The following is a 55,737-nucleotide window of genomic DNA, read 5'->3' on the forward strand; positions in this document are numbered from 1 at the left end:
GGACGGGCCGGAGAGCCGCTCGCGGACCCGCTCCACCACATCCGCGTAGCGCGCTTCCGCGCCGTAGCGCGTGGGCTGGTAGTAGTGCTTGTCGCGTACGGCGTCCGGGGCGTACTGCTGAGTGGCGATACCGCCGGGGACATCGTGCGGATACACATAGCCCTGGGCATGGCCCAGCTTGGCGGCGCCCTTGTAGTGGCCGTCGCGCAGATGGGCCGGGACCGGGCCCGCGAGCCCCTTCCGTACGTCCTCCTGGGCAGCGAAGATCGCCAGCGTCGCCGCATTGGACTTGGGGGCGAGGGCCAGGGCGATCGTGGCATGGCTCAGGGTGAGCGCCGCCTCGGGGAAGCCGATCATGGCGACCGCCTGGGCGGCCGCGACAGCGGTGGGCAGTGCCGTGGGGTCGGCGAGACCGATGTCCTCACTGGCCGAGATCATCAGCCGCCGGGCGATGAACCGGGGGTCCTCCCCCGCCTCGATCATCCGGGCCAGATAGTGCAGCGCGGCATCCACATCGGAGCCGCGGATCGACTTGATGAGCGCACTCGCCACGTCGTAGTGCTGGTCGCCGTCCCGGTCGTACTTGACGGCGGCACGGTCGACGGTCTCCTCCAGGGTCAGGAGGGTGATCTCCTTCTCCTGTTTGGCCAGCGCCGCACCGGCCGCAGCCTCCAGCGCCGTGAGCGCCCGGCGGGCGTCGCCGCCCGCGATGCGCAGCAGATGCGCCTCGGCATCACTCGGCAGCGCCACCGCGCCGCCGAGTCCGCGCTCGTCGGTCAGGGCACGCTGCAGCAGGCCGCGCAGATCGTCGTCGGTGAGCGATTCCAGGGTGAGCAGCAGCGAGCGCGACAGCAGCGGCGAGATGATCGAGAAGTACGGATTCTCGGTGGTCGCCGCGATCAGCGTCACCCAGCGGTTCTCCACCGCCGGGAGCAGCGAGTCCTGCTGCGCCTTGGAGAAGCGGTGGATCTCGTCGAGGAAGAGGACGGTCTCCTTGCCGTAGCCGCCGGTGGCGCGGCGGGCGCCCTCGATGACGGCCCGCACTTCCTTGACGCCCGCGGTGATCGCGGAGAGCTCGACGAAGCGCTTGTTGGTTGCCTTGCTGACCACGTACGCCAGAGTCGTCTTCCCGATGCCGGGCGGGCCCCAGAGGATCACCGACGACGGGCCTGCGGGGCCGCCGTTCCCCTCGCCGACGAGGCGGCGCAGCGGCGAGCCCGGCTTGAGCAGGTGCTGCTGGCCGACGACCTCGTCGAGGGTGCGGGGACGCATCCGGACAGCCAGTGGGCTGCTGGACGGGTCCTTCTCCTGGCGGTCTTCGGCGGCTGCGGTAAAGAGGTCGGGCTCCACGTTTTGAAGCCTATGTCACGGCACTGACATCCCTGCCGGGCCGGTCGCCCGGCAGGAGCGACAGGCCGGTCAGCTGGTCCAGAAGTCCCACCAGCGGGTCAGGATCAGCATGCCGATGATGCCGATCCACAGGACCGGCGGCACCCAGTGGAACTCCGTCAGTCCGTTGCGCAGCCAGTTCGGCGCGGGAAGGATCCGGTGCTTGATGTTGTGCGTGGTGACATAGCAGAACATGAAGATCGTGGCGACCCAGGCCAGGCAGCACCACAGGCAGAGGGAGTTGATGTTGTAGAGCGACTGGTACTGGAGCCAGGTGCAGAAGCCGACGCCGAACAGCGTGCCGGCGTTCATCCCGAGCCAGTACCAGCTGCGGAAGCGGGCGCCGGCGAGGAGCGCCAGGCCGATGCCGATGATCACGGAGTAGGTGACCAGACCGAGCATCGGGTTCGGGAAGCCGAAGGCGGCCGCCTGCTCGCTCTTCATGATGTTGCCGCATGCGACGACCGGGTTGAGACTGCAGCCCGGTGTGAAGTTGGGGTCCTCCAGCAACTTGAACTTGTCGATGGTGATGGCCCAGGCGGCAAGGAGTCCGGCGGCGCCCGTGATCACCAGCAGCAGTGCGAATGCCCGACTGCCGCCAATGGTCCTCTTCCCGCCGTCCTCGTCCTGGTCGGAGGAGGGATGGTCAACCGCTGCAGTCGTCATATCGCCGTTCCGTCAGTGAGTGGCCTGCTGGGCACGGTCATTGTGCCGCACCGCACCACTGGTCTTCTGTTCGATGGACATAAAGGTGTACGCAAAGGTCTGCGCACGCCCTGTACGGAACCCTCGGGTCCGCGAGACGCTCCGGACCGTGGCTGGACTTGTGGTGGAGGTGCGCGGCCTGCGCAAGCGCTACGGCGAAGTGACCGCGGTCGACTGCCTGGACCTGGGCATCCGGCAGGGCGAGGTGTTCGCAATCCTCGGACCGAACGGGGCCGGGAAGAGCACGACCGTCGAAATCCTGCAAGGCCATCGCAGCCGCGACGGAGGGACCGTGTCGGTGCTCGGCGTGGTCCCGGCTTCTGCCGACCGCCGTCGGCGTTCCCGGGTCGGAACCGTCTGGCAGGATGAATCCGCGCCTGCCGAGTTGACGGTGTGCGGGACGGTGACGCACTTCGCCCGCCACTACCCGGGGCCGCGCGACTGCGAGCACGTCATCGCGCTGGCGGACCTGGAGCAGAAGGCCGGCCCCCTCATCAAGGAGCTCTCCGGCGGCCGGCGGCGCCGTCTCGATGTGGCGCTCGGCGTGATCGGCTCCCCCGAACTCCTGCTGGTCGACGAGCCGACCACGGGTTTCGCCCCGGGGCCCGCCGACGGTTCTGGGAGTTGATACGGCTCCTCGCCCAGGAGGGTACGACGATCGTGCTCACCACGCGCTCTCTGGAGGAGGCCCAGGCGCTGGCCGACCGGCTCACCGTCGTCTCCGCGGAAAAGCTGAAAAGGTGATCGCCGAGGGCGAACCCGCCGCTCTGCGCGAGCAGTCCGGCACCCAAGCCACCGTCGAGTGGACGGAGCCGACGGAACCCCGCGCTCGGAGCGTACGCCGACCCCGACCCGTACGGTCGCCGGTCTGATCGGCCGCTTCGACGGCGAGATCCCCGGTCTGCGGGTCACCCGCCCCACGCTGGAGGACGTCCATCTGCGGCTCACTGGACAGAAGCCGGCCCGATGACCGCGGTCACATCCCGGTCGACGCACAAGGACGGGCCGGCGGCGCTGCCCGGCATGTGGGGAATCGGTCTGCGGTGTGGCGCGCTGGAGCTGAAACGGTTCTTCCGCCAGCGCTGGGCGGGGAGCCGGGAGTACGGGAAGGTCGCGCTGGTGCTGGGAGCCCGGTGCGTCGGCGGTCCGGTGCTGCGCCTGCTGACCTTCCGCCGGCAGGACCGGCGCGACGGCTGACCGGGGTGGGCCGGTGAGCCCTGCGCTCCCGGTCGCCGGACGGGCCGGTGTTCCCGTCCGTCCGGCGACCGGGAGACTCTAGGCCAGGCGCCCGCGGATCGCCTCGGCCACGTCCGGCAGGGGTACCGCCGTCTGCTCGCCGGACTCCATGTCCTTGAGCTGGACGACGCCCTCGGCCAGGTCCCGCTCACCCGCGACGATCGTGAACCGCGCCCCCGACCGGTTCGCGCTCTTCATCGCACCCTTGAGGCCGCGGTTCCCGTACGCGAAGTCCGCCGCCACACCCTCGCGGCGCAGCTGCGTGACGATCCCGAAGAGCACCCGCCGGGCCTCTTCGCCGAGCGGTACCGCGAAGACGCTGGTGGCCGCGGGCAGTTCGAGCTCGATGCCCTCCGCCTCCAGCGCGAGCACCGTACGGTCCACGCCGAGCGCCCAGCCGACCGACGGGAGCGCCGGGCCGCCGATCATCTCGGAGAGGCCGTCGTAGCGACCGCCGCCGCCCACAGCGGACTGCGAGCCGAGTCCGTCGTGGACGAACTCGAAGGTGGTGCGGGTGTAGTAGTCGAGGCCGCGGACGAGTTTTTCGTCGTCCTCGTACACGACGCCGGCGGCGGTCAGCAGTTCGCGGACCTCCTCGTGGTACGCCTTGCACGCGTCGCACAGATAGTCGCGCAGCACCGGAGCGCCGACCAGCTGCTTCTGCACCTCGGGGCGCTTGTCGTCGAGGACCCGCAGCGGGTTGAGCTCGATGCGGCGGCGGGTGTCGTCGTCGAGGTCGAGGTCGCGCAGGAACTCCTGGAGCGCGTCCCGGTAGACGGGGCGGCACTCCTTGTCGCCAAGCGAGTTGAGCAGGATGCGGAAGTTCTGCAGACCCAGCGTGCGATACGCCTGGTCGGCCAGGATGATCAGCTCGGCGTCCAGCGCCGGGTCCTCGGCACCGATCGCCTCGGCACCGACCTGCGAGAAGTGCCGGTAGCGGCCCTTCTGCGGGCGCTCGTAGCGGTAGTACGAGCCGGAGTACCAGAGCTTCACGGGCAGGTTGCCGAGCTTGTGGAGGTTGGCCTCCAGCGCGGCTCGCAGCACGGACGCGGTGCCCTCGGGGCGCAGCGCCAGCTGGGAGCCGCCCTTGGTGGTGAGGGTGTACATCTCCTTGGTGACGATGTCGGTGGACTCACCGACACCGCGCGAGAAGAGGGCGACGTCCTCGAAGCCGGGCGTCTCGATGTAGCCGTAGCCGGAGTTCTTCAGGGGTGCGGCGATCGCCTCGCGCACCGCGAGGTACTTCGCGGAGTCGGGCGGGGTCAGGTCGTACGTGCCCTTGGGGGCCTTGAAGGTGCTCACGGATTTTCTCTCGTCACATTCCTCGTCGGGGCGCGTCCATACCGTGCAGATACGGATTCGAGGCGCGCTCGCGGCCGATGGTCGTCTGGGGGCCGTGGCCGGACAGCACCACGGTCGAGTCGTCGAGCGGCAGGCACACACGGGCCAGCGACTCGAGCAGCTCGGCGTGGTCGCCACCGGGCAGGTCGGTGCGTCCGACGGAGCCGGCGAAGAGCAGGTCGCCCGAGAAGAGGATCTGCGGAACATCCGCGGCCTCGGGCATCCTGAACGTCACCGACCCCTTGGTATGGCCGGGCGCATGCGCGACACCGAACTCCAGACCGGCCAGCTTCAGCTGGGCGCCGTCACTCAGTTCCTTGACGTCGTCCGGCTCCCCCACCGTCAGCTCGCCCATGAGCGGCATCCCGATGGAACGGCCGAGGGCCTTCTCCGGGTCGCTCATCATGTACCGGTCCTGCGGGTGGATCCAGGCGGGGACGTCGTGCGCACCGCACACCGGGACGACCGAGGCGACGTGGTCGATGTGGCCGTGGGTCAGTACGACGGCGACGGGCTTCAGCCGATGCTTCTTCAGCGTTTCCTCGACTCCGGATGCGGCCTGATGGCCCGGGTCGATGATCACGCACTCCTCGCCTGCGGCCGGGGCGACCAGGTAACAGTTGGTCCCCCAGGCCCCGGCGGGGAACCCGGCAATGAGCACGATCGTCCTTAATGGTCGTCCGACGATGGATTGCGACTGAGAAGGTCGCGGCAGTTCAGAGCCTACCGGCGCTCCTCATTCCACAGCTAACCCATATACGGTACGGGCAGCCCAGGCCTCATCACACGACCTACAAGGAGATCACCCGGTGGTCAGCAGCGATCAGCGGCGGCGGCAGCTCGCCAGGGAGAAGTTCGAGCGGCAGCAGCAGCGCCGGGAGGAGGCCCGCCGCAGGACGAGGCGTCTGACGGTCGTCATCGCGTCCGTGGTGGCCGTGGCGGCGATCGTCGGGGTGGGCTCGTATCTCGCCCTCGACGGCGACGGCAAGAAGGACAAGAGCGACGCGGCCGCGAGCGCGAGCCCGTCGGCCTCGCCGTCGGCGAGCGAGAGCAGCGCGCCCGAGCCCGCGCTGAAGATCGACAAAAAGGCGAAGTACACGATGTCGCTCAAGACGAGCCAGGGCGACATCGGGTTCACGATGGACGCGGCGAAGACACCGCACACCACGAACTCCTTCAAGTCACTGGCCGACAAGGGCTTCTTCGACGGTACGAAGTGTCACAGGCTGACCACGCAGGGCATTTTCGTCCTGCAGTGCGGTGACCCCAAGGGCGACGGCACGGGCGGCCCCGGCTACACGATCCCGGACGAGAACCTGACCGCGCTGGGCAAGGCGGGCAAGGACGGCACGGTGACCTATCCGGCGGGCACGGTGGCGATGGCGAACACCGGCCAGGCGCACACCGGTGGCAGCCAGTTCTTCCTGGTGTACAAGGACAGCAAACTGCCGCCCACCTACACACCGTTCGGCACGATGGACGATGCGTCGCTGAAGGCGGTCAAGGACATCGGTGCGGCTGGTGTGGCCGGCGGTGCGGCCGACGGTGCGCCGAAGAAGGCCGTGAACATCTCGAAGGCCGCTGTCGACAAGTCGTGACGCGGCCGGACCGGGTCGGCCGGCGGTGACGACGAAGGGCGGGCCGGATTATTTTCGGCCGCGCTGAGTGCGGACAGCCGGGCGGCCGGTCGCCTAGATTGGCGTTGTGCAGGGCGGGCGCTGCCCGCCCCAGGAAACTGTGGACGATGCCAGGGGGGCGAACCCTCTTGCAGGCATCAGGTGGAGGAGGCGCTGTGAGCAGCGACCCGTGGGGCCGCGTCGATGAGACGGGCACCGTGTACGTGCGTACAGCCGATGGCGAGCAGGTCGTCGGATCGTGGCAGGCGGGTTCCCCCGAGGAGGCTCTGGCCTACTTCGAGCGCAAGTACGAGGGCATTGTGGTCGAGATCGGCCTCCTCGAACGGCGGGTGAAGACCACCGACCTGTCGGCCAAGGACGCCACGACCGCCATCGAGCATCTGCGTCTGCAGGTGGACGAGCATCACGCCGTCGGTGACCTCGACGCGCTGCGCAAGCGACTCGACGCGCTGGTCGCGACGGTCGACTCGCGGCGCGAGGAGCGCAAGGCCCAGAAGGCGAAGCAGACCGACGAGGCGAAGCACGCCAAGGAGGCGCTGGTCGCCGAGGCCGAGGAGCTGGCGCAGAGCGAGCAGTGGCGCTCCGCGGGCGAGCGCCTCCGTGCGCTCGTCGACACGTGGAAGGGCCTGCCGCGGCTCGACCGCAAGTCCGACGACGAGCTGTGGCACCGCTTCTCGCACGCCCGCTCGGCGTTCTCCAAGCGCCGCAAGGCCCACTTCGCCTCGCTGGACGCCCAGCGCGAGGAGGCCCGCAAGGCCAAGGAGAAGCTGGTCGTGGAGGCCGAGTCGCTCGCCGGCTCCACGGACTGGGGAGCGACGGCCGCCCGCTATCGCGACCTGATGACGGAGTGGAAGGCGGCGGGCCGCGCCCAGCGCGAGGCCGAGGACGATCTGTGGAACCGCTTCCGCGGCGCTCAGGACGTCTTCTTCGCCGCCCGCGGCGAGATCTTCGCCGAGCGGGACGCGGAGCAGGGCGAGAACCTCAAGCTCAAGGAGGAGCTCGCGGTCGAGGCCGAGAAGCTGGTGCCGGTGCAGGACCTGAAGGCGGCCAGGGCCGCGTTCCGGGCCATCAACGAGCGCTGGGAGGCCATCGGCCATGTGCCGCGTGACGCCCGCCCGAAGGTCGAGGGGCGGATGCACGCGGTGGAGCGGGCGCTCCAGGAGGCGGAGGAGTCGGAGTGGCGCCGGACGAACCCGGAGGCGCGTGCGCGCGCCGCGGGTCTGACCGGTCAGCTGCAGGCGGCCGTGGACAAGCTGCGTACGCAGATCGACACGGCCCGCGCCTCGGGCAACAACGCCCGGGCCGACAAGCTGGCCAAGGAGCTCGAAGGGCGGCAGGCCCTGCTGGACCAGGCGCTGAAGGGCCTGGAGGAGTTCGGCGGCTGAAGCGCGTCTGCTGCTGACCGGCTTGTGACAAGGCCCCCTGTGCACGTCCCTCCGGACGGGTACAGGGGGCCTCTCGTATGCGCGGGGTCGTCGGTCAGGGCCTGCGGGCCGAAGTGACGCGGTAGACGTCGTAGACGCCCTCCACGCCCCGTACCGCCTTCAGCACGTGTCCGAGGTGCTTCGGGTCGCCCATCTCGAAGGTGAAGCGCGAGGTGGCGACCCGGTCCCGGGAGGTCTGGACGGCCGCCGACAGGATGTTGACGTGCTGGTCGGACAGGACGCGGGTGACGTCCGAGAGCAGCCGCGACCGGTCCAGGGCCTCGACCTGGATGGCGACCAGGAAGACCGAGGACTGGGTGGGCGCCCACTCGACGTCCAGGATCCGCTCCGGCTGCTGCGACAACGAGTCGACGTTGACGCAGTCGGCGCGGTGCACGGAGACGCCGCTGCCGCGGGTGACGAAGCCGATGATCGGGTCGCCGGGGACCGGCGTGCAGCAGCGGGCCAGTTTGACCCAGACGTCCTCGACGCCCTTGACGACGACACCGGGATCGGCGTTGGAGCGGCGCTTGTGGCGGCCGCGCGAGGGCGGCGCGCTCTCCGCGAGGTCCTCGTTGGCGGCGTCCTCGCCGCCGAGCGCCTGCACCAGCTTCTGCACGACGCCCGCGGCCGCGACATGGCCCTCGCCGATCGCCGCATACAGCGACGAGATGTCGGGGTAGCGCATCTCATGGGCGAGCGTGACCAGGGAGTCGCCGGTCAGAATCCGCTGGATCGGCAGGTTCTGCTTGCGCATGGCGCGCGCGATGGCGTCCTTGCCCTGCTCGATCGCCTCGTCGCGGCGCTCCTTGGAGAACCAGCCGCGGATCTTGTTGCGGGCGCGGGGCGACTTGACGAAGCCCAGCCAGTCCCGGGAGGGTCCGGCTCCGGCCGCCTTGGAGGTGAAGACCTCCACCAGATCGCCGTTGTCGAGGGTCGATTCGAGCGGTACGAGCCGCCCGTTGACCCGTGCTCCTATGGTCCGGTGGCCGACCTCCGTGTGCACGGCGTACGCGAAGTCCACCGGCGTCGCACCCGCGGGAAGCGCTATGACGTCGCCCTTGGGCGTGAAGACGAATACTTCGTTGCGGGAGAGGTCGAAGCGCAGCGACTCCAGGAATTCGCTGGGGTCCTCGGTCTCCTTCTGCCAGTCCAGGAGCTGGCGCAGCCACGCCATGTCGTTGACGGTGTCCTGGCCGCGGCCGGTGTTCTTGGGCACGTCTGTACGCACCTTGGAGGCGCCCGCGACGGCCTCCTGCTTGTACTTCCAGTGCGCGGCGATGCCGTACTCGGCGCGGCGATGCATGTCGAAGGTGCGGATCTGGAGTTCGACGGGCTTGCCGCTGGGACCGATCACCGTGGTGTGCAGCGACTGGTACATGTTGAACTTGGGCATAGCGATGTAGTCCTTGAACCGGCCGGGGACCGGATTCCATCGCGCGTGGACGGTGCCGAGCGCCGCGTAGCAGTCGCGGACGGTGTCGACGAGGACGCGGATGCCCACCAAGTCGTAGATCTCGGCGAAGTCCCGGCCCCGCACGATCATCTTCTGGTAGACGCTGTAGTAGTGCTTCGGCCGTCCGGTGACGGTGGCCTTGATCCGGGCGGCGCGCAGGTCGGCCTGGACCTCGTCGGTCACTATGGCGAGGTATTCGTCGCGCTTGGGGGCCCGCTCGGCGACGAGACGGACGATCTCGTCGTACATCTTGGGATAGAGGATCGCGAAGGCGAGGTCCTCCAGCTCCCACTTGATGGTGTTCATGCCCAGGCGGTGCGCCAGCGGGGCGTAGATCTCAAGCGTCTCGCGGGCCTTCTTCTCCTGCTTCTCCCGCTTGAGGTAGCGCATGGTGCGCATGTTGTGCAGCCGGTCGGCGAGCTTGATGACGAGGACCCGGGGGTCCTTGGCCATGGCGACGACCATCTTGCGTACGGTCTCGGCCTGGGCGGCCTCGCCGAACTTGACCTTGTCCAGCTTGGTGACGCCGTCGACGAGCAGGGCGACCTGGTCGCCGAAATCGCGGCGCAGGGTGTCCAGGCCGTACTCGGTGTCCTCGACCGTGTCGTGCAGCAGTCCGGCCATCAGCGTCGCCGGGTCCATGCCCAGCTCGGCGAGGATCGTCGTGACGGCGAGCGGGTGCGTGATGTACGGGTCGCCGCTCTTGCGCTTCTGACCGCGGTGCCAGCGCTCGGCGACCTGGTAGGCGCGCTCGATCTGGCGCAGCGTGGACGTCTCGATCTTGGGGTCGTTGCTGCGGACCGCCCGCAGGAGCGGTTCGAGGACCGGGTTGTACGGGCTGGAGCGCTGCACGCCGAGCCGGGCGAGCCTGGCTCGTACCCGGTTGGAGGAGCCGCTGGAGCGGGCCGGGCCGACCGGGGCCACGGGCTTGGCGGCGGGCTTGGCCGGGGGCTTCGGGGCGACCGGAGGCGGAAAGACGGGGGCCGGCTGGGCCGGGGACACCGGCGCGGCCCCGTTCACGTCGGGGGGAGTCTGCGAGGCGCTGCTCGCCGATTCGGGAGCCGGGGGCTTCGGCTTGTCCTTCGCCGCGGGCTGCTTCTTCCCGGGCGTGGCTGGGACCGCCGCGGGCCTGTCGGGCTGCGGGGCGGCGACTGGCTGGGCCTCGTCTGGCAAGAGCGCTCCTCGTGCGGATCCGGACTCCCGGAAAGGCCATCGTATCGAGACTGCGGCCCGACCTCCCCCGGGGACCGTGGGACCCCCTCACAACACGAAACGGGCACCCGGTTGTTCCCGGGTGCCCGTCCTGCGCCTGCGTGACAATGGCCCTCGTGTGCCGTTGGGCCGGAGATCAGCCCGTCCCAACCATGCAGTGCCGAGCCAGTGCTCGCATCAGGGCGTAGCTCAGATGGCTCGCATCAGGGCCTAGCTCAGATGGTGAGGGCGGAGAAGCCCCGCCCCCTCCCACCCTGCCCCGTCAGTACCACCGCAAGAGGGCTGCCCCCTTGACCTTCATCTCCTTGGTCGCGGCAACGTTGCCCCACGGCACCTTTATCTGGCCGCTCTTCCCGCAGCCGGCGTTGTACCAGGTCTTCTTCCCCTTGGCATTGAAGCCCTTGACCTGCACACAGATGCTGCTGCCCTTGTAGACCTTCCAGGCGTAGCCCATCTTCATTCCCTTGGAACCGAAGTGGGCACAGCCATCGTTGATCGTGCTCCACTTCCCCGGGATTGACCCTGCATTCTTCCAACCCGGCGTGCAGGCGTTCTTCGCGCCCTGGGTGGTCGGCGCGGGCGCAACTGTCTGGCTCGCACTCGCAGGAGCGGCGCCCGCAGCGATTGCTGCAAAGGAAAGAAGGGAAATCGCCCCCGTGGCGATTTTGCGCGAAATCCTCATGTGGTTCCTCCCGTTGAGATGCCGATCAACAGCATCAGGAAGATCCAATCAGGTAGTCACATAATCTGGCACCTAACTTTGAGCCATTCTTGATCTCCATGGTGATGTGCAAACGCGAATCGGGTGCCCAGGGGAATCCTGGACACCCGATTCGTGCATGCGGTACTCACACGTGGATGAGTGCCTCCAGCGGAGCACCCGCCAGACCTTGTTCCAGCCGGGCACGTCCGTCCAGGAAGCCGAGCTCCATGAGGACCGCGACGCCCGCGATCTCGGCACCGGCCCGCCGGATCAGCTCCAGCGACGCCTCGGCGGTGCCACCGGTCGCGAGGATGTCGTCGATGACCATGATCCGGTCGCCGGCGGACAGGTCCTCCGCGTGGATCTCGATCTCCGCGGTGCCGTACTCCAGCTCGTACGCCTGGCTCAGGGTGGCTCCGGGCAGCTTCCCCACCTTGCGGACGGGCACGAAGCCGAGCCCGGCCCGGACCGCGACCGGGGCGGCCAGGATGAAGCCGCGGGCCTCGAGGCCGACGACTTTCGTGGCGCCGTGCCGTACGCACAGCTCCGCGAGAGTTTCGGTGAGGGCTGCGAACGCGAGCGGGTCCGCGAGCAGCGGGGTGATGTCCTTGAACATCACGCCCGGCTTCGGATAGTCCGGCACGTCGCGGATCCGGCTGAGCAGGAGTTCCTTCGTGCTCTCGGTGGTGCTGGTCATCGGCGCTTCCCCGACGTCCGGCCGTGGCCCCTGGGGGGCTGTTGGCGCTGGCCGACGACCGCGGCGGCAGGTGCGGCGTCCTCCGGGAAGTCGTCGTCCGACGGCTCGTCCTCGGCTGACTCGCCCTTGGCGGCGGCTGCCGCGCGCTTGGCGAGGACCCGCTTCTTCAGAGCCTTCATCTGCGGGTCGCGTTCCTTGAGGTCGGCGACGAGCGGGGTGGCAATGAAGATCGAGGAGTACGCACCGGCCGCGAGGCCGACGAACAGCGACAGCGAGATGTCGTTCAGCATGCCGGCGCCGAGGACGCCACCGCCGATGAAGAGCAGACCGGCGACGGGGAGCAGGGCCACGACGGTGGTGTTGATGGAACGGACCAGCGTGCCGTTGATCGAGCGGTTGGCGATCTCGCTGTACGTCCAGCGGGTCTGCTTGGTGATGTCGCCCGTGCTCTCCCTGAGGCTGTCGAAAACGACGACCGTGTCGTAGAGGGAGTAGCCGAGGATGGTCAGCAGACCGATCACGGTGCCCGGGGTGACTTCGAAGCCGACCAGGGCGTAGATGCCGACCGTGATGGTGATGTCGTGGATCAGCGCGACCAGGGCCGCGATGGCCATGCGCCACTCGAAGGCGATGGCCAGGTAGATCACGACCAGGACCATGAAGATACCGAGGCCGGTCCAGGCCTTGTTGGCGATCTGCTCACCCCAGCTGGGCCCGACCAGGTCGGCGGCGATCTTCTCCGTCGGAACGTTGAGGTCCTTGGAGAGCTGGTCCTTGATCTGGTCGGACTTCGCGGTGTCGACCTCGCTGATCTGAATACGCAGACCACCGCTGCCGAGCTTCTGGACGATCGCCTGGTGACCGGATGCCTCCGTCGCCAAGTCCTCCGCGTGGGAGACGCTGACGCTTGTCTTCGGGGTGGTGAAGACCGCGCCGCCCTTGAACTCGATGCCCATGTTCAGGCCGCTGACGGCCAGGCCGACAATGGCAGTGATGGTGATCAGGATCGAGATCCCGTACCAGATCTTGCGCTTGCCGATGAAGTCGTAGCCGACCTCGCCGCGGTAGAGACGGGCGCCGAGACTGCCGAGTCGCGACATCTCACGCCTCCTTCGGGTGGTCGGTGGGGGCGTTGACACGGCGCGAGCGGCGCAGCGGCGGCTTGGCGCCGAGCCGCTTCGGGTCCAGACCGGACCACGGGTGACCGCTGGAGAAGAACTTCGTACGGGCCATCAGCGTCATGACGGGCTTGGTGAAGAGGAACACCACGACCACGTCGAGCAGGGTGGTGAGACCCAGCGTGAAGGCGAATCCCTGGACCTTGCCGACGGTGACCACGAAGAGCACCGCCGCGGCGAGGAACGACACGAAGTCGGAGACCAGGATGGTGCGCCGGGCGCGCGGCCAGGCGCGCTCGACGGCCGGGCGGAGCGTACGGCCCTCGCGGATCTCGTCGCGGATTCTTTCGAAGTACACGATGAAGGAGTCAGCGGTGATACCGATGGCCACGATGGCTCCGCAGACCGCCGGGAGGTTCAGCGCGAAGCCGATGGCCGGGCCGAGAAGCGACATGATCGTGTAGGTCAGGATGCCGGAGGCCGCGAGGCTCAGGAGCGCGATGAGCGCCAGCCCGCGGTAGTAGGCCACCAGGTAGATGACCACCAGGGCCAGACCGATGGCGCCGGCGATCAGACCCGCCTGGAGCTGCTCGCCACCGAGTGCGGCGGTGACGGTGGTGACGCTCTGCTCCTTGAACGAGAGCGGGAGCGCACCGTAGGAAAGCACATTGGCCAGGTCGTCGGCGGACTGCTGGGTGAAGCTGCCGGAGATCTCGGCGTTGGCGCTCAGTGCCGTGCGCACGTAGGGCGCCGAGACGACTTCACCGTCGAGCGCGATGGCGAACTGGTTCTGCGGCGACTGCTGCTGGGCGAGCTGGCTCGTGATCTTCTGGAACTTCTTGGCGCCGCCCTTGGTGAACTCCATCTGAACGATCCACTGACCGTTCGTCTGGTCGATCGCCGCCTTGGCGCTGTCCACGTCCGTGCCGGACACCTGGGCCGGGCCGAGGACGTACTTGGCGTCGCCCTCGGAGCTGCACGCGACGACCGTGTCGGTCGGCTTGGCACCCAGGGCGGCCTTGGACCGGGAGGCCTTGCTGGAGCAGTCGAGCTCCGCGAACTGCTTCTGCAGCTTGGCGGCGGCAGCCTGGTCCGCAGCGGATGCCGACGGCGTGGCGTCGGCCTTCGGCGTGGTACTCGCCTTGGGGGTGGGCGATGAATCGGTCTTGAGGCCGTCGGTGACCGCACGGCCCTGCGTGGAGGCGCTGGCGCTCGGCTTCGCCGACGCCTTCCCCTTGTCCGACGTCGAGGCGCTCGGGCTGGGCTTGCCGGACGACGAGGCGTTGGGCGTCGGGGTGGGCGTTCCCTGGGCGACGGTCAGCACCGGCCGGAAGTAGAGCTTGGCGGTGGTGCCGACCTGCTCGCGGGCCTGGGCGGAGTTCGTGCCCTTGGGGATGTTGACGATGATGTTGCGATCGCCCTGGGTCTGGACCTCGGCCTCGGAGACGCCAAGACCATTGACACGGCGTTCCATGATCTGGACCGCCGTGTCCATGTTGGTCTTGTTGATCGCCGATTCCTGGCCCGGCTCGCTCTTCGCCTCGAGCGTGATGGACGTGCCGCCCGCCAGGTCGATGCCCAGTCGTGGGGTCGGCTGATCGGCCAGGAACATCCCGCCGGTGAGCGCGACCATGGCGATCAGGATCAGAGCCAGGGAACGCCCCGGCCTGCCCTGACCGCCGGCCGGCCCTCGGCTCTTCTTCGGTGCTGCCACCTTCTCGTTTCTCCCTGTCCAACCGCCCCGCGCCGGGTACGCGCCCGAGCGGCCACGAAGTGTAGTGGGGACCCGCCCCCGCAGAAGATCGCACGGTCCGGGGAGTGCCGGATGCCGGTGGGCTCACGGCATCCCCGGGTCGTGGGTTACTTCGCGTCGGCCTCGCCGTCGGTCTTGCCCTCGGACTTCTTGTCGGACTCGGCGTCCGTCGGCTCGGCCTCGGCCTTCTTGCCCAGGTCGATCTTGGCGTCGTCCGAGGTGTCCTCGTCGGCGTCCGCCTCGGTCAGCGAGGAGGCGTCGTCCGGCACGACCGCGCCGTCGAGGGCGTCATCGTCGTCCCCGTGGACGATGCGGTTGTACTCCGCGTCGTCCAGGACGGCGCCGATGGCGTTCTTGGCGTAGATGGCGTGGACGCCGGGCGCGATCTCAAGGAGAACGGTGTCGTCGTGAAGCTCCTTGACGGTGGCGTACATGCCCCCGATCGTCCGGATGCCGGTGCCGGGCTGCATCTCATTGCGCATCTGGGCAGCGGCCGCCTGCTTCTTCTTGGCGGACCGCGTCATCAGGAACATGGCCCCGATGAGCACGATGAAGGGGAGGAGAGTCACGGGATTCACGGGACGAGTTTCCTTCGCACGACCGCGCTGGAAGGCGGCCTGATCTACGGGGGTGGGTACACCGACCTGATAAGGGCGGCATCGGCGGAGTCTAAGCGAGTCCGCATCGATGGAACAACGCCCGGCGTCGCTCGGTGGTTCCTGTCCGGGTGAACCTGTGATGCATCACGCCCCGAACAGACCCTGTTGTCCCTTTCCGCCGTGCTGGGGAGGTACGAGGCCGAGGTGGGCCCAGGCAGCGGGTGTCGCGACGCGCCCCCTCGGCGTCCTGGCCAGCAGTCCTTCCCGTACCAGGAAGGGCTCCGCGACCTCCTCGACCGTCTCGCGCTCCTCGCCCACGGCCACGGCGAGGGTGGACAGTCCGACGGGGCCGCCGCCGAAGAGCTTCAGCAGGGCGCCGAGCACCGCCCGGTCCAGCCGGTCGAGGCCGCGCGCGTCGACCTCGTACACCCCGAGGGCGACGGAGGCGACGGCACGGTCGATCCGTCCGTCGGCCTTGACCTGGGCGTAGTCCCGGACACGGCGCAGCAGCCGGTTGGCGATACGGGGGGTGCCGCGGGAACGTCCGGCGATCTCGGAGGCGCCCTCCGCGTCTATCGCCACGTCGAGGAGGCGGGCGGAGCGGTGGATGACGCGTTCCAGTTCGGTGGGGGCGTAGAACTCCATATGGCCGGTGAAGCCGAAACGGTCGCGCAGCGGGGGAGGCAGCAGTCCGGCCCTGGTGGTGGCGCCGACCAGGGTGAAGGGCGGCAGTTCCAGCGGGATGGCGGTGGCTCCGGGGCCCTTGCCGACGATGACATCGACGCGGAAGTCCTCCATCGCCATGTAGAGCATCTCCTCGGCGGGCCGCGACATGCGGTGGATCTCGTCCAGGAAGAGAACTTCGCCCTCCTGGAGTGAAGAGAGAATCGCGGCGAGATCACCCGCATGCTGGATGGCGGGGCCCGAGGTGATCCGGATCGGGGCGCCCATTTCGGCTGCGATGATCATGGAGAGGGTGGTCTTGCCGAGACCGGGGGCACCGGAGAGCAGGACATGGTCGGCGGTGGCGCCGCGGGCCCTGGCCGCCTTGAGTACCAGGTCGAGCTGTTCGCGCACCTTTTCCTGGCCGACGAATTCGTCGAGGTCCTTCGGCCGCAGCGCCGCTTCGACCGCGGTGTCCTCGCCGTCCGCGTCGGCGTCGACGAGCCGCTCGTCGGTATCGGGTCCGGTCTCGTCCCAGTTCATTCAGTCTGTCCCGCCTCGGGTGTGTCGGTGCCGTGCGGTGCCCGGCCCGGTCGGGGTCTCCCCCGGGATGACGCGCTCCGGTCAGCGCGCGCGGTTGAGGGTCTGCAGCGCAGCGCGCAGCAGCTGCGGCACGGGGGCCTGTCCGCCCTCGGCCAGGGCCGCCTCGGCCTGCGGGGCGACAGCGGTGACCGCTTCGTCGGCCTCACGGGTGGCGTAGCCGAGACCGATCAGGGCGGCCTGCAGCTGATCGCGCCAGGAGGAGGTGACGGCAGTGCCGATGCCCTGTCGGCCGATGTGGGCGCCCACGGGCTCGCCGAGTCTGTCCTTCAGTTCGAGGAGGAGTTTCTGCGCGCCCTTCTTGCCGATGCCGGAGACGGCGGTGAGCGCCTTCTCGTCGTCGGTGGCGACCGCGATCCGCAGGGCGTCCGGACTATGGGTGGCAAGCATGGCCTGGGCGAGCCGTGGTCCGACTCCGCTCGCGGTCTGGAGCAGCTCGAAGACCAGCCGCTCGTCGTCGTCGGCGAAGCCGTAGAGGGTGAGCGAATCCTCCCGTACGACGAGGGAGGTGGCCAGCCTGGCCTCCTTGCCGATCCGGAGGCCGGCGAGGGTGTTCGGCGTGCACTGGACGGCCATGCCGATGCCGCCGACCTCGATCACGGCCGTGGTCGGGGCGAGCGCGGCCACGGGGCCGCTGACGAAGGCGATCATCGGGGGACCTTCCGGACGGGAACTGTAGAAGTACGGGGAGCGCGCGCGGTGCGGGCTGCGGCGGCGGCAGCCGCGTGTGCCTGTTGGAGGCGGTTGACAGCGGGGGCGCGCCAGATGTGGCAGATGGCGAGCGCGAGCGCGTCGGCCGCGTCGGCGGGTTTCGGCGGGGCATCGAGCCGCAGCAGCCGGGTGACCATGGCTCCGACCTGCGCCTTGTCGGCACGGCCGCTGCCGGTGACGGCTGCCTTGACCTCGCTGGGGGTGTGCAGGGCGACCGGTATGCCGCGCCGGGATGCGCAAAGCATGGCGACCGCACTGGCCTGGGCGGTGCCCATCACCGTACGGACGTTGTGCTGGCTGAACACCCGCTCCACGGCGACGAATTCGGGCCGGTGCTCGTCGAGCCACTGCTCGATGCCGCGCTCGATGGCCACCAGCCGGTGGCCGAGCTCCGCATCGGCCGCGGTGCGGACGACTCCGACGCCGAGCATCGTCAGGGGCCGGCCGGCGACGCCTTCGACGACGCCGACACCGCACCGGGTCAGCCCCGGGTCGACGCCGAGTACCCGCATGGGAGGCCCCTCCGTACCGATCGGTCAACTGTTCCCGCAGGCTATCGGCTCGCACTGACAATGCGACGGGCCGACGGGGTGTGTCCCCGTCGGCCCGTCCGTGAAGGCTGCGCTGAGCGTGGCTCAGGCTTCGACCTTCTCCATGACCTCGTCCGAGACATCGAAGTTGGCGAAGACGTTCTGCACGTCGTCGCTGTCCTCCAGCGCGTCGATCAGCTTGAAGATCTTGCGCGCGCCCTCCTCGTCCAGCTCGACCTGCATGGTGGGCAGGAAGTTGGCCTCGGCGGAGTCGTAGTCGATGCCGGCCTGCTGGAGCGCGGTACGGACCGCGACCATGTCGGTGGCCTCGCTGACGACCTCGTAGGTGTCACCGAGGTCGTTGACCTCCTCGGCGCCCGCGTCGAGCACCGCGCCCAGGACGTCGTCCTCGGTCAGCCCGCCCTTGGGGACGATGACGACACCCTTGCGGTTGAAGAGGTACGAGACCGAACCGGGGTCGGCCATCGAACCACCATTGCGGGTCATCGCGACACGCACGTCCGAGGCGGCACGGTTGCGGTTGTCGGTGAGGCACTCGATGAGCACCGCGACACCGTTGGGGCCGTAACCCTCGTACATGATCGTCTGATAGTCGACGCCGCCCGCTTCGAGACCGCCACCGCGCTTGACCGCGGAGTCGATGTTCTTGTTCGGTACGGAGCTCTTCTTCGCCTTCTGGATCGCGTCCACGAGGGTCGGATTTCCCTCGGGGTCCACACCACCGGTGCGGGCCGCGACCTCGATGTTCTTGATCAGCTTCGCGAAGAGTTTGCCGCGCTTGGCATCGATCACGGCCTTCTTGTGCTTCGTCGTAGCCCATTTAGAGTGGCCGGACATCTGCCTTCTCCTTCGCGTCACCAAAATCGATCCGAACCCGGGAGATCCTACCGGGATCGAGTCAGACGACTGCGCGCACCATGTCCACGAACAACGCGTGAACGCGATGGTCCCCGGTCAGTTCCGGGTGGAATGACGTCGCCAGGACGTTTCCCTGACGTACGGCGACGATGTGGCCACCGTGCTCCGCCACCACCTTGGCCTGGGCTCCGACCGATTCCACCCACGGGGCGCGGATGAACACGCCCTCGACCGGGCCGCCCTCGATACCGGCGACCTCCACGGCCGCCTCGAAGGACTCGTTCTGCCGCCCGAAGGCGTTGCGGCGCACGATCATGTCGATCCCGCCGACCGTCTCCTGGCCCGAGCGCGGGTCGAGGATCTTGTCGGCCAGCAGGATCATTCCGGCGCAGGTGCCGTAGACCGGCATCCCGTCCCGTACCCGCTCGCGCAGCGGTTCCAGCATGCCGAACAGGGAAGCCAGCTTGGACATCGTGGTGGACTCGCCACCGGGAATGACCAGGCCGTCGACCTCGGCGAGTTCCTCGGGACGCCGGACCGGCCTGGCCAGGGCATCCGCCGAGGCCAGGGCGATCAGGTGTTCCCGTACGTCGCCCTGGAGAGCCAGGACTCCGATCACAGGGGTTTCGCTCATCAGTGACTACCAGCCACGGTTGGCGTAGCGCTCGGCCTCGGGCAGGGTGTCGCAGTTGATGCCGACCATGGCCTCGCCCAGGTTCCGGGAGGCGTCCGCGATGATCTTCGGGTCGTCGTAGAAGGTGGTGGCCTTCACGATGGCGGCGGCGCGCTTGGCCGGGTCGCCGGACTTGAAGATGCCGGAGCCCACGAAGACGCCCTCGGCGCCGAGCTGGCGCATCAGCGCGGCGTCGGCGGGGGTGGCGACGCCGCCCGCGGAGAACAGCACGACGGGCAGCTTGCCGAGCTCGGCGACCTCCTTGACCAGCTCGTACGGGGCACGGAGCTCCTTCGCGGCGGCGTACAGCTCGTTGTTGTCGTAGCCGCGCAGCCGGGCGATCTCGTTCTTGATCTGGCGCAGGTGACGGACCGCCTCGACGACGTTTCCGGTGCCGGCCTCGCCCTTCGAACGGATCATGGCCGCGCCCTCGGCGATGCGCCGCAGGGCCTCACCGAGGTTGGTGGCGCCACAGACGAACGGAGTGGTGAAGGCGAACTTGTCGCTGTGGTTGACCTCGTCGGCCGGGGTGAGGACCTCGGACTCGTCGATGTAGTCGACACCGAGGGACTGCAGGACCTGGGCCTCGACGAAGTGTCCGATGCGGGACTTCGCCATCACCGGGATGGAGACGGCCTCGATGATCTCCTCGATCATGTTCGGGTCCGACATCCGGGCCACGCCGCCGTCCTTGCGGATGTCGGCCGGCACCCGCTCCAGGGCCATGACGGCCACGGCGCCCGCATCCTCGGCGATCTTCGCCTGCTCGGCATTGACGACGTCCATGATCACGCCGCCCTTGAGCTGCTCGGCCATGCCGCGCTTGACGCGAGCGGTGCCGGTGGCCGGGGAGTCGGCGGACTGCGGGGTGGTGGGAAGCGTGGACACGGATCGACCTCACTCGGAGAAAAGTTACTGAAAGCGCTGGTTGGTGCAGTGCTGAGCAAACTCTCCGGGACCAGTCCACAGCAAGGGCCAATGGAAGGCCGGTGGATCGTTTTGCACGCGTACGAAACGGGTTGTGATCCCGGTCACGTACGAGCGTGGCCGCCGGGTCAGCTGACGGGGCGGTCCGCCAGGGCTACAGGCGGTTCGTCGTCCATCTCGAAGGCGAGCGGGAACGGGGCATGCCCGGCCAGCCGGAACCACCGCACCGTACGGTGCCGGCGCAGCGCACGCGCCGCGCGCACCGCGTCGTTGTGGAACCGCCGGGCCATCGGGACACGGCGCACGGCCGCGGCGAGTTCGAGCGCCGCCTCCTCGCCGCCGGGGATCTCCTTCACGGACTCCACCTGCACTGTTTCACCGAACACCGCCCGCAGCGCGGTGCTCAGTTCGCTCTCCGCGACCTCGCGGTTCTCCTCCTCCGCCTGGCGGGCGGCGTGCGCGGCCTCGTACAGCACGATGGACGCGGCCGGGTCGAGGACACCCGATGTCGCCAGTTCCTGGGTGACCGAGGCGCGGCGCAGGAGCTGTGCGTCGAGGGCAGCGCGGGCGGCGTCGATGCGTGTGTGCAGCCGGTCCAGCCGCCCGGCGGTCCAGCTGAGGTACATACCGATCGCGACGATCGCGACGGCGATCCAGATGAGGGTTTCGATCACGGGCGGCAAGGCTACCCGTCGGGGCGCAGGCGGTGCGGCCGTCCGGTCCCGGGCGCGGAAGCGGGTGCGGGGCGGGCCCGGTCGCCGCCGGGGCGCTGCCCAGGACCCCGGACCCCGATCGCCGGACGGGCTCGAACCAAAGGTTCTAGTCCCGTGCCAGTCCCAAACGTGCACGCAGGCCCGTGCGTTCGTCGGCCGCCACCGACGCCGCGCCGTCCGTCACCGTCTCGTACACCGCGAGGATGTCCGCCCCGACCGTCGACCAGTCGAAGCGCCGCACGTGTGCGGTTCCCCGTTCGCGCAGCTCCGTTCGCCGCTCCGGGTCGCCGAGCAACCGGATCGCCGCCGACGCCAGCGCGTCCGCGTCCTCGTTGGCGAAGAGTTCGCCCGCCGCACCCAGGTCCAGAACCTGCGCGAACGCATCCAGATCGCTGGCCAGGACCGGCGCACCGGCCGACATCGCCTCGACCAGGATGATCCCGAAGCTCTCGCCGCCCGTGTTCGGCGCGACGTACACATCGACGCTGCGCAGCAGCCGCGCCTTGTCCTCGTCGCTCACCATGCCGAGGAATTCGACGCGCTCGCGCATCTTCTCGGGCAGCGAGGCGACGGCCTCCTCCTCGTCGCCGCGGCCCGCCACCAGCAGCCTGGTGTCCGGACGCGCGGCAAGGATCGCGGGCAGCGCCCTCATCAGGACGGGCAGGCCCTTGCGTGGCTCGTCGATACGCCCGATGAAGCCGATCGTGCCGCCCTCCCGTCTCCCGCCAGCGCCCTCAACCGAGCTTCGCGCCCCCTTTGATTGCCACTCGGCCCTGGGCTCGGCCGCGGCGAAGAAGCCGACATCGACCCCGTTCGGGATGACGACCGCGTCGCCGCCCAGGTGCTCGACCAGGGTCCGGCGGGCGTACTCGCTCACAGCGATGCGCGCGCTGATCTTCTCCAGCGCGGGCTGCAGGATCGGGTACGCGGCGATCATGGCCCGGGAGCGCGGGTTGGAGGTGTGGAACGTGGCGACGATCGGCCCCTGCGCCGCCCAGCAGGCGAGCAGCCCCAGCGACGGCGACGTCGGCTCATGGATGTGGATCACGTCGAAGGTGCCGTCGTGCAGCCAGCGGCGCACCCGGGCGGCCGAGAGGAAGCCGAAGTTCAGCCGGGCCACGGAGCCGTTGTACGGGACGGGCACGGCCCGGCCCGCCGAGACCACGTACGGCGGCAGCGGTGTCTCGTCGTCGGCGGGTGCCAGCACCGACACCTGATGTCCCAGACGGATCAGGTGTTCGGCCAGGTCCCGGATGTGGAACTGCACACCGCCCGGTACGTCCCACGAGTACGGGCATACGATGCCGATCTTCACGGCCGGTCCTCCCGGTTCTCCAGGTCGGCCAGCCAGAGCCGTTGCAGCATGTGCCAGTCCTGCGGATGCTCGGCGATTCCGACGGCGAAGGCATCGGCCAGCGCCTGTGTCATCGAGGACGTCTTCTCCGTACGGCTGCCTGACTCGGGCACCTCGACCGGTGGATGGATACGCGCCTTCATCACGGGCGTGTCGTCGTACGAGAGCGTCACCGGCAGCAGCAGCGCCCCGGTCTGCTGGGCCAGCAGCGCCGGTCCAGCGGGCATGCGTGCGGTGTCGCCGAAGAATTTCACCTCGACGCCGGACGCCGACAGATCACGGTCGGCGACCAGACAGACCAGGCCGCCCGCGCGCAGCCGCCGCGCAAGGGTGCCGAAGGCGGCGCCGCCGCTGTGCGGCAGGACCTCCATGCCGAGCCCCTCGCGGTAGGCCACGAACCGGTCGTACAGCGTCTCGGGCTTGAGCCGCTCGGCGACCGTGGTGAAGGGCACCTTCAGATCGGTGGTGACCCAGGCTCCGGCCAGGTCCCAGTTCCCCAGGTGCGGCAGGGCGAGGATGACGCCGCGGCCGGTGTCCAGCCCGTCGGTCAGCCGGTGCGCGTCCCTCACGTCTATGGACGCCTTGATCCGCGCCGGACTCCAGGTGGGCAGCCGGAACGACTCCATCCAGTAGCGCATGTACGAGCGCATCCCGGCCTTGGAGAGCGCGGCGAGCCGGGCCGGCGAAGCCCCGGGTACAACCCGTGCCAGATTCGACTCCAGCCGCAGCACGCTCTTGCCCCGCCGCTTCCACACCTGGTCGGCGATGGTGCGGAAAAGGGCCCTGGCGACCGGTTCGGGGAGCCTCTTGACGGCGGTCCAGCCGAGCCCGTACAGCCCGTCGGTCAGCCGGTCCCGCAGGCCGGACTGCGTGTCACCCGGTGCGCCGCTCACTGCGCGGCCCCGCTCCCCCGGTCCGCAGCAGCGGCCTCGGCCGCGTCGGCCTCCGCGGACTCGCGGCGCACCGTCACGACCCGCTGCACGAGAGTCACCAGGCTGCCCACGGCGACGATCCACAGTGCGATCGGCAGCAGGATCTGGATCCCCGGAACACCGAACTTGTGGAGACCGGACAATCCCGCCGCGACCAGCGAGATGACCAGCCGCTCGGCGCGCTCCACGAGACCGTTGACCGCGACCGGCAGCCCGATCGACTCACCGCGCGCCTTCGTGTACGAGACCACCTGGCCGCTCGCCAGGCAGAAGATCGCGACCGCGCACATCACGTTGTCGTCGCCGTTGCCCGCGTACCAGAGCGCGAGCCCTCCGAAGATCGCCCCGTCGGCGACCCGGTCCAGGGTCGAGTCCAGGAACGCGCCCCAGCGGCTGGAGATACCGGCCTGCCGGGCCATATTGCCGTCGACGAGGTCGGAAAAGACGAAGATCGTGATGACGATCGTGCCCCAGAAGAACTCCCCCATCGGGAAGAAGACCAGCGCACCTGCCATCACCCCGGCCGTACCGATCAGCGTGACCGCGTCAGGGCTCACGCCGAGACGGAGCAACAGTGCGGCGAACGGTGTGAGGACACGCGTAAAAAATGCACGCGCGTACTTGTTCAGCATGGCCTTCCCGAGGGTCGGTGGGCCGAGCAGCCCCTACGGCCACCGGCTGGCCCATCGTAGTCACGCCCGCCGGACTCCACCGTCCGGGCACCCGGCATCGCGCCGCTGTGCACGACGTATGGACGCGACCTGACCTGAGTGGAAAGCTCGAATTACCGCGGGCGTCGCCGTAGCCGCCGCGGCGGCTCCCCGTGCCCGTGCACCCTTCTCCCCCACCGCGCCGGCTTTTCTTCCCGCTCCGCGCCACTATCTGGGAGGCACGCATCATGGGCGACAAGGCACACGCACACACCGGGGCCGCCGGCAGGGCAGCGACGGCCGACCAGCCCTCATCCGTACGGAATGTGGTGCTGGTCGGCCACAGCGGCTCCGGCAAGACCACCCTCGTGGAGGCCCTCGCACTGACCGCAGGCGCGGTCAACCGGGCCGGGCGGGTCGAGGACGGCGCCACGGTCTCCGACTACGACGAGATCGAACACCGCCAGCAACGCTCCGTACAGCTCTCGCTCGTCCCCGTCGAATGGGGCGGATACAAGATCAATCTGCTGGACACACCCGGATACACCGATTTCGTCGGGGAACTCAGGGCCGGTCTGCGGGCAGCGGACGCGGCCCTGTTCGTCGTGTCCGCTGCCCAGGAGGCCGACGCCGTGGCGGGCTCCACCCGCGCCGTGTGGGACGAGTGCGCCGCCGTCGGCATGCCGCGCGCCATCGTCGTCACGCACCTCGACACGGCGCGCACCTCGTTCGACGGGATGACCCGGATCTGCGGCGAGATCTTCGGCGGCGACGACCCCGACGCCGTGCTCCCGCTCTACCTGCCGGTGCACGGACCCGAGGGCCCGGACGGGCACGCTCCGCTCACCGGGCTCACCGGACTCCTCACCCAGCGGATCTTCGACTACTCCTCGGGCGACCGGCAGGAGAACCCGCCCGCCGACGCCCAGCGGACCACGCTCCAGGAGGCCCGGAACCGGCTCATCGAGGGGATCATCGCCGAGAGCGAGGACGAGACCCTGATGGACCGCTACCTCGGCGGCGGTGAGATCGACATCAAGACACTCATCGACGACCTGGAGCGCGCTGTGGCCCGAGGCGCCTTCCACCCCGTCCTCAGTGCGGCCCCCGCCGCCGAAGGCGCCCGCCAGGGCATCGGCACCGTCGAACTCCTGGACCTGATCACCGGCGGCTTCCCGACCCCGCTGGAGCGCCCGCTCCCCGAAGTCACCCCCCTTCATGGGGCCCCGCGACCGGTCCTGACCTGCGACCCGCACGGCCCACTCGTCGCCGAGGTCGTCAAGACGGCCTCCGACCCGTACGTCGGCCGGGTCTCGCTCGTACGCGTCTTCTCCGGCACCCTTCGCCCCGACGAAACCGTCCATGTCTTCGGCCACGGCCTCAACGACCCCTGCCACGAGACACGCCCCTTCCACGAGGCGGAGGTACGCGTCGGCGCACTCTCCTCCCCCTTCGGCAAACACCAGCGCCCCCTCACCGCATGCATCGCCGGAGATCTCGCCTGCGTCGCCAAACTGGGCAGCGCCGAGACCGGGGACACCCTCTCCGCCCAGGGCCAGCCGCTGCTGATGGACCCCTGGACCACACCGGACCCACTGCTGCCGCTCGCCATCGAGGCGCACAGCAAGGCGGACGAGGACAAGCTCTCCCAGGGGCTCTCCCGGCTGGTCGCCGAGGACCCGACCATGCGTCTCGAACAGAACCAGGACACCCACCAGGTGGTCCTGTGGTGCCTCGGCGAGGCCCATCAGGATGTGGCGCTGGACCGGCTGCGCAGCCGTTACGGCGTCCAGGTCGACGCCGTACCGCACAAGGTGTCGCTGCGCGAGACCTTCGCCGGCCCGTCGACCGGGCGCGGCAGGCATGTGAAACAGTCCGGCGGCCACGGCCAGTACGCCATCTGCGAGATCGACGTGGAGCCGCTGCCACCGGGGTCGGGCATCGAATTCGTCGACAAGGTGGTCGGCGGAGCGGTACCGCGTCAGTTCATCCCGTCCGTCGAGAAAGGCGTGCGCGCCCAGGCCGCCCGAGGAGTCGCCGCCGGGCATCCGCTCGTCGACATACGCATCACCCTGCGTGACGGGAAGTCCCACTCGGTGGACTCCTCCGACGCCGCGTTCCAGACCGCGGGGGCACTGGCCCTGCGCGAAGCCGCCGCGGACACCCGTATCCAGCTCCTCGAACCCGTCGCCGAGATCCAGGTCCTGGTCCCCGACGACTACGTCGGCCCTGTGATGAGCGATCTGTCCGGGCGGCGCGGCAGGGTGATCGGTACCGAGCAGTCCGGCGCCGGACGCACCCTCGTACGGGCCGAGGTCCCGGAGCTGGAGATCGGCCGGTACGCGATCGACCTGCGCTCCCTGTCTCATGGAGCCGGTCGCTTCGACCGAGCGTACGCCCGGCACGAAGCCATGCCCCCACAGCTCGCGGAACGCATCCGCGAGCAGCAGGAGAACAACCCGAATGACGCGTAATCGACTGTGCCGCCCGCCCTTGTCCACAGAGGCGGGCGGCGTATTGATCCGGACGATACGCTGTGGTCCCAGCTCAGAAGGTGTGCCGGGCACGGCAGTTGGGAAACAGCCGCAGGAGTGGTTCTTGGCGGCGAGTGGGGGCGACAGTGGCCAACGACGGATTCGATTTCTCACCCGGAGCGCAGATCCCGCTCCAGGGCGCGGGCTCACAGGCGGTGGCGACGAACGCCCTCGCCTCCGCCGCGTACCGCGACAGCCCGGTGGAGAAGATCCTTGAAGCCAACAGCGAGTGGCACAAGTCCGAGGTGAAGGAAGGCCGTTCCAAGCTCTTCAAGTCCGACTACTTCAAGCCCAACCTCGGCGAGGCATTCTCCCGCGCCGTCCAGGAACGCATGCTGGGCGGAGCCCGGAAGGCCCTCATCCAGTCCTTCGGAACCGACCCGCAGACCGTCGTCGAGCACTGCCTGTCCGCGACCCGCCTGCGCAAGGCACGCGACGCCAGACTGACCGCCGTCACAGCCCTGTTCGGCTTCCTCTTCCTGCCCGGAATGCTCCTGTGGGTCATCGCCTTCCGACTGCGCGACTCGCTCGGCAACACCAAGGACAAGGCCCTCGCCGCCCTGGGCAACGCCCTGCTCCCGGTCATCGGCATCGTGGCCCTGCTCCTCCTGATCAAGCTGCCGCTCACCGGATTCCCCGCACTCTACGTACGGGCAATGATCGTCGCTCCCGTCATCGGCTGGCTCATCGCCAAACGGATCGCCGAGTCGTCCGCCAAGGACATGCGCGCCCGCTGGGAGGGACTGCTCTCCGGCGGCGGCGTCATCGCCAAGATCCCCGAGGCCGTTCCCAAGAACCCGAACGAGACCTCCCGCGAGGCACTCCGTCAGGGCCTGGAGAAACTCTCCGCCGAGCAGCAGTCCAACGCGGTCTTCTACGCGGGCCCCAAGGGAATCCTCGGCATGGGGACCCGCTGGGGCAGCTGGCAGCTCGCCGAACAGCTCGTCGCCAAGGAACCCGGCAAGGAATTCCACCAGTTCCGCAGTTGGGACCTGATACGGGTCATCCACGACCAGCTCAAGGTGCTGGAGCGCGGTCCGCTGAACACCGGAGGATTCCCCACCCCGTCGGTCACCCACTGGATCGTGTCACCCGTCGGCGAGAACGCCGACGCGGTCTCCAGGCCCGACGGCGAGGACGTCGCCACCTTCCAGGTCAAGCCGCACGAAATACAGCGGATCTGCAACCACCAGCAGTTCGGCGGCGGCGACCGGCACTATCTGGGCGTTCAGTTCACCCTCTGGGACGGCCAGTTGGTCATCACGATGATGATCACGGTCACGGTGCTCTACGAGACCCTGCGCATCGAAGTCACCGGACACGCACTCGGCCCGGTCCACTCGCTCTTCACCAGCAAGCCGGCGGCCAAGACCAAGACGGTCAACAAGACCGTCCGCTTCTGGGAGACCCGCGACATCACCCTCGCACTGGTCGAACCCCGCGAAGTCGTCCGCCTCGCCCTGCGCGCCCCCTTCACCTGGTACCCGCCGCTCCTCGACTACCTGGGCGGCAAGATCGCCCTGCCCGAGCCGTTCGGCCTGCGCCACGCGTGGGCCGAGAAGCCATGGCGCCACCGCTTCATGGCCGACGACGCGATGCGCGCCGCCACCCCCGTTCTGCGCGCCGTGCACAGCGCCGCCCTACGCGTCCTGGAGGAGAACGGCGTCGACACCGAACGCTTCGACAACCGCTCGATGATACTGAGCGGAATGGTGCAGGACCCGACCCCGCGCAAGGCCGACCTGTACGACGCATAGACATGCGAAGGGCGCCCCGGCAAAAGGCAGAAACCGGGGCGCCCGCGCAGAGGCAACAGCTCGGATCAGGTCGCCGGCCAGGCGTCGGCAAGCATCTTGCGCGTATCGGCGAGCAACTGCGGCAGTACCTTCGTATGCCCGACCACGGGCATGAAGTTGGTGTCACCACCCCAGCGCGGCACCAGATGCTGATGCAGATGGGCCGCGATACCGGCCCCGGCCACCGAGCCCTGGTTCATACCGATATTGAACCCGTGGGCCCCCGACGCCGCCCGCAGAGCCGCCATCGCCCGCTTGGTGAAATCGGCCAGCTCCATGGTCTCCGGACCATCCAGCTCCGTGTAGTCGGCGACATGCCGGTACGGCACGACCATCAGATGCCCGCCGTTGTACGGATACAGATTCAGCACGGCATACACCTTCTCGCCGCGCGCGACGACGAGTCCGTCCTCATCCGATTTGGCCGGGATCGCACAGAACGGACAGCCGTCGCCGGCCTCCGGACCGGTCGGCTTGTTCTCGCCCTGGATATACGCCATCCGGTGGGGCGTCCACAGGCGCTGGAACGCGTCGGGCGTTCCCACTCCGATCTGCTGCTCCGGCTCACTCGTCATGCCGATCAGCATATTGCTTAGCTCCCGGGCAGCGTGTCGCCGGGGCCGCACCCGTCGGCGCACGGCGATGCTGAGGCGATGAGCGACCAGCCCTCGGACTCCACCCCTCTTCGTTTCAGGCGCTGGGAGCAGCGCACAGAAGTGCCCCTGTTCGGCGCCTCGCTGCTCTTCCTGCTCGGTTACGCGGTCCGCGTCCTCGCCCCTCACGACGCCGAACCCTGGCACGGCCTCGCCCTCGCCCTGGTCGGCGCCACCTGGCTGGTCTTCGCCGCGGACTACGTCGTACGGCTCCGTCTCAGCGGCCTCGGCCACCGCTTCATCCGTGTGCACTGGCTGGACACGGTAGTCCTGCTGCTTCCCCTGCTGCGGCCGCTGCGCCTGATCCGGGTCTACAGCGCGGTCCAGCAGCGCAGGGAGCGGCCACGGCTGAGCCTGTACGCCCGCGTGATCACATATGCCGGTGCGACCGCCCTGCTGCTCGGCTTCTCCGCCGCGCTCGCCGTCTACCACCAGGAGCACGCGGCGAAGGGGGCTTCGATCCGTACCTTCGGCGACGCGGTGTGGTGGGCGTGCGAGACGCTCACGACGGTGGGGTACGGGGATGCGGTGCCGGTCACAGCAGGTGGCCGAGTCGTGGCATCGGGCCTGATGGCCTGCGGGCTGGCGCTGCTGGGGGCGGTGACGGGTTCGTTCTCGTCGTGGCTGTTGCAGGTGTTCACACGGGAGGACGAGAAGAGGCCCCCGAAGGGCGGGTAGCTCTCCGGGGGCCTCTCACTCCGTGCCTGTCAGACCTGGACGCGGTCCTCGACAGCCTTCTGGATCTTGGCGATGGCGTCCTCGACGGGGATGCCGTTCTCCTGCGATCCGTCGCGGTAGCGGAAGGAGACGGCGCCGTTGGCCATGTCCTCATCACCCGCGATGATCATGAAGGGCACCTTGGCCTTCTGCTGGTTCCGGATCTTCTTCTGCATCCGGTCGGACGAGGCGTCCACCTCGACCCGCAGGCCCTTCTTCCGGGCCTTGGCAGCGAACTCCTGGAGGTACGGAATGTGCGCGTCGCCGATCGGGATGCCGACCGCCTGGACCGGGGCCAGCCACACCGGGAACGCACCCGCGTAGTGCTCGAGAAGCACCGCGAAGAAGCGCTCGATGGAACCGAACAGGGCGCGGTGGATCATGACCGGGCGCTGCTTGGTGCCGTCGGGACCGGTGTACTCCAGGTCGAAGCGCTCCGGCAGGTTGAAGTCGAGCTGCACGGTCGACATCTGCCAGGTGCGGCCGATGGCGTCCTTGCACTGCACCGAGATCTTCGGGCCGTAGAAGGCGGCGCCGCCCGGGTCCGGGACCAGGGGCAGCCCCTGCTTCTCGGCAACCTGGCGCAGCGTCTCGGTGGCCTCTTCCCAGACCTCGTCCGAGCCGACGAACTTCTCCGGATCCTTGGTGGAGAGCTCCAGGTAGAAGTCGGTCAGACCGTAGTCGCGCAGCAGGTTCAGGACGAAGGTGAGCGTCCGGTCGAGCTCCTCCGCCATCTGCTCCTTGGTGCAGTAGATGTGCGCGTCGTCCTGCGTGAAGCCGCGGGAGCGGGTCAGGCCGTGCACCACACCCGACTTCTCGTAGCGGTACACCGTGCCGAACTCGAAGAGACGCAGCGGCAGTTCACGATAGGAACGCCCACGCGCATCGAAGATCAGGTTGTGCATCGGGCAGTTCATCGGCTTGAGGTAGTAGTCCACCCCGTCGTCGAGCTGCATGGGCGGGTACATGCCTTCGGCGTACCAGTCCAGGTGGCCGGACTTCTCGAAGAGCTTGCCCTTGGTGGCGTGCGGCGAGTAGACGAACTCGTAGCCCTCCTCCTCGTGACGCCGGCGCGAGTAGTCCTCCATGGCGCGGCGGATGATGCCGCCCTTGGGGTGGAAGACCGCGAGACCGGGGCCGATCTCGTCCGGGAAGGAGAAGAGGTCCAGCTCGTTGCCGAGCTTGCGGTGGTCGCGCTTGGCGGCCTCCTCCAGGAACTCCAGGTGCGCCTTGAGCTCGTCCTTGGTGGGCCAGGCGGTGCCGTAGATGCGCTGCAGCATCGGGTTCTTCTCGCTGCCCCGCCAGTACGCCGCGGCGTTCCGCATCAGCTTGAACGCCGGGATGTTCCGGGTGGTCGGCAGGTGCGGACCGCGGCAGAGGTCCTTCCAGCACAGGTCACCGGTCTTGGCGTCCAGGTTGTCGTAGATGGTCAGCTCGCCGCCGCCCACCTCGACATCCGCGCCGTCGTCCGTGGAGGCGGCACCCTTGATGCCGATGAGCTCCAGCTTGTACGGCTCGCCGGCCAGCTCCTCGCGGGCGGCCTCGTCGGTGACGACCCGGCGGGAGAACCGCTGTCCCCGCTTCTGGATCTCCTGCATCTTCTTCTCGATGGCCTTGAGGTCCTCGGGCGTGAACGGCTTCTCGACGTCGAAGTCGTAGTAGAAGCCGTCCTTGACCGGCGGGCCGATGCCCAGCTTGGCCTCGGGGAAGAGCTCCTGCACAGCCTGCGCCATGACGTGCGCGGTGGAGTGCCGGAGGATGTTCAGGCCGTCCTCGGAGGAGATCTCGACGGGCTCGACGACCTCGCCGTCGGCGACGACGTACGCGAGGTCCTTCAGCTCACCGGCGACCCGGGCGGCGACAACGGTGCGCTCGCCGGGGAAGAGCTCGGCTGCCGTAGTGCCCGTCGTCACCACGCGCTCTTCCCGCTCGGAATCGCGTTGGATGATCACACGGACGTCTGACACCGGTCTCTCCTGACTCAGGGGGTACGCACGCATTCGTGGTGCACGTGCGATACGAATCGTACCGAGCCGTGGGCCCCCTCTGCGAAACGGTTGAGCGCGAAGGGCCGCCTCTTGCCCGCGGCCCGCCCCCCGCGCCCCTCATTCGCCGGTGCACGCCTCCTCGAAAGAGTCGACGTTCTCCTGGAGCGACTTCATCAGCCGGTCCCGTTCCGCCTCGTCCACCTGCACGGGCACGACCTGTGAGGTCCGGGTCAGCCGCCGGAAGCCGCCGCGACTCTCCAGCCTGCCCTCCACCCGGATCGGCAGCCCCACCAGGTGGGCGTGGCCGGCGATCCGGTACGCCTCCTCGTCCAGCTCCAGCCGTACGTGGGGCACCTCGGCGCCGGCCAGCACCCGCAGCCGTACGATCCCGGCGCCACGCGGTCCCGATCGGCGCAGCCGGACGACGGCTCCGGTGATCCGTACCGTCGCGGCGGGTTCGTCCTTGAGGTAGCGGGCGCCCGCCCGGCGCAGGGCGGGCAGGTCGCCCGGGGAGAATTCCACCGGCTCGGGGCGGGCCGGGCAGCCCTCGGGGATCCCGGCGGCGGGTGCCCATTCCAGGGCGATCCCGGCCCCTTCCGAGCCCCCGACCAGCGCGATGACGGCCTCGGTGAGTTCCCGGCTGACACCTGCCTCGACAGCGGTGTCAAAGGCTTCGAAGCCGCCGGTGGCCCGCTGGTAGTCCACTGCCTCGCGGGTGGCGTGCAGGGCGTGGTAGAGCCGTACGGCGACGGCACGGCCCGGTTCGACGGGGACGAAGGCGGTGAGATCGCGGCCTCCGGGCGCGGGCCCGACGAGGATGCCTTCGAGGGCTGCCAGGGCCCTGCGGCGGTGACGTGCGCCGTGGTAGCCGGTGCGCCCCCGTACGGCGAGCGCCCCGGCGAGCAGGATCTGCCGGGCGGCGGTGCGCAGCTGCTCCGCCCCCGTCCAGCTGGCGGCCCCGGCCGCTCCCGCGACCGGTTCGGGGACCTCGCGCCACCAGCGGATCTCGTCGCTGGGTACGGCGAGGGAGACCAGGACTTCCCGGGCGGAGGGAGCGGCGCTGCGGGCGAGCGCGGTCAGCGCCTCGCCGAGGAGGTCCTGGCTGTCGGGGAAGGCGGTGGTGTCAGGGACGAGGAGGCTCGTACCGCCGCCGGGCGGGGCCGGTGGTCCCGGCGGGGTCCAGCGGCTGTAGCGTCCCGCCGCCCCGCCGCGGCGGTGCCAGCCGTGCCGGTCGAGCAGGGCGCCGAGGACCGCGGGGTCGATACGGGCGGGGTCGGGGATGCTTCCGAGCGGCTCGGGAGTGAAGGGCCGGGGTCCCGCGGATTCACTGGGGTGCGGGGGTGTCGCTGACGGGATCACTTCGTTGACGGACTCGTCCATCGGCCGGTGCATCAGGGTCTCCCTCCCGCCCCTACGCGGGTCATGATCTCGCAGAGCGCCCGGTCGTCGAATATGCGCGAGGTCGGGATCCGCACAGTGGTCCGGTGCCGGCCTGTCACCGCGTGGCCGGCCAGGTTGGTCCAGTAGCAGCAGTGGCGCAGATCGAGCCGGTCGTGTCCGGCGCGCAGCCAGTCGTCCTGGCTGCGCGGCACGATCATCACGACCAGGATCTTGTGCACCGACACGGGGGTCCGGGCGAGCTTCACGAGATGTGCGTTGTCGAGCGTGAAGGAGAACGTCGGTCCGGCCGGGTGCGGCGGGATCTGGTAGGTGCATTTGAGCTGCACCTTTATGGTCACTTCGTCGTCCACGGTGTGACCGGGGGCGCCGTGGCTGACGTGCCAGTCGATGCCGTTGTCGGGGAAGGGCTGTGACAGGGAGCACCCCGCCGCGGCCGCGACGGCGTGCAAGTAGCCCACCTGGAGGGTCTCCATGCAGGCGGTGGTGGCGAGTGTGCCGCGCAGCGGTGCGATCCGCTGGGGCAGCAGCCCGCTCGGTTCGGGCTGCGCGAGCGCCATGGCTGCGTGTGCCTTCCGGGCTGTGCCGATCGGTTCTTCGTTGCAGGGGTGACGGACAACTTCCTTTCCCGTCAGTTGTGTTGTCACCGCACAGGGCGGCCCGCAAACGGCGTATCAGGCAAAGGGTGCGGGTATCACCGAACCGGGCAGGGGAATCACGCCATCTGCCGTTCGCGCACGAGGAGTTCGGGGATGACTCACTGGTACGAGGGGCCGCTGGCCGCTTTTGACACCGAGACAACGGGAGTGGACGTCGAGGAGGACCGGATCGTTTCGGCCGCCCTGGTCGTCCAGGACACGACAGGCGGGCGGGTGCGTGTCACTCGCTGGCTGGTAAATCCAGGGGTGCCGGTGCCCGCCGGGGCGACCGAGATCCATGGTCTGACCGACGATCATCTTCAGCGCAACGGCCGCTGGCCGGCGCCCGTGGTGGAGGAGATAGCCCGGGCGCTGGCCGAGCAGTGTGCGGCCGGCCGTCCGCTCGTCGTGATGAACGCGCCGTTCGATCTGACGCTGCTGGACCGGGAGCTGAAGCGTCATCGCGCGTCGTCGCTCGCGGGATATCTGCAGAACGCACCGCTGTGTGTGCTGGATCCGCGCGTACTCGACAAGCATCTGGACCGTTACCGCAAGGGCCGGCGGACCCTCACCGATCTCTGCGAGCTGTACGGGGTGGCGCTGGACGGTGCGCATGACGCGGCGGCCGATGCTGCGGCCTCGCTGGAGCTGGTGCGGGCGGTGGCGCGGCGGTTCTCGTCCCGGCTGGAACGGCTGACGCCGGCGGAGCTGCACACCTTGCAGGCCGTGTGGCATGCGGCACAGGCGCGTGGCCTGCAGGCGTGGTTCGCGAAGAACGGCACGGCGGAGGCAGTGGATCCTGCGTGGCCGCTGCGCCCGGACCTTCCTGCTGCGGCGTGATCGGTCACGATCCGGAGCATCTTCCCGGACACACAGAAGCCGGTCCGTCGATTCTGCTGACGGACCGGCCTCTTCCGGGTGGGCGATACTGGGTTCGAACCAGTGACCCCTTCGGTGTGAACGAAGTGCTCTCCCACTGAGCTAATCGCCCGGGAACGGGTTGAACCATACAGGGCTCGGAGGGTCTGGTTCAAACTCCTTCCAGCCGGGCCGTGAGGCCCCGCCGTCCGGCACGCATCATCAGGGCGTGGTTGGCCCGGAACACGGCGCGTCCGGGCACCGCGAGGATCCGCATCAGCCGCCTGTGCACCTCGACCTCCTGCTCATAGGTGGCACGGCTCCCGGCACCGTGTGCGGTGACCGTCCACCGGGCCCAGCCGTCGAGGTCGCCGCTGAGGGTCGCTTCGAGGACCCTGGCCCGGGGGTCGCGGCGGCGTTCGCGGACGGTCATGACGAGGTCGTACGGGAGGAAGGAGCGGATGCGGGTGGTCCCGGTGGCGCCGTCGACCGAGGTGACCTCGCGGATCTGCGGCCACCATCGCGGGTAGTCGTCCGCGCGTCCGAGGATCTCGTACACGGCATCGGGTTTGCCCGGAAGGTCCCAGATACTCACAAATCGGTAGTGACTCCAGTCCATGGTCCCAGTCTGCGCGTACTCAGCCGGGGAACTGAGTACCCGAGCGCATGTCCGAGCCTGTGGCTCGCGCCACACTCCCGTTCATGGAACATGTGCCGCCGCCCGCCGAGGAATTGGCGCTCCTCGATCGCGAGCTGGCCCGGCTGGATGCCCGCCGGTCCCAGTTGCTGGTTCGTCGTGCCTGGCTGCTGAGCGTGCTGACGCCGCCCGTCGCGCGCCCTGCCGCCCCGCCCGCACCGCCGTTCGCGGCTCCGTTCGGGCCTCCTGCCGCGCCTGTCGGGCCGCGCGGTGCGCAGAATGTGCTGCTCACCCTGGGCGGTCTGCTGCTGACGATCGCGGCGATCGCGTTCACTCTGGTCAGCTGGGGTCACATGGGCATCGGTGGCCGCTCGGCCGTGCTCGGGGTGGTGACGGTCGCGGCGCTTTCCGCTCCTGCCGTGCTGCTGCGTCGTGGGCTGCCCGCGACAGCCGAATCGCTCGCCGCCCTGGCTTCGGTGCTGATGGTGCTGGACGCGTATGCGCTGCACCGGGTGGTGGTGCCGGAGGCCGACGGACGAGGTTTCGCCGCGGTCGCCGCGGCGGTGCTGGCCGTGCTCTGGAGCGTGTACGGGCTGCTGCTCGACCGGCTGCGGCTGCCGCTGCCCCTCGCGGTGGTGAGTGCGCAGCTGCCGCTGCTGCTGTGGGCGTGGGCGGCGGGTGCGGGAGCCACGGCGTTCGGTTGGGCGTTGCTCGTGACGGCGGCGTTGGACTGCGCGATCGCGGTGTGGGGCAAGGGTGTTGCCGTACGGGCGACGGCCTGCGTCTGCTGCTGGGCGACGGGTCTGCTGGGGCTGCTGGTGGCACTGGCGCAGTCGGTGTCCGCCGATGCGGCATCGGCCGCGCTGGCGCCGGGTGTGCTGTTGCTCGTGGGTGCGCTGATCGCTGTGTCCGGCGCGTGGCGTGCACCGGCGGGGCTTGCGGTGGCCGGTGGTCTGGTGGCCGGGTTGTGCGGGGTGGCCGCCGTGGGTGGTGTGCTGCGTGCCGGGGTGGACTGGGGCTGGTCGGTGCCGGTGTATCTGCTGTGCGGTGTGGTGCTGCTGGTGGCGGTACGCGCTCCGATGCCGCGTCCGGTCGGGCAGGGGCTGGTGTGGGCTTCGTCGACGGTGACCGTCATGGCGGTGCTGGCCGCGGCGCCGCCGGTCGGCCTGTCGCTGATGGGTGCGGTGTCGCAGCTGGCCCGGGTGTGGTCGGGGACGCCTGACGGTGGCGTCCGGGGCGCGCTGGGCATGGAGAGTCCGGCGTGGTCCCAGATGGCTGCGGCGCCGGTGGTGCTGCTGGTGGTGGCCGGTCTGCTGGGGGCGGTGTACCGGTCGTGGGCGTGGCTGGTGCGGGTGGCCGGGCCGGTGCTGTCGCCGGGTGCAACGTGGCGGGGTGCGGCGGGGGCGGGCGCGGTGGCGCTCGGCTGGGCGGGGCTCACCGTGCTGCCCGCGACGCTGGGAATGTCCTACGCGGCCGCTGTGTCGGCGCAATTGGCCTTGGTCGCCGGGGCGTTCGCGGTGGCGGTACGAGGTCTGCGTCGCAGGACGGATGGTGTGGGGCTTACCGCGTTGGTGTGCGGTCTGATCGGCACGGTGAGTGCGGGGATGCTGTCGCTCGCGGCTGAGGCTGCCACGTACGCGGTGTTCGCGGTGCTGCTGGTGGTGTTCGGCGGGGCCGCGGTGATGCTCGGCGGCGCTGCGGTGTCGGCGGCACGGGCGGTGCCGCCGTTGCCGTCCGGTCAAGCGGCTCGGTCCGTGAGGACGCTGCAGATCGTCCAGGCGGTACCGGCGTGCGGTGCGGTGGTGTGCGGGATGGTGCTCGCCCGTGCGGTCGGGGCGTCGCTGGGGCTTGCCGCGCATCAGGCGGCGCCGGTCATGCTGGTCGTCCCTGCGGTGACGGTGTTGCTCGGAGCTCGGCTGCGGGATCTCCCGTCTGCTCTGCCTGTCGAGCTGACCGGGGCCGTGGCGGGCGTGGTGGCGGTGGGCATGGCTGTGACCGACCGGCCGTTCCTGGCGTTGGTGCTGGCGCTGTGCGGGGTACTGGCGACGGGTACGGCCGTCCGGGCCGAACGGCGGCCGGTGGCCGGGTATCTGGCGATGACGCTGTTCGTCCTGGCAGCCTGGCTGCGGCTGTCGGCTTCGGGGGTGTCGGCCCCGGAGGCGTACACCCTGCCGGTGACGGTGCCCGCTCTGGCAGTCGGTGCACTGCGTCGGCGCCGTGATCCGGAGGCGTCGTCGTGGACGGCGTACGGTGCGGGTCTCGCGGCGACGCTGGTGCCGAGCCTCTTCACGGCATGGGCCGATCCGCACTGGGTGCGGCCGCTGCTGCTCGGTGTGGCGGCACTGGTGATCACCCTGTCGGGCGCGCGGCTGCGGCTGCAGGCGCTGCTGCTGCTCGGTGGCGCGGTGCTGGCCCTGGACGCCCTGCACGAACTCGCGCCTTACGTGGTCCAGGTCGTCGGCGCCCTGCCGCGCTGGTTGCCGCCCGCACTGGCCGGGGTGCTGCTGCTGGTGGTCGGGGCGACGTACGAGCAGCGGCTGCGCGACGCCCGCCGGCTGAAGGACGCTCTGGGCCGGATGCGTTGACGGTGTGGCCACATGGCCGGCCCGGGTCTCCCTCATGGGCCTCGGGCCGGCCTGTGCTCATCAGGTCGTCGTCGGATGCGTAGCGGACAAGGAAGTTGTCGCAGTCGAACTGCCCCTCGGAGTCGCGCAGTACGCTTTTCCCGCCGTGCTTGCACAGAATTACTGCGGAGCTCCGGAAGGCATCGGGAGATGCATTTGTCCACGGGGGCTCGGGTGTTGAACTCTTTCCAGAAATTCTCGTAGTCCTGGAAGGCGCCCCGGCAGCCCGTCCCGACCCTGATATCCGGATGCCTCTTCCCGGAGAACGATTCCCGTCGTCACCCGCTGCCACGATCGATTGAATCGTTCACGCAGACGTCGCAACGAGTGGATGCGCAAATGCAGAGGGCCCGTGAGACTTTGTGGTCTCACGGGCCCTCTGTCCGGGGTGGGCGATACTGGGTTCGAACCAGTGACCCCTTCGGTGTGAACGAAGTGCTCTCCCACTGAGCTAATCGCCCGGGCGCAGGCCAAACATTACCCCATGTCAGCGGCGCCCCATGACCATCGCCGGGTCACTCGTGGATCTTCCACGGCATGGTGACGCCGAACTTCCAGACGTAGATCCCCACCAGCACCGCGATGATCACCAGACCGGTCACGGTGAGGATGATGTTGCGACGCCGGACCTTGGGGTCGAGCGCCCGCTGAGCGGCCTCGGTGACCTTCCGCCGAGTCCAGCGGAGCACCAGCTGCGCCCAGACGAACTCGGTCGCCCAGATCGCCATGCCGCCGAAGATCACCAGCCAGCCGGGGCCGGGCAGCGGCAGCATGATGATGCCCGCCACGACCACCGCGAGGCCGACCACGAAGACGCCGACCTGCCAGCTCAGATGCAGCGCCCTGGACGCCTTGATGAACCCGGGCGCCCTGGAGCCGAGATCCCGGTCCTCCTTCGTCACACCCTCCGTGACATCCCCTGTCACGCTTTCCGTCACATCCCCCGCGGCGGACACCGGTTTCGCCGGCACGGCGCCCCCGTCCCGCTCGTCACTCTCCGCATTCATGGAACCCAACCTACCGGAACGGTCTCCGTCACCGGAATGGCCGCATAACCCAAAGTTACACACCGCCGTACGAGCTACCTGAAGGAACACAAAAAGGTCAGAGGGGTTTACAACGCCACCGTAGGTGGCATGTCGATTTCGCCGACGTGCGAATCCCCGAGCGCACACTGAGCGAAAGGCCCTGGCGCTTATGAACACCACGGTCAGCTGCGAGCTGCACCTGCGCCTCGTTGTGTCGAGCGAGTCCTCACTGCCTGTACCTGCGGGCCTGCGGTATGACACGGCCGATCCTTATGCCGTGCACGCCACCTTCCACACCGGAGCGGAGGAAACGGTCGAGTGGGTTTTCGCCCGCGACCTCCTTGCCGAGGGGCTTCATCGGCCCACCGGCACCGGAGACGTCCGCGTCTGGCCATCCCGTAGTCACGGCCAGGGCGTCGTCTGCATCGCGCTGAGCTCCCCAGAGGGCGAAGCGCTGCTCGAGGCCCCGGCGAGGGCCCTGGAGTCGTTCCTCAAAAGGACCGACGCCGCGGTTCCGCCAGGCACCGAGCATCGTCACTTCGACCTCGATACGGAGCTCTCACACATCCTGGCCGAGAGCTGAGCCAGGCCGAGAGCTGCACGGCGCCGTCCGACTCGGGGAGGCGGCGCCGCGCGGAAAACCTCATAGGGCTGACACCGACGCCGTGATCACGGAATCCACCGTGGTGACGGCGTCGGCGCTTTCCCCTCGGCCGTACCCGCACACCCCACGCACCGGCACGCACCCCGGGGCCCTGAGCGCCTGCTCACGGCCCGGACAGGCGGTCTCCGGCCACGGATACCCATGGGTGGCCGGTAAGCGCTCCCCGTGCCCCTCATGGAACCTCTCGGGCCTCTGTCCGCCGACGCCGAGCCAGTAGAGTCAGCCGGCATCGGCGGGCACCCGCCCGCCGGAGGCCAGGGAGCGAAAGCGTGCTGATCCCCCACGACACCCGGATCGCCCTCGACACGGTGGTCGATCTGCTGAACACCGCACCGGAGAGCGAGCCCCCGGGAAGCGGACAGCCGGAAGGCGAGCCGATCGACGGTCTCGCCGACATCGCAGCGCTGTACGACTTCGCGCAGCGCCATCGCATCAGCGGCGTGGGCGAACTCCACGAGAAGGACCTGCGCGCCGTACAGGACGTACGGACGCGCTTCGCCGCGATCTTCGCGACGGACGACGCGCAGATCGCCGCCCCGCTGGTCAACGCCCTCATCGCCGCCGCCGGCACCACACCGCAACTCAGCGATCACGACGGCTACGACTGGCATGTCCACTACTTCGCACCGGGCGCCTCGATCGCCGACCACCTCGCAGCCGACTGCGGCATGGCGCTGGCCTTCATCGTGGTGGCGGGTGAGCAGGAGCGGCTGCGTCGCTGCGAGGCGCCGGACTGCCGGCACGCCTTCGTCGATCTCTCCCGCAACCGCTCCCGCCGCTACTGTTCCAGCCGGACCTGCGGTAACCGCCTGCATGTGGCCGCGTACCGGGCGCGCCGCAAGGAAGCGGCCGGCTGACCGCTCACAGCATGAAGAGATCATGCACCGCGGCCATCAGCAACAGGCTGCCGATCACCGCGAGGAAGATCATCAAAGGGGGCTGGGAAAGCGCGAAGAGGCAGCCGCGCGGCTCTTCGGCAGGGCTTGCGGGGACATCGCCCCGGGAAGTATCCACCATCTCGCGACGATCATGACTCAGTCCGGGCCCCTTTGGCGATCAACACGCCTTCCCGTACGGGGAGTTCACCCGCCCCGGAGCCGGGCACGATTCGCTCCGGCGTCCGATCGGCCGTCACATTTTCGGTACGACGGCCGAAGCGCTCCTCCATCGCACGCGCCACATCGTGGACGTCGACGCTCCGCAACAGCGCGTTGCATACGCTGAATTCGATGCCCGGCGGGTAAGCGGCCCGCCGGTCGCGGACGTGCCGTCAGAGGACATCGAAGACCTCCGGTTCACCGGACTCCGGTCGACAGTCGACGAGTTGGGCCAGGAACGGCGTGAAAGAGACCGGGCGGGCCGCGGCCTCAGCGCGGTGTCGCGCTGGAGGCGCGCACCACGAGTTCCGGCTGGAGCACCACGCTGCGGTGCTCGTGCGTGCCACCCTCGTCGTCCGCCTCCTCCAGCAGGAGCTCCGCGGCCATCCTGCCCATGACGACCGCGGGTTGGCGGACCGAGGTGAGCGGTACAGCAGCGGCGGCGGCGAATTCGATGTCGTCGTAGCCGACGATGGCGATGTCGTGCGGCACCCGCACGCCCGCCGCGTACAGCGCCTGAAGCACACCGAGGGCAAGCAGGTCATTGGCGCAGAACACCGCGGTCGGCCGTGGCACAAGACCGAGCAGCCGGGCCCCGGCATCGCGGCCCGCCGCCACATCCAGGCGGTCGGAAGGGATCTCGACGAGCGCCTCGGGCGGCAGTCCGGCGTCGGCGAGGGCCGACAAGGCGCCTTCGCGCCTGTCCCTGATCTGATGCAGGTCGCCGGGGCCGCTGACGTACGCCACCGAGCGGTGTCCGGCCGAGACCAGATGACCGACGCCGAGAGCGCCGCCGCGGACGTCGTCGACGGAGACCGCGCAGGTCCCTGTGCCGGACGCCACCCGGTCCACCAGCACGAAGGGAATCCGGTGACGGCTGAACGCCTCCAGGTTGCGGCCGGTCGCGTCGGCCGGGGTGACCAGGACGCCGCACACCCGCTGCTCGGCGAAGAGCCCGAGGTACTCGGCCTCCTCCGTCGGGCTCTGGCCACTGTTGCAGACCATGACACCGAGGCCGGCCGCACGGGCGGCGCGCTCGGCGCCACGGGCCACGTCGACGAAGAACGGGTTGCCCATGTCGAGGACGAGCAGTGCCATGATCCGGCTGCGGCCCGCCCTGAGCTGACGGGCCGATTCGCTGCGCACGTACCCGAGCTCCTCGATGGCGGCCAGCACCCTGGCACGGGTCTGCGGCAGCACCGCCTCGGGCCGGTTGATCACGTTGGACACGGTGCCCACGGAGACTCCGGCCTGCCGGGCCACATCCTTGATCCCTGCCACACGCGCCACTTGCCCTGCCCCACTGATGCCCTCGGCCGCACCGGTCCGCGGCGTCACCCCATCGTACGGACGCCGTTACGAGGCACTCCGTCGCCCCGGGCCGGATTCCCAGGGATCACCCGAAGCGGAATGAATTGTTTCAATCCCCTCGGGATGCCAGCCCCATCCCCCTACGCCGTCAAGACAGTCAAGGTGCGCAATGAATCGATTCATTCCCCTAGGACGCACATGCCCCCGCCAGAAGAGGGCGGGGGTGCGGGTCAGATTCCGTGCTTCTTCAGGATGGCCTCGATGTCGCTGAAGTCCTCGCCCGACGAGGCGGACTGCTGCTGCGGCTTCGCCTTCGGACGCGCCTGTGTCCGCGTCGCCGGGAGCCCGGACCCCAGGGAGGGCGCCGAAGCCGCAGGAGCGATGGCTTCGCTCTGCGCCGCCCGGGCGGCGGCCTTGCGTTCCTTACGGGTACCGACGCCGCGGCGCTCGATCGCACGAGTGGTCATGAACAGCAGCCAGGCCACGGCGAGCAGCCCGAAGCCGATCCAGACGCTCGGCCTGAAGGCGATTCCGGCGATCCAGTCCACGACTCCGGTCAGCACCAGGCCGATCGGCACCAGGGAGTAGGCGGCGATCCGGGCCGCGGCGAGGAAGCGCTTCCGGTACGCGGTGACGGCGGCGATGCCCAGGCCCGCCGCGGACGCCGCGGAACAGATGGTCTCGGCAAGCATCGGGGCCTCCAGGCGCAAGGGGAAACGTCCCTTCCATCCTGCACCGGTCACCGGCCGGGCGGCCACGATCCGGGACCACATCAGGGACATTTCAGGGCCGGGATCCTCCCCAGGTGCCGATCGGAAGCTATCCGGCCGTACGGAGCCGGAGCGGATCGGCTGCCGATTGGGACGCTCGCGCGGGCCCTGGGAGACTGGCCGCATGAGCGATTCCACCCCCGCAGCGCCCGTCGTCCTCGACGTCTGGTGCGAGCTCCAGTGCCCCGACTGTCACCAGGCCCTCACCGATGTGCACGCCCTGCGGGCCAAGTACGGCGAACGCCTCGAGGTGCGGCTGCGGCACTTCCCGCTGGAGAAGCACAAGCACGCCTACGCCGCCGCGCAGGCCGCCGAGGAGGCGGCGGCCCAGGGCAAGGACTGGCCGTACATCGAGGCGGTTCTCGCCCGCACCGACGACCTCGGCCGCACCGGGGAGCCGCTGCTGATCGAGGTGGCGCGGGAACTCGGCCTGGATGCCGAGGAGATGGACACCGCCCTGATCGACGGACGCCACATGCTGATCGTCGACGCCGACCAGGCCGAGGGCAAGGCGATCGGGGTCACCGGCACGCCGACGTATGTGATCGGTGACGAGCGGCTGGACGGCGGCAAGAGCCAGGACGGGCTGCGCGAACGGATCGAGGAGATCGCCGACCGGCTGCTCGCCGAGCAGGGCTGAGCCGACCGGGCCCCTAGAGCGTCTTGGCCAGGTTGTACTGAGTCGTTCGGTAACCGAGCGACTCGTACAGCCGCAGGGCCGGCGTGTTGGAGGCGAGGACATGCAGCCCCATCCGGTCGTCGCCCGCCCCGAGCGCGATGCGTTCGGCCTGCAGCATCAGCGCCCGGCCGTATCCCCGCCCCCGGAACTCCTCACGCACCTCGACGTCGAACACGTATCCCACCACCATCCCCGGGTGCATTTCGTGCCGCGCCACCCAGACATGTCCCACGACCTCGTCCTCGTGGACGAGGACGTGCAGATGCGTCCCCTCGGTGGCGAGGCCGTGCGGCAGGTTCTGGCCGTGGCTGGTCTCGGCCTTCCTCATGGCCTGTTCCACAGGGACGCCACGGTCGATCCAGGTCTGCGCATAGCCGGTGATCGCGTCGCGCTCCCATTGCGCGAATTCGTCGTCCGTCATCGGCCGGGCAGCGACACCGTCAGGCAGCGCGGGTGGGGTCTGCGGCAGTGTCTTGACCATGTTCCTGCTGCGCTCGGCGTAGCCCAGCGCCGTGGCCAGTCCCTGCCCCGCGGTGTCCTCCGCCGGGACCGCCACCGTCATCTGGGTGCAGCCCCAGCCGCGCAGCACCTCTTCGGCGGCCAGCGCCGCAATGGTGCCGCGGCCGCGCCTGCGGCGGGATTCGTCGATGTGCAGGGAGCGGAGCACGCCCGCCCTCTCGCCGAACCCCGGATCCGTGCCGATCTCGACGGCGCCGACGGGCCGCCCGTTGTCGCACACGTCGTACACACGGCTCTTCGCGCCGTCGGCGCCTTGCTGGATCGGCCCGGTCGGCCGGAGGGTCGTGGTCATCGGAGACGTTCTATCCGCTCAGCCCCGGCCCGTCACCCTGTTTTACGGGTTCGAGGCACGCGTTCTACGGGTCGAGGTCGTTCCCGGCCCGCTCGTCGAAGATCCGCATGGCCTTGGCGGTCACCGGTCCGGGCCGGCCGGGCAGCTCCCGGCCGTCCACCCGGTGGACGGCCTGCACATCACGCAGCGTGGACGTCAGGAAGATCTCCTCGGCCCGTTCCAGGGCATCGAACGGCAGGTCGGTCTCCACGGCCCCCGTCCACTCCACGGCCAGTGCACGGGTGATCCCGGCAAGGCAGCCGGAGGCGACCGGCGGGGTGTACGCCTGCCCGCCGAGGACGACGAAGACATTGGATCCGGTGCCTTCGCAGAGCTGTCCGACCGTGTTGGCGAAGAGCGCCTCCGACGCCCCGTGCTCATGGGCGCGGGCGAGGGCGACGACGTTCTCGGCGTACGAGGTGGTCTTGAGCCCGGCGAGCGCACTGCGTTCGTTGCGCGTCCAGGGGACGGTGATCACGGTGGTGGTGTCGGGGCGGCGTCCCGCCTCCCCCAGGGCGACGACGAGGCCGGGGCCGGCGTTGCCGCGGTCGGAGCCGAGCGGGGAGAGCCCTCCGGTGTAGGTGATGCGCAGCCGGCCGAGCGCCATCGGGTTGGCGTCGATGACGGCGGTACAGGCGAGGCGCACCTCGTCGAGGTCGGGGTCGGGGAGGCCGAGGCCGCGGGCGGAGCGGGTCAGCCGGTCGAGGTGGCGGGTGAGGGCGAAGGGCCTGCCGTCGACGGTCTTGACCGTCTCGAAGATGCCGTCCCCCACGGTGAGCCCGTGGTCGAGCACGGACACCCGGGCGTCGTCGGCGTCCCGCAGTCCGCCGTTGACCCAAATCCTCATTACGCGGTCCTTCCAGTCGCTTCGTAAGCGCCCGACGCTACAGCGAGCAGCCGGGAGGCCTTGAGTTCGGTCTCGTCCCATTCACGCTCCGGGTCGGAGCCCCAGGTGATACCGGCCCCGGTGCCGAAGCGGAGTACCGGTGCGGTCCGGGTCCGGTCGATCCAGAAGGTCCGTATGCCGACGGCCAGGGAGGCGGTGCGGCGGTCGGCGTCGACCCAGCCGATGCCGCCGCAGTAGGGCCCGCGCGGTGCGGTCTCCAGTTCCTCGATGATCCTGAGGGCGCTGGACTTGGGTGCCCCGGTGACGGAGCCGGGCGGAAACGCCGCGTGGAGGAGTTCGGGCCAGCCGGCGCCCTCGGCGAGCTCTCCGCGCACGGTGGAGACGAGGTGGACGAGGCCCGGGTGCTTCTCCACCGCGCAGAGGTCGGGGACCGTGACCGATCCGGTGGCGCAGACCCGGCCGAGGTCGTTGCGGACCAGGTCGACGATCATCACGTTCTCGGCGTGGTCCTTCTCCAGCAGATCGTCCTCGGTCCGTCCGGTGCCCTTGATCGGTCCCGACTCGACGATCCGGCCGTCACGCCTCAGGAAGAGTTCGGGGGAGGCTGTGGCGATCTCCACGCCGTGCGCGGGCAGCCGAATCGTTCCTGCGTACGGGGCGGGGTTGCCGCGCGCCAGCAGCGCGGTCAACGCGTCCACATCCGCGGCGGCCGGGTCGGGCAGTGCCGCGGTCATCACCCGGCAGAGGTTGGCCTGGTAGACCTCGCCCGCCGCGATGTACTCGCGGATCCGCCGTACGCCCGCGGTGTACGCGGCACGGTCCAGGGACGAGTTCCAGTCGCCGGCCGCGGGGCCGCACCATGCGCCGCCCACCGGGGCGGGCACCGCCTCGGTACGCACGGCGGCGAAGCGCGCGCAGACGAGGCGGCCCTCGAAATCGGCGGATACGGCCCAGAAGCCGGACGATTCGAGGGCTGCGGGATCACTGGTCACGTCCTGCAGATCGGACGCGACGAGGCCGCCGAAGCGGGCCATTGGAGCGAGGTCGTGCACGCCGTTGAGTCTAGGACGGCACGCGATGACCTGCGGCGCGGCAAACGCACCTCAGCACGCTGCACAAACGCGTTTTTGTACTGGCCCGGGAATCCGCTAGAGTTCAACACGTCGCCGGGACGCGCAAGTGGACCGGGAAAGACAAGCGGACGTAGCTCAGTTGGTAGAGCGCAACCTTGCCAAGGTTGAGGTCGCCAGTTCGAACCTGGTCGTCCGCTCGCAGAAAGTGAGGGATCTTCCCGAACCCTCACGCGTGGTGGAGTGGCCGAGAGGCGAGGCAACGGCCTGCAAAGCCGTCTACACGGGTTCAAATCCCGTCTCCACCTCTGAGGACGATTAGCTCAGCGGGAGAGCACTTCCCTGACACGGAAGGGGTCACTGGTTCAATCCCAGTATCGTCCACTGATCCGCAAGGATCCCCGCGCGATTAGCTCAGCGGGAGAGCACTTCCCTGACACGGAAGGGGTCACTGGTTCAATCCCAGTATCGCGCACGCAGTACACGCAGGTTCACCCTGCGCGATTAGCTCAGCGGGAGAGCACTTCCCTGACACGGAAGGGGTCACTGGTTCAATCCCAGTATCGCGCACCAGCAAAAGCCCCGGTCGCCTCGGCGACCGGGGCTTTGTCGTGTCCGCGATCGGCTGCGGTGGGTATCGGTGAGCGGCCGGACGGCGGAACGCACCGCGGGCCCGGACGAAAGTCGTCCGGGCCCGCGGTCAGGCGCTCACCGGTGTCGGCCCGCTCAGGACGAGAAGAGCATGCGGCCGAAGCTCTTGTGCCGGTAGTGACCGCCGTGGTGCTGCGGGGCGCCCCAGGCGGGCGCCGGGGCGGCCGGGTAGGCCTGCGGGGCGGGCGGCGCGGGCGGGGCCTGCTGCGTCCACTGCGCCTCGATGCGGGTCAGGGACTCCAGCTCGCCGTAGTCGAGGAAGATCCCCCGGCAGCCGCTGCACTGTTCGATCTGTATGCCATTGCGGTTGTACGTCTGCATTTGTGCGTGGCACTTGGGACACTGCATGGTTCGGCTCACTCCTCGCCGTCGGGTCGCCGTCGCCGGAATACATGCCCGTCGACGGTCGGTTCAGCCTACGACGAGGGCTCGGCGGCCAACTCGGGCGGGAGGGTGGCAATTCGGGCACAGGCGTCGATCATCGTCTGTTCCACCTCATCCGGAGTTCGGCCCTCCGCCGCAGACTTGGCGAATGCCAGCGCCGCGGTCTGAACGGTCAGCGCCCGGGCCGGGACGTCCAGTTCGGGCCAGGGGTCGCCCGCGGCGCGTACGGCAGGTCCGCCTGCTGCCCGGTAGGCGTCCAGGAAACGGAGCCAGACCTCGGGTGGCAGCAGCCCGGCCGCGTACCAGGCGGCGGGGCGGGCGAGGTCCCATGCGGGGTCGCCGAGGCCTGCGTCGTCGACATCGATGAGCAGCCAGGGGCCGTGCGGGGCGGGGTGGCGGACGAGTTGCCCGAGGTGCAGATCGCCGTGGCACAGGAAGCGGGAGCGGTGCGAGGGCGCGGCGGCTTCGCCGCGGGCCCAGGCGGGCAGGCGGTGCCACGCTTCGCGTACGGCGGTGGTGGCCGGGTCGCGGGGCCGGGCGGCGCACATCCGGGCAACGGCGAGCGAAGCCTTGGCGGGGCCCCGCATGGGTGGGAGCGCGAGGGAGGGCGGGGTCGGGGTCAGGTGCAGCCCGGCCAGCAGGACGGCGGCCTCTTCCCAGGGGGCGGCGTCGGGGTCGCCGGGGTCGACGGGCCGGCCGTGGGGCCACAGGGTGACCGGGCGCCCCTGGATGGTGATGGAGGGTACGGGGGGCCGGGGCTGCAGGGGGGCGAGGAAGATGCCGGCCAGGCGGGGGTCGTTCGCGAGGCTCAGCCGGGTCAGCAGGTCGGGGGTGTCCGTGCCGGGGGCGTGTGCCTTGGCGACGACGGGCCCGCTGCGGACCACCGTGCCATCCGCACGGTCGGCGAGCACTGCTGGTGGCGGGCAGGCGCAGATGTCCTCGGGCCGGGCGTGGGCGGCCCGGTGGGCGAGGGCGCCCAGCGCGCGTACGACTGCGGTGGTCACGGTCTCCCCCGGTAGCGGACAGGTGCGGGCGGCCCGACATACGCCGGGCCCGCCGATGAGCGTACGCGCGTCGCGAAAGGACCCCGGACAGCGCGATGTCCGGTCAGCTCCCCAGCTGACCGGACAAACGCTGCCGCCCGCCGCACCCCCGTCCCCACGGGGTTGTTGGCCGGATGTCCCGGTCCGGACCGCTCTTCCGGACCCGGGGCGCCGCTCAGCGCCCCAGCATCATGCCCACGGACGACGCCTGTGTGACCACTGCGTCCCAGCCGCCGAAGGCGACTACGAGCAGGGCCGCCAGAGGAAGAACCATCGCCGTCGCCACCAACGGGTGACGCGTACCGGACGACGGGCGGCTGCCGAACGAGGCACGGACCCTGCGTCCCCGCGTGCGGATCATGGTCCGCGCTGCCGTGTCCGCCATGGTTCCTCTCCTGACTGGATATGGAGCGGCGGGCGTGTGACCTCGGGGGACGAGTGCTGCGCCCGCCGCTTGACTTCAACATTAGGGACGCCCAAGGCGTACGACGTCATGCCCGCGTACCGAATCCCGGGCCTCCCGGAGGATGAGCCCCGGGTAGCCGATGTACTCCCCTGGGTGGAGATCGGGCGCCTGATCCCGGGGTCATCCCGGAGGGGTGCCCGGAATGTTGTGGATCAGGTGGGCGGACGGATACGGCGGCGAGGCGGAACGGCGACCGTGACTTCACTCACTCGCCCGCGCCGCGACTCCCGGGCGTGGGCCGTGGGTACGTCGCCCCGGTCACTGCGGTCCCCTCCCCGCGGAGTCCGTGTCGCGCCCGCCTCTCGTCGGGTCGGCAGCCTTCACAGCTCCAACCTCTCGTCACCACAACCACTTTGATGACCCGGCACTGTTCGGTGCGGGACCGGCTGCGGCCCCACTCCCCGTCATGGACCCTGCTGCGCACTGACAATCGATCGGCGGGCGAGGGCGCGGCCTCTGAGCGCCCCGGGCGCCGGGTACGTAAGCTGTGCCTCGTCAGGCGTACCAGGCAGCGGGGATGGGCAGACATGGCGATGATGCGGCTCCGGCGCGAGGACCCGCGTGTCGTCGGCTCGTTCAGACTGCACCGGCGGCTCGGAGCGGGCGGCATGGGTGTCGTCTATCTCGGTTCGGACCGGCGGGGCCAGCGGGTGGCGTTGAAGGTGATCCGTCCGGATCTGGCGGAGGACCAGGAGTTCCGCTCGCGCTTCGCGCGCGAGGTGTCCGCCGCGCGGCGGATCCGCGGTGGCTGTACGGCGCGTCTGGTGGCCGCCGATCTGGAGGCGGACCGCCCGTGGTTCGCCACGCAGTACGTCCCGGGGCCCTCGCTGCACGACAAGGTGGCCGAGGAGGGTCCGCTGTCGGCGGCCGAGGTGGCCTCGATCGGGGCGGCGCTCTCCGAGGGCCTGGTTGCGGTGCACGAGGCCGGTGTCGTCCACCGTGACCTGAAGCCGTCGAACATCCTGCTCTCTCCCAAGGGCCCCCGGATCATCGACTTCGGGATCGCCTGGGCGACCGGGGCGAGCACGCTCACGCATGTCGGTACGGCGGTGGGCTCGCCGGGGTTCCTGGCGCCCGAGCAGGTGCGCGGCGCAACCGTGACGCCCGCGACGGACGTGTTCTCGCTCGGTGCCACGCTGGCGTATGCGGCGACGGCCGACTCGCCTTTCGGGCACGGCAGTTCCGAGGTGATGCTGTACCGCGTGGTGCACGAGGAACCGCAGTTGTACGACGTACACGATGCGCTCGCGCCGTTGGTGAGCGCCTGTTTGGCGAAGGACCCCGAGGAGCGGCCGAGCACGCTCCAACTCTCCATGCGGCTCAAGGAGATCGCGGCGCGGGAGGCGCAGGGTCTGCACGAGAACCGTCCGCCCGTTCAGCGTTCGGCCCAGGAGCTGGACCGGCCGACCGGACGTCTCGACGGCCCGTACACCGAGCAGCAGACCCGGCGTACGGCTCCTCCGGCATCCCGTCAGCAGAAGCAGAAGCAACCTCAGAGCAGCCGGCAGGCCACTTCGTCGCGGGCCGGGTCGTCCCGCACCGGTGGTTCGCGCCCTCAGCAGCATCAGCCACCGCGCAACACAACGCGGTCCGGCAAGCGTCCGCAGGGCACGAACGGGACGAACGGCCGGCCGGGAACGCGGCCCGGGGCCCGTAAGACTTCGACGGGGCGGCGTCCCGCCAACCCGCGGCTGCTGCGGCAGCGGCTCGTCGTCTTCGTCGTGGTCACACTGCTGGTCGCGCTGGGCATCGCGGCGGCACAGGGCTGCCAGGGTCCGGCCCGCGGGCTGGGCGCGAGCGAGAGCCGGACGCAGCCCCAGAACCAGAACCAGGGCGAGGGCCAGAACCAGGGCCAGGGCCTGCGGCCTCAGTAGGCGGTCAGTTCTGCGGGCGGCCTGATGCCACCGCGTAGAACGCGACCGCGGCGGCCGCTCCCACGTTCAGCGAGTCGACGCCGTGCGCCATCGGGATGCGCACCCATTCGTCGGCGGCGACCAGGGCCTGGGTGGACAGTCCGTCCCCCTCGGCGCCGAGCATCAGCGCCACCTTGTCCATCCGGTGCGGTGCCGCCTCGTCGATGCTGCTGGCCTTTTCGTCCGGGGTCAGCGCGAGAAGTTTGAAGCCGGCTTCCCGCACGGTCTCCAGCGCCTTGGGCCAGGTGTCGAGACGGGCGTAGGGGACGGAGAAGACCGCGCCCATCGAGACCTTGACGGAGCGCCGGTAGAGCGGGTCGGCGCAGTCCGGGGAGAGCAGTACGGCGTCCATGCCGAGGGCGGCGGCGCTGCGGAAGATCGCCCCGATGTTGGTGTGGTCGTTGACGGCCTCCATGACGACCACCCGGCGGGTCGTCGCCAGCAGTTCGTCGGCCGTCGGCAGCGGTTTGCGCTGCATCGAGGCGAGGGCGCCGCGGTGGACGTGGTATCCGGTGACGCGCTCGGCGAGCTCGGGAGTGACCGCGTACACCGGGGCCGGGACCTCGTCGATGACGTCGCGCATCAGATCGATCCACTTCGCCGAGAGCAGCATCGACCGCATCTCGTACCCGGCTTGCCTGGCGCGTCTGATCACCTTCTCGCCCTCGGCGATGAAGAGGCCCTCGGCGGGCTCTCGCCTGCGCCGGAGTTCGACATCGGTCAGCCCGGTGTAGTCGCGCAGGCGGGGGTCGTCGGGGTCGTCGACGGTGATGAGATCAGCCACGGGTTTGATACTGCCTTGTCCGGTGTGTGGTGCCAACGGCTTGGGAGAAGATCCGTTACCGCTGGTTACTCGGCGGGGTGCGGGCGGCGCTCGCGCCGGCTATTCGGCGGGGAGCGATACGGAGCTCGCGCCGACCGCGACGACGTCACCGATGACGATGACGGCCGGGGGACGTACATCTTCGGCGACGGCCCGTTCGGCGACGGTCGCGAGCGTTGCGTCGACCCGGCGCTGGGCTGCCATGGTGCCCTCCTGGACCAGGGCGACCGGGGTCTCGGGGGCCTTGCCGTGGGCGATGAGGGTACGGGCGATCGCGCCGATCTTGTCGACGGCCATCAGGAGCACGAGCGTGCCGCGCAGCCGGGCGAGGGCCGGCCAGTCGACCAGCGAGCGCTCGTCGTCCGGGGCGACATGGCCGCTCACGACGGTGAACTCATGGGCCACACCGCGGTGGGTGACGGGGATTCCGGCCGCGCCGGGCACGGAGATCGAACTGGAGATGCCGGGAACGACGGTGCAGGCGATGCCTTCGGCGGCGAGCGCCTGGGCCTCCTCCATGCCGCGGCCGAAGACGAACGGGTCGCCGCCCTTGAGCCGCACGACGGCCTTGCCCGCCTTGGCGTGCTCGATGAGCGCCTGGTTGATCGCCTCCTGGGCCATGTAGCGGCCGTACGGGATCTTCGCGGCGTCGATCACCTCGACATGCGGCGGGAGTTCGTCGAGCAGGTCGCGCGGGCCGAGGCGGTCTGCGATGACGACGTCGGCCTCGGCGAGGAGGCGGCGGCCGCGCACCGTGATCAGGTCCGGGTCGCCGGGGCCGCCGCCGACCAGGGCGACACCGGGGGTCCGGGTGCGGTGGTGGGGTGCGGCGAGGGTGCCGTCGCGCAGGCCCTCGACGATGGCGTCGCGGACGGCGGCGGAGTGGCGTGGGTCGCGGCCTTGGGTGTCGGTGGTGAGGACGGCGACGGTCACGCCCTCGCTGCGGCCGGTGGCCGGGGTCCAGGCGGTGGCAGCGTCGGCGTTGTCGCTGCGGACGCACCAGGTGCGGGTGCGCTCGGCCTCGGCGGAGGCGGCGTCGTTCGCCGCGGTGTCGTCGGACGCGATGAGTGCGTACCAGGTGTCGGCCAGGTCCCCGTCGGCGTACGGGCGGCGCTCCCATCGGATCTCGCCGGCGTCGGCCATCGCCTCGACGGACGGGGTCGCGGCCGGCGACACGAGGACGATGTCGGCGCCTGCCGCGATGAGCGCGGGGAGGCGGCGCTGGGCGACCTGGCCGCCACCGACCACGACGACTCGGCGGCCGCTGAGACGCAGTCCGACGGGGTACGCAGGGTGATCGGCGTGATCTGCGTGCTCGGCCATGGCGGGGCGGCTCCTCGTAAGGTGCGGGATGCGGGCCGCTGCGGCGGTGGAGCGGCTGTGACGTGCGGGTTTGTGGGGACGGGTCCACGATACGGGGTGGGGCGCTTGCGGCGGGATTGTTCCCCTGCCCGCCCTTTCCCGTGACCGGGGCTGCGCCCCGGACCCCGCGCCTCGAACGCCGGCAAGGCTGGAAATCAAGCCCTTCGGCGATCGAGGAGCGGAGCTCCGGCGGAGGAGCTACTTCTCCGTGACGCCCGCCGAGTCGAACGTCGCCACCTCGTGCATCGCCCGCGCCGCACTCTGCACGATCGGCAGCGCCAGCAGCGCACCCGTGCCTTCGCCGAGGCGGAGGTCGAGGTCGACCAGCGGGCGCAGGCCCAGCTTGTTGAGCGCGGCGACATGGCCGGGCTCGGCGCTGCGGTGGCCGGCGATGCAGGCGGCGAGGGCCTCGGGGGCGATCGCCCGGGCGACCAAGGCCGCGGCTCCCGCGCTGACGCCGTCGAGGATGACGGGCGTACGGAGCGAGGCACCGCCCAGCAGGAAGCCGGCCATCGCCGCGTGTTCGAGGCCGCCGACGGATGCCAGGACACCGATCGGGTCTGCCGGGTCGGGCTGGTGGAGTTCGAGGGCCCGGCGGACCACGTCGACCTTGCGGGCGTGCATCTCGTCGTTGATGCCGGTACCGCGACCGGTCACCTCGGCCGGGTCCATGCCCGTGTACACACAGATCAGTGCGGCCGACGCAGTGGTGTTGGCGATGCCCATCTCACCGGTGAGCAGGCCCTTGTTGCCCGCCGCGACCAGATCACGGGCGGTCTCGATGCCGACCTCGATGGCCGCGAGGACCTCCTCGCGGGTGAGGGCCGGGCCGGTCGTGAAGTCGGCCGTTCCGGCGCGTACCTTGCGGGGAAGGAGGCCGGGGGTCGCGGGCAGCTCCATGGCCACACCGACGTCGACCACGCACACCTCGGCGCCGACCTGGGCCGCGAACGCGTTGCAGACCGCGCCGCCGCCGAGGAAGTTGGCGACCATCTGGCCGGTGACCTCCTGCGGCCAGGCCGTGACGCCCTGGGCATGCACCCCGTGGTCACCCGCGAAGATCGCGACGGCCGCGGGCTCAGGGATCGGCGGCGGGCACATCCGGGAGAGTCCCGACAACTGCGCGGAGATGATCTCCAGCATGCCGAGCGCACCAGCGGGCTTGGTCATCCGCTTCTGGCGTTCCCAGGCCTCGCCGAGCGCCTTGGCGTCCAGCGGACGGATATTGGAGATGGTCTCCTGCAGCAGGTCGTGCGGCTCCTCGCCGGGCAGTGCGCGGCGGCCGTACGTCTCCTCGTGGACGACCCACGACAGCGGGCGGCGCTTGGACCAGCCCGCCTGCATCAGTTCGGGCTCCTCGGGGAACTCGTCGACGTAACCGACACAGAGGTACGCGACGACTTCGAGGTGCTCGGGCAGGCCCAGGGCGCGGACCATCTCGCGCTCGTCGAAGAAGCTGACCCAGCCGACGCCGAGGCCTTCGGCGCGGGCGGCGAGCCACAGGTTCTCGACGGCGAGCGCCGAGGAGTACGGGGCCATCTGCGGCTGGGTGTGCCGGCCGAGGGTGTGACGGCCGCCGCGGGTGGGGTCGGCGGTGACGACGATGTTGACCGGGGTGTCGAGGATGGCCTCGATCTTCAGTTCCTTGAACTGCTTGGCCCGGCCCTTGGGAAGCGACTTGGCGTAGGCGTCGCGTTGACGCTGTGCCAGTTCGTGCATGGAACGACGCGTCTCCGCCGAGCGGATGACGACGAAGTCCCAGGGCTGCGAGTGGCCGACGCTGGGCGCCGTGTGCGCGGCTTCGAGGACGCGCAGCAGAACCTCGTGCGGAATCGGGTCGCTGCGGAAGCCGTTGCGGATGTCGCGGCGCTCGCGCATGACCCGCAGGACGGCCTCGCGCTCGGCGTCGTCGTAGCCGGGGGCGGGCGCGGAGGCGGGAGCCCCGGTCTCGTCGCACTCGGACGCCTCGGGAGCTTCCGCTTCCTCGGCTTGGAGCCCGGGCTCGGGCCGGGCCTCGGGCTGTACGGACTCCACGGGCGCGGTCTCCGTGGCCTCCGCACTGTCCGTGGGGGCCGTGATGTCCGGGGTCTCAATGACCTCCGGGCCCGGTTCGGGCTCCGGCTCGGCCACCGTCGGAGCCTCGGCCTCGGGGACGGGCGCGGGGATCGGCTCAGGAGCTTCGGCGGGCGTGACGTTCTCGACGCTCTCGACCGCTTCCGCGGCCTCGGCGGCCTCGGGCCGAGCGGGCTGGACCGGCTCCATCGCGAACACCACGCGCTCGGGCTCGGGCTCGGTTTCCACAGCCTGCTCCACCACGGGGGTCGGGGCCGGGTGCGGGGGCGTCGGCACCGAACCCTCCACGGGCACGAACTGGCCCGTGGGAGCGGCTACCTCGACGTCCTGCGATGCGACGACAGCGATTTCGGCAGGCACCTCGGACACAGCCTCTGCCTGTGCCCCGGCAGGAACCTCCGCCGCAACCTCGACGGGAGTCTCGGCAGTGGTCGGTACCGCATCGGCCTCGGGAGCACTCACGGCCTCCGGCACCACTGCCGGAGCGACCTGCACCGGCTGTGCCTGCGGTGCCGCCGGTACCGGCTCGGCGACCGGCTCCGACACGACCGTTTCTGCTGCCACCGGGGGAACGACGGGCTGCGGCGCCTCTGCCGACCAAGGGCTTCCGCCCTGCGGCTGGATCTCACCGAGCTGCGGGCCCGGCAGTGCGGCCGCCTCGTCAACCGGCATCTCGAAGTACTCGGGCCCGGTGGTCGGCGGTCCGGCGTGCCGTGCGGGGGCCTGGGCCTGGGCCTGCGCCTGGGGCGCGCCCGCCGGTCCGCGGTCGGCGAGCGAGCGGACCACACCGCCGCTGGGCGTTCCGCCGTAGGACGGCCCGCCGTCTGCCGCGACCGGGCCACGATGCAGCGGCCGGCGCACCGGGGCCTGGGCCTGCGCTGCCGCGGTCGGGGCGGGAGCCGGGGTGGGCGACGGGATGCGTACGCCCCTCAGGTCGACCGAACCGGAGTCGCGGCCACCG

The 55,737-nt window shown here is 69.9% G+C and carries 50 protein-coding genes, 7 tRNA genes and 1 pseudogene (2 of these 58 running past the window's edge); 18 read left to right on the forward strand and 40 right to left on the reverse strand.

All coding sequences use genetic code 11. The features are described from left to right. Window positions 1–1,350: the 5' portion of a replication-associated recombination protein A gene (locus IEZ15_RS10255; RefSeq protein ID WP_114243510.1), read on the reverse strand. The gene continues 9 nt to the left of window position 1, outside the view; only the first 1,350 of its 1,359 coding nucleotides appear in the window; it begins with the start codon at window positions 1,348–1,350; the stop codon falls past the left edge of the window. A 69-nt stretch (window positions 1,351–1,419) separates the two neighbouring features. Next, window positions 1,420–2,055 carry a vitamin K epoxide reductase family protein gene (locus IEZ15_RS10260; protein ID WP_114243511.1) on the reverse strand — a complete coding sequence of 212 codons (636 nt, stop codon included), beginning with the start codon at window positions 2,053–2,055 and terminating at the stop codon, window positions 1,420–1,422. A gap of 148 nt (window positions 2,056–2,203) precedes the next feature. Here IEZ15_RS10260 and IEZ15_RS10265 point away from each other — a divergent pair. Together IEZ15_RS10265 and IEZ15_RS47005 are read left to right on the forward strand one after the other, a co-directional pair. Then, window positions 2,204–3,064, forward strand: a pseudogene (locus tag IEZ15_RS10265) (ABC transporter ATP-binding protein). Further along, window positions 3,061–3,291 (forward strand): hypothetical protein, encoded by a 231-nt coding sequence (locus IEZ15_RS47005; RefSeq protein ID WP_373302543.1) that lies wholly within the window; start codon window positions 3,061–3,063, stop codon window positions 3,289–3,291. The pseudogene IEZ15_RS10265 and the gene IEZ15_RS47005 overlap by 4 nt, the downstream one beginning before the upstream one ends. A 78-nt stretch (window positions 3,292–3,369) precedes the next feature. Here IEZ15_RS47005 and hisS read toward each other — a convergent pair whose 3' ends face one another. Continuing rightward, on the reverse strand, window positions 3,370–4,632 hold the full coding sequence (gene hisS / locus IEZ15_RS10275; RefSeq protein WP_189276028.1) for a histidine--tRNA ligase: 1,263 nt from the start codon (window positions 4,630–4,632) through the stop codon (window positions 3,370–3,372). 13 nt (window positions 4,633–4,645) lie between these two features. Beyond that, window positions 4,646–5,332, reverse strand: coding sequence for an MBL fold metallo-hydrolase (locus IEZ15_RS10280; RefSeq protein WP_114243514.1), 687 nt, complete (start codon window positions 5,330–5,332; stop codon window positions 4,646–4,648). Window positions 5,333–5,480: 148 nt separating this feature from the next. Here IEZ15_RS10280 and IEZ15_RS10285 point away from each other — a divergent pair, with 148 nt between their 5' ends. Both IEZ15_RS10285 and IEZ15_RS10290 read left to right on the forward strand, forming a co-directional pair. Further along, window positions 5,481–6,269 (forward strand): peptidylprolyl isomerase, encoded by a 789-nt coding sequence (locus IEZ15_RS10285; protein WP_189276030.1) that lies wholly within the window; start codon window positions 5,481–5,483, stop codon window positions 6,267–6,269. 194 nt (window positions 6,270–6,463) lie between these two features. Next, window positions 6,464–7,693 (forward strand): DUF349 domain-containing protein, encoded by a 1,230-nt coding sequence (locus IEZ15_RS10290; protein ID WP_114243516.1) that lies wholly within the window; start codon window positions 6,464–6,466, stop codon window positions 7,691–7,693. A 94-nt stretch (window positions 7,694–7,787) separates the two neighbouring features. On the opposite strand, the gene IEZ15_RS10295 is transcribed toward IEZ15_RS10290, so the two are convergent. The 16 genes from IEZ15_RS10295 to pgsA form a co-directional block, all read right to left on the reverse strand. Next, window positions 7,788–10,361 (reverse strand): RelA/SpoT family protein, encoded by a 2,574-nt coding sequence (locus tag IEZ15_RS10295; protein ID WP_189276032.1) that lies wholly within the window; start codon window positions 10,359–10,361, stop codon window positions 7,788–7,790. A 301-nt stretch (window positions 10,362–10,662) separates the two neighbouring features. Further along, window positions 10,663–11,082, reverse strand: coding sequence for a hypothetical protein (locus tag IEZ15_RS10300; protein ID WP_189276034.1), 420 nt, complete (start codon window positions 11,080–11,082; stop codon window positions 10,663–10,665). Between the two features lie 166 nt (window positions 11,083–11,248). Further along, window positions 11,249–11,800 (reverse strand): adenine phosphoribosyltransferase, encoded by a 552-nt coding sequence (locus tag IEZ15_RS10305; RefSeq protein WP_114243518.1) that lies wholly within the window; start codon window positions 11,798–11,800, stop codon window positions 11,249–11,251. Beyond that, entirely contained in the window at window positions 11,797–12,900 is a 1,104-nt protein-coding gene (gene secF, locus IEZ15_RS10310; RefSeq protein ID WP_189276037.1) for a protein translocase subunit SecF, read from the reverse strand. Before secF ends, IEZ15_RS10305 begins: the two co-directional genes overlap by 4 nt. A gap of 1 nt (window position 12,901) precedes the next feature. Beyond that, window positions 12,902–14,632: a protein translocase subunit SecD gene (gene secD, locus IEZ15_RS10315; RefSeq protein WP_114243520.1), complete on the reverse strand. Its 1,731-nt coding sequence runs from the start codon at window positions 14,630–14,632 to the stop codon at window positions 12,902–12,904. A 146-nt stretch (window positions 14,633–14,778) separates the two neighbouring features. Further along, window positions 14,779–15,249, reverse strand: a complete 471-nt coding sequence (gene yajC / locus IEZ15_RS10320) for a preprotein translocase subunit YajC (RefSeq protein WP_114243521.1) — start codon at window positions 15,247–15,249, stop codon at window positions 14,779–14,781. Window positions 15,250–15,414: 165 nt separating this feature from the next. Next, window positions 15,415–16,476, reverse strand: a complete 1,062-nt coding sequence (gene ruvB, locus IEZ15_RS10325; protein WP_189276039.1) for a Holliday junction branch migration DNA helicase RuvB — start codon at window positions 16,474–16,476, stop codon at window positions 15,415–15,417. An 81-nt stretch (window positions 16,477–16,557) separates the two neighbouring features. Then, window positions 16,558–17,184 (reverse strand): Holliday junction branch migration protein RuvA, encoded by a 627-nt coding sequence (gene ruvA / locus IEZ15_RS10330; RefSeq protein WP_189276041.1) that lies wholly within the window; start codon window positions 17,182–17,184, stop codon window positions 16,558–16,560. Beyond that, complete coding sequence (gene ruvC, locus IEZ15_RS10335; RefSeq protein ID WP_114243524.1) at window positions 17,181–17,756, reverse strand: crossover junction endodeoxyribonuclease RuvC; 576 nt, start codon at window positions 17,754–17,756, stop codon at window positions 17,181–17,183. The genes ruvA and ruvC overlap by 4 nt, the downstream gene beginning before the upstream one ends. A 123-nt stretch (window positions 17,757–17,879) precedes the next feature. Continuing rightward, entirely contained in the window at window positions 17,880–18,632 is a 753-nt protein-coding gene (locus IEZ15_RS10340) for a YebC/PmpR family DNA-binding transcriptional regulator (RefSeq protein WP_114243525.1), read from the reverse strand. A gap of 61 nt (window positions 18,633–18,693) precedes the next feature. Continuing rightward, the gene (pdxT, locus tag IEZ15_RS10345) at window positions 18,694–19,287 is read right to left on the reverse strand and encodes a pyridoxal 5'-phosphate synthase glutaminase subunit PdxT (protein WP_189276043.1); all 594 of its coding nucleotides are present in this window, start codon (window positions 19,285–19,287) and stop codon (window positions 18,694–18,696) included. A 6-nt stretch (window positions 19,288–19,293) separates the two neighbouring features. Further along, the gene (gene pdxS / locus IEZ15_RS10350) at window positions 19,294–20,214 is read right to left on the reverse strand and encodes a pyridoxal 5'-phosphate synthase lyase subunit PdxS (RefSeq protein ID WP_093898403.1); all 921 of its coding nucleotides are present in this window, start codon (window positions 20,212–20,214) and stop codon (window positions 19,294–19,296) included. Between the two features lie 167 nt (window positions 20,215–20,381). After that, window positions 20,382–20,879 carry a hypothetical protein gene (locus IEZ15_RS10355; protein WP_189276426.1) on the reverse strand — a complete coding sequence of 166 codons (498 nt, stop codon included), beginning with the start codon at window positions 20,877–20,879 and terminating at the stop codon, window positions 20,382–20,384. 193 nt (window positions 20,880–21,072) lie between these two features. Continuing rightward, window positions 21,073–22,281: a glycosyltransferase family 4 protein gene (locus IEZ15_RS10360; RefSeq protein ID WP_189276045.1), complete on the reverse strand. Its 1,209-nt coding sequence runs from the start codon at window positions 22,279–22,281 to the stop codon at window positions 21,073–21,075. Beyond that, entirely contained in the window at window positions 22,278–23,213 is a 936-nt protein-coding gene (locus tag IEZ15_RS10365) for a phosphatidylinositol mannoside acyltransferase (protein WP_189276047.1), read from the reverse strand. Before IEZ15_RS10365 ends, IEZ15_RS10360 begins: the two co-directional genes overlap by 4 nt. Continuing rightward, window positions 23,210–23,884, reverse strand: coding sequence for a phosphatidylinositol phosphate synthase (gene pgsA, locus IEZ15_RS10370; protein ID WP_114243530.1), 675 nt, complete (start codon window positions 23,882–23,884; stop codon window positions 23,210–23,212). The genes IEZ15_RS10365 and pgsA overlap by 4 nt, the downstream gene beginning before the upstream one ends. Before the next feature lie 266 nt (window positions 23,885–24,150). Between pgsA and IEZ15_RS10375 the strand changes: the two genes are divergently transcribed. Together IEZ15_RS10375 and IEZ15_RS10380 are read left to right on the forward strand one after the other, a co-directional pair. Continuing rightward, window positions 24,151–26,376, forward strand: a complete 2,226-nt coding sequence (locus tag IEZ15_RS10375; RefSeq protein ID WP_189276049.1) for an elongation factor G-like protein EF-G2 — start codon at window positions 24,151–24,153, stop codon at window positions 26,374–26,376. A 146-nt stretch (window positions 26,377–26,522) separates the two neighbouring features. Next, window positions 26,523–28,193: an AbeC-like domain-containing protein gene (locus tag IEZ15_RS10380; RefSeq protein ID WP_189276051.1), complete on the forward strand. Its 1,671-nt coding sequence runs from the start codon at window positions 26,523–26,525 to the stop codon at window positions 28,191–28,193. Between the two features lie 65 nt (window positions 28,194–28,258). Here the strand turns inward: IEZ15_RS10380 and IEZ15_RS10385 are convergent, their stop codons facing one another. Next, window positions 28,259–28,819, reverse strand: coding sequence for an HIT family protein (locus IEZ15_RS10385; protein WP_114243533.1), 561 nt, complete (start codon window positions 28,817–28,819; stop codon window positions 28,259–28,261). Window positions 28,820–28,885: 66 nt separating this feature from the next. Between IEZ15_RS10385 and IEZ15_RS10390 the strand changes: the two genes are divergently transcribed. After that, window positions 28,886–29,563, forward strand: a complete 678-nt coding sequence (locus tag IEZ15_RS10390) for a potassium channel family protein (RefSeq protein WP_189276053.1) — start codon at window positions 28,886–28,888, stop codon at window positions 29,561–29,563. A gap of 29 nt (window positions 29,564–29,592) precedes the next feature. On the opposite strand, the gene thrS is transcribed toward IEZ15_RS10390, so the two are convergent. The 3 genes from thrS to IEZ15_RS10405 form a co-directional block, all read right to left on the reverse strand. Further along, on the reverse strand, window positions 29,593–31,569 hold the full coding sequence (gene thrS, locus IEZ15_RS10395; protein WP_189276055.1) for a threonine--tRNA ligase: 1,977 nt from the start codon (window positions 31,567–31,569) through the stop codon (window positions 29,593–29,595). 138 nt (window positions 31,570–31,707) lie between these two features. Further along, entirely contained in the window at window positions 31,708–32,982 is a 1,275-nt protein-coding gene (locus IEZ15_RS10400) for a hypothetical protein (protein WP_229845826.1), read from the reverse strand. After that, complete coding sequence (locus IEZ15_RS10405; RefSeq protein ID WP_093898393.1) at window positions 32,982–33,548, reverse strand: DUF4365 domain-containing protein; 567 nt, start codon at window positions 33,546–33,548, stop codon at window positions 32,982–32,984. The genes IEZ15_RS10400 and IEZ15_RS10405 overlap by 1 nt, the downstream gene beginning before the upstream one ends. A gap of 192 nt (window positions 33,549–33,740) precedes the next feature. On the opposite strand from IEZ15_RS10405, the gene IEZ15_RS10410 reads away from it, so the two are divergent. Beyond that, window positions 33,741–34,466 (forward strand): 3'-5' exonuclease, encoded by a 726-nt coding sequence (locus tag IEZ15_RS10410; RefSeq protein ID WP_114243536.1) that lies wholly within the window; start codon window positions 33,741–33,743, stop codon window positions 34,464–34,466. Window positions 34,467–34,545: 79 nt separating this feature from the next. Here the strand turns inward: IEZ15_RS10410 and IEZ15_RS10415 are convergent. After that, window positions 34,546–34,617: transfer RNA gene (locus IEZ15_RS10415), tRNA-Val, on the reverse strand. A 39-nt stretch (window positions 34,618–34,656) separates the two neighbouring features. Then, window positions 34,657–35,103, reverse strand: a complete 447-nt coding sequence (locus tag IEZ15_RS10420; RefSeq protein WP_114243537.1) for an SRPBCC family protein — start codon at window positions 35,101–35,103, stop codon at window positions 34,657–34,659. Window positions 35,104–35,186: 83 nt separating this feature from the next. Between IEZ15_RS10420 and IEZ15_RS10425 the strand changes: the two genes are divergently transcribed. Continuing rightward, window positions 35,187–37,706, forward strand: coding sequence for an SCO7613 C-terminal domain-containing membrane protein (locus IEZ15_RS10425; protein ID WP_189276058.1), 2,520 nt, complete (start codon window positions 35,187–35,189; stop codon window positions 37,704–37,706). Window positions 37,707–38,134: 428 nt separating this feature from the next. On the opposite strand, the gene IEZ15_RS10430 is transcribed toward IEZ15_RS10425, so the two are convergent. Continuing rightward, window positions 38,135–38,206 (reverse strand) — tRNA-Val (locus tag IEZ15_RS10430). 54 nt (window positions 38,207–38,260) lie between these two features. Continuing rightward, window positions 38,261–38,752, reverse strand: coding sequence for a TIGR02611 family protein (locus IEZ15_RS10435; RefSeq protein ID WP_114243539.1), 492 nt, complete (start codon window positions 38,750–38,752; stop codon window positions 38,261–38,263). A gap of 190 nt (window positions 38,753–38,942) precedes the next feature. Here IEZ15_RS10435 and IEZ15_RS10440 point away from each other — a divergent pair, with 190 nt between their 5' ends. Together IEZ15_RS10440 and IEZ15_RS10445 are read left to right on the forward strand one after the other, a co-directional pair. After that, window positions 38,943–39,356, forward strand: coding sequence for an SsgA family sporulation/cell division regulator (locus IEZ15_RS10440; RefSeq protein ID WP_003959770.1), 414 nt, complete (start codon window positions 38,943–38,945; stop codon window positions 39,354–39,356). Window positions 39,357–39,706: 350 nt separating this feature from the next. After that, a complete protein-coding gene (locus tag IEZ15_RS10445; RefSeq protein ID WP_114243540.1) occupies window positions 39,707–40,294 on the forward strand; it encodes a CGNR zinc finger domain-containing protein in 588 nt (195 codons plus the stop codon). Window positions 40,295–40,298: 4 nt separating this feature from the next. Here IEZ15_RS10445 and IEZ15_RS10450 read toward each other — a convergent pair whose 3' ends face one another. The 3 genes from IEZ15_RS10450 to IEZ15_RS10460 all read right to left on the reverse strand — a co-directional run bounded on the left by IEZ15_RS10450 (window position 40,299) and on the right by IEZ15_RS10460 (window position 42,537). After that, the gene (locus IEZ15_RS10450; RefSeq protein WP_189276060.1) at window positions 40,299–40,454 is read right to left on the reverse strand and encodes a hypothetical protein; all 156 of its coding nucleotides are present in this window, start codon (window positions 40,452–40,454) and stop codon (window positions 40,299–40,301) included. A 350-nt stretch (window positions 40,455–40,804) separates the two neighbouring features. Beyond that, the gene (locus IEZ15_RS10455) at window positions 40,805–41,824 is read right to left on the reverse strand and encodes a LacI family DNA-binding transcriptional regulator (RefSeq protein ID WP_189276061.1); all 1,020 of its coding nucleotides are present in this window, start codon (window positions 41,822–41,824) and stop codon (window positions 40,805–40,807) included. A gap of 251 nt (window positions 41,825–42,075) precedes the next feature. Beyond that, a complete protein-coding gene (locus IEZ15_RS10460; protein ID WP_189276430.1) occupies window positions 42,076–42,537 on the reverse strand; it encodes a hypothetical protein in 462 nt (153 codons plus the stop codon). A 202-nt stretch (window positions 42,538–42,739) separates the two neighbouring features. Here IEZ15_RS10460 and IEZ15_RS10465 point away from each other — a divergent pair, with 202 nt between their 5' ends. Beyond that, window positions 42,740–43,255 (forward strand): DsbA family protein, encoded by a 516-nt coding sequence (locus IEZ15_RS10465; RefSeq protein ID WP_114243541.1) that lies wholly within the window; start codon window positions 42,740–42,742, stop codon window positions 43,253–43,255. 13 nt (window positions 43,256–43,268) lie between these two features. Here IEZ15_RS10465 and IEZ15_RS10470 read toward each other — a convergent pair whose 3' ends face one another. From IEZ15_RS10470 to IEZ15_RS10480, 3 genes are all read right to left on the reverse strand, one after another. Then, complete coding sequence (locus tag IEZ15_RS10470; RefSeq protein WP_189276063.1) at window positions 43,269–44,105, reverse strand: GNAT family N-acetyltransferase; 837 nt, start codon at window positions 44,103–44,105, stop codon at window positions 43,269–43,271. A gap of 64 nt (window positions 44,106–44,169) precedes the next feature. Beyond that, window positions 44,170–44,991 carry an aminotransferase class IV gene (locus tag IEZ15_RS10475; RefSeq protein ID WP_189276065.1) on the reverse strand — a complete coding sequence of 274 codons (822 nt, stop codon included), beginning with the start codon at window positions 44,989–44,991 and terminating at the stop codon, window positions 44,170–44,172. Continuing rightward, window positions 44,991–46,025 (reverse strand): chorismate-binding protein, encoded by a 1,035-nt coding sequence (locus IEZ15_RS10480; RefSeq protein WP_189276432.1) that lies wholly within the window; start codon window positions 46,023–46,025, stop codon window positions 44,991–44,993. Before IEZ15_RS10480 ends, IEZ15_RS10475 begins: the two co-directional genes overlap by 1 nt. Before the next feature lie 163 nt (window positions 46,026–46,188). Here IEZ15_RS10480 and IEZ15_RS10485 point away from each other — a divergent pair. The 5 genes from IEZ15_RS10485 (at window position 46,189) to IEZ15_RS10505 (ending at window position 46,634) form a co-directional block, all read left to right on the forward strand. Further along, a tRNA-Gly gene (locus IEZ15_RS10485) sits at window positions 46,189–46,261 on the forward strand. Between the two features lie 37 nt (window positions 46,262–46,298). Beyond that, window positions 46,299–46,369: transfer RNA gene (locus IEZ15_RS10490), tRNA-Cys, on the forward strand. 4 nt (window positions 46,370–46,373) lie between these two features. Then, window positions 46,374–46,445, forward strand: a tRNA-Val gene (locus tag IEZ15_RS10495). A 19-nt stretch (window positions 46,446–46,464) separates the two neighbouring features. Continuing rightward, window positions 46,465–46,536: transfer RNA gene (locus IEZ15_RS10500), tRNA-Val, on the forward strand. Between the two features lie 23 nt (window positions 46,537–46,559). Beyond that, window positions 46,560–46,634: transfer RNA gene (locus IEZ15_RS10505), tRNA-Val, on the forward strand. A gap of 153 nt (window positions 46,635–46,787) precedes the next feature. Here the strand turns inward: IEZ15_RS10505 and IEZ15_RS10510 are convergent. From IEZ15_RS10510 to IEZ15_RS10520, 3 genes are all read right to left on the reverse strand, one after another. After that, on the reverse strand, window positions 46,788–47,060 hold the full coding sequence (locus tag IEZ15_RS10510) for a TFIIB-type zinc ribbon-containing protein (protein WP_114243545.1): 273 nt from the start codon (window positions 47,058–47,060) through the stop codon (window positions 46,788–46,790). A 68-nt stretch (window positions 47,061–47,128) separates the two neighbouring features. Further along, window positions 47,129–48,100, reverse strand: a complete 972-nt coding sequence (locus IEZ15_RS10515) for a phosphotransferase family protein (RefSeq protein ID WP_189276067.1) — start codon at window positions 48,098–48,100, stop codon at window positions 47,129–47,131. 214 nt (window positions 48,101–48,314) lie between these two features. After that, window positions 48,315–48,524, reverse strand: a complete 210-nt coding sequence (locus IEZ15_RS10520) for a hypothetical protein (RefSeq protein WP_114243547.1) — start codon at window positions 48,522–48,524, stop codon at window positions 48,315–48,317. 608 nt (window positions 48,525–49,132) lie between these two features. Here IEZ15_RS10520 and IEZ15_RS10525 point away from each other — a divergent pair. Beyond that, window positions 49,133–50,479, forward strand: a complete 1,347-nt coding sequence (locus tag IEZ15_RS10525; protein ID WP_189276069.1) for a serine/threonine-protein kinase — start codon at window positions 49,133–49,135, stop codon at window positions 50,477–50,479. A 4-nt stretch (window positions 50,480–50,483) separates the two neighbouring features. Here the strand turns inward: IEZ15_RS10525 and IEZ15_RS10530 are convergent, their stop codons facing one another. The 3 genes from IEZ15_RS10530 to cobT form a co-directional block, all read right to left on the reverse strand. Beyond that, the gene (locus IEZ15_RS10530) at window positions 50,484–51,302 is read right to left on the reverse strand and encodes a TrmH family RNA methyltransferase (RefSeq protein ID WP_114243549.1); all 819 of its coding nucleotides are present in this window, start codon (window positions 51,300–51,302) and stop codon (window positions 50,484–50,486) included. 99 nt (window positions 51,303–51,401) lie between these two features. Next, entirely contained in the window at window positions 51,402–52,664 is a 1,263-nt protein-coding gene (gene cobA / locus IEZ15_RS10535; RefSeq protein WP_189276071.1) for a uroporphyrinogen-III C-methyltransferase, read from the reverse strand. Between the two features lie 237 nt (window positions 52,665–52,901). Next, window positions 52,902–55,737 carry the 3' portion of a nicotinate-nucleotide--dimethylbenzimidazole phosphoribosyltransferase gene (gene cobT, locus IEZ15_RS10540; protein WP_189276073.1) on the reverse strand. It continues 431 nt past the right edge of the window, so the window shows 2,836 of its 3,267 coding nt (coding positions 432–3,267); its start codon lies off the right edge, out of view; its stop codon occupies window positions 52,902–52,904.

Origin of the sequence: Streptomyces atratus (assembly GCF_014648655.1) — a bacterium.
GTDB lineage: Bacteria > Actinomycetota > Actinomycetes > Streptomycetales > Streptomycetaceae > Streptomyces > Streptomyces atratus.

What these genes read in the sequence shown, in the direction of transcription:
- ruvA (WP_189276041.1), bottom strand. Translation starts at nt 17,184, where the DNA reads ATGATCGCCTTCGTCAGCGGCCCCGTGGCCGCGCTCGCCCCGACCACG.
- IEZ15_RS10260 (WP_114243511.1), bottom strand. Translation starts at nt 2,055, where the DNA reads ATGACGACTGCAGCGGTTGACCATCCCTCCTCCGACCAGGACGAGGAC.
- pgsA (WP_114243530.1), bottom strand. Translation starts at nt 23,884, where the DNA reads ATGCTGAACAAGTACGCGCGTGCATTTTTTACGCGTGTCCTCACACCG.
- IEZ15_RS47005 (WP_373302543.1), top strand. Translation starts at nt 3,061, where the DNA reads ATGACCGCGGTCACATCCCGGTCGACGCACAAGGACGGGCCGGCGGCG.
- IEZ15_RS10355 (WP_189276426.1), bottom strand. Translation starts at nt 20,879, where the DNA reads ATGTACCTCAGCTGGACCGCCGGGCGGCTGGACCGGCTGCACACACGC.
- IEZ15_RS10400 (WP_229845826.1), bottom strand. Translation starts at nt 32,982, where the DNA reads ATGCACCGGCCGATGGACGAGTCCGTCAACGAAGTGATCCCGTCAGCG.
- IEZ15_RS10510 (WP_114243545.1), bottom strand. Translation starts at nt 47,060, where the DNA reads ATGCAGTGTCCCAAGTGCCACGCACAAATGCAGACGTACAACCGCAAT.
- ruvB (WP_189276039.1), bottom strand. Translation starts at nt 16,476, where the DNA reads ATGAACTGGGACGAGACCGGACCCGATACCGACGAGCGGCTCGTCGAC.
- IEZ15_RS10390 (WP_189276053.1), top strand. Translation starts at nt 28,886, where the DNA reads ATGAGCGACCAGCCCTCGGACTCCACCCCTCTTCGTTTCAGGCGCTGG.
- pdxT (WP_189276043.1), bottom strand. Translation starts at nt 19,287, where the DNA reads ATGAGCGAAACCCCTGTGATCGGAGTCCTGGCTCTCCAGGGCGACGTA.
- IEZ15_RS10435 (WP_114243539.1), bottom strand. Translation starts at nt 38,752, where the DNA reads ATGAATGCGGAGAGTGACGAGCGGGACGGGGGCGCCGTGCCGGCGAAA.
- IEZ15_RS10475 (WP_189276065.1), bottom strand. Translation starts at nt 44,991, where the DNA reads ATGAGGATTTGGGTCAACGGCGGACTGCGGGACGCCGACGACGCCCGG.
- IEZ15_RS10465 (WP_114243541.1), top strand. Translation starts at nt 42,740, where the DNA reads ATGAGCGATTCCACCCCCGCAGCGCCCGTCGTCCTCGACGTCTGGTGC.
- IEZ15_RS10480 (WP_189276432.1), bottom strand. Translation starts at nt 46,025, where the DNA reads ATGGCCCGCTTCGGCGGCCTCGTCGCGTCCGATCTGCAGGACGTGACC.
- IEZ15_RS10305 (WP_114243518.1), bottom strand. Translation starts at nt 11,800, where the DNA reads ATGACCAGCACCACCGAGAGCACGAAGGAACTCCTGCTCAGCCGGATC.
- IEZ15_RS10450 (WP_189276060.1), bottom strand. Translation starts at nt 40,454, where the DNA reads ATGGTGGATACTTCCCGGGGCGATGTCCCCGCAAGCCCTGCCGAAGAG.
- IEZ15_RS10420 (WP_114243537.1), bottom strand. Translation starts at nt 35,103, where the DNA reads ATGGACTGGAGTCACTACCGATTTGTGAGTATCTGGGACCTTCCGGGC.
- IEZ15_RS10410 (WP_114243536.1), top strand. Translation starts at nt 33,741, where the DNA reads ATGACTCACTGGTACGAGGGGCCGCTGGCCGCTTTTGACACCGAGACA.
- IEZ15_RS10340 (WP_114243525.1), bottom strand. Translation starts at nt 18,632, where the DNA reads ATGTCCGGCCACTCTAAATGGGCTACGACGAAGCACAAGAAGGCCGTG.
- IEZ15_RS10470 (WP_189276063.1), bottom strand. Translation starts at nt 44,105, where the DNA reads ATGACCACGACCCTCCGGCCGACCGGGCCGATCCAGCAAGGCGCCGAC.
- ruvC (WP_114243524.1), bottom strand. Translation starts at nt 17,756, where the DNA reads ATGCGGGTACTCGGCGTCGACCCGGGGCTGACCCGGTGCGGTGTCGGC.
- IEZ15_RS10520 (WP_114243547.1), bottom strand. Translation starts at nt 48,524, where the DNA reads ATGGCGGACACGGCAGCGCGGACCATGATCCGCACGCGGGGACGCAGG.
- IEZ15_RS10440 (WP_003959770.1), top strand. Translation starts at nt 38,943, where the DNA reads ATGAACACCACGGTCAGCTGCGAGCTGCACCTGCGCCTCGTTGTGTCG.
- IEZ15_RS10300 (WP_189276034.1), bottom strand. Translation starts at nt 11,082, where the DNA reads ATGAGGATTTCGCGCAAAATCGCCACGGGGGCGATTTCCCTTCTTTCC.
- secF (WP_189276037.1), bottom strand. Translation starts at nt 12,900, where the DNA reads ATGTCGCGACTCGGCAGTCTCGGCGCCCGTCTCTACCGCGGCGAGGTC.
- IEZ15_RS10460 (WP_189276430.1), bottom strand. Translation starts at nt 42,537, where the DNA reads ATGCTTGCCGAGACCATCTGTTCCGCGGCGTCCGCGGCGGGCCTGGGC.
- IEZ15_RS10405 (WP_093898393.1), bottom strand. Translation starts at nt 33,548, where the DNA reads ATGGCGCTCGCGCAGCCCGAACCGAGCGGGCTGCTGCCCCAGCGGATC.
- IEZ15_RS10375 (WP_189276049.1), top strand. Translation starts at nt 24,151, where the DNA reads ATGGGCGACAAGGCACACGCACACACCGGGGCCGCCGGCAGGGCAGCG.
- IEZ15_RS10385 (WP_114243533.1), bottom strand. Translation starts at nt 28,819, where the DNA reads ATGCTGATCGGCATGACGAGTGAGCCGGAGCAGCAGATCGGAGTGGGA.
- IEZ15_RS10525 (WP_189276069.1), top strand. Translation starts at nt 49,133, where the DNA reads ATGGCGATGATGCGGCTCCGGCGCGAGGACCCGCGTGTCGTCGGCTCG.
- IEZ15_RS10425 (WP_189276058.1), top strand. Translation starts at nt 35,187, where the DNA reads ATGGAACATGTGCCGCCGCCCGCCGAGGAATTGGCGCTCCTCGATCGC.
- cobA (WP_189276071.1), bottom strand. Translation starts at nt 52,664, where the DNA reads ATGGCCGAGCACGCAGATCACGCCGATCACCCTGCGTACCCCGTCGGA.